This window comes from Rhizobium sp. C4, assembly GCF_021026315.1.
In the GTDB taxonomy this organism is placed as follows: domain Bacteria; phylum Pseudomonadota; class Alphaproteobacteria; order Rhizobiales; family Rhizobiaceae; genus Ensifer_A.
On record NZ_JAJNCX010000014.1, the window covers coordinates 1 to 57,671 of the forward strand.

The following is a 57,671-nucleotide window of genomic DNA, read 5'->3' on the forward strand; positions in this document are numbered from 1 at the left end:
GCGTAATCTACGCTCAAAATATAACGCGGGGTGGAGCAGCCCGGTAGCTCGTCAGGCTCATAACCTGAAGGCCGCAGGTTCAAATCCTGCCCCCGCAACCACTGAGACTTGTAAATCTGCCCACGCAAGTCGCCGAACAGAGAGTTCCTCCGCACAAGCGTCGAGGAACTCTTTTTGTTTCTGCTGCGTGGACAGACGGCCGGACTCAATTCCCTCAAGATATGCGTGCTGCGTTTGCAGCTTGAAACGTTGCTCCAGGATCGTCGTCGCTTCCATTGCAGCCAGGATCGATGCGATCCGGCCGTGGATCGCGAGCTCGGCAGGTTGATGGCCGGGCGTTGCGCCGACGACCACCTTCTGAACCAGCATCCTGATCATCGTTATGTACTGCTGCTTCAGGTCCTTGTCGGCGGCGTCGCGCATGTAATAGAGCACCGTATTGATGATCAGTTCGACATTCTCGGGCGTTGACTGACGACGCACCTCCGCCAGCTTCTCTTCCAGTGTGTCGTCATCAGGTTTAGAGGCGGCAACGAGCTGCTCGGCAGCCACGCGTTCCAGTTCCAGTTTGTCGAGCGCGTCATCGAGCGCCGGCAGGCGCGGTCTTCCTTCCATGGCGCGTTCGCTGATCTGCTGGATGAGCGCCTTTTGCTTCGCCTCGATCAATTTGAGGTCGTCGGCGCGCTTGGCATGTTCGGACGGTCCCGAACGCAGCTTGATCTCAACTCGTTTCTTCGTTTCCGCGGCCAGCTTGTCGAAAATCCCCATGCTGAAAAATGCCGCCGGCAGCGCGCTCAAGACGCGCTCTTCGACATCCTGGCGCTTGATCGTCTTCGAGTTCGAGCAGCAGGCACCGCCGAGTTCATCGATCGGAAGCCGCTTCTTGTGATTGGTGCAGCCATAGCGATCCTTGCCCATGATCGCGTAAGGCCCTGCGCATTCAGCGCATTCCAACAGCCCCGACAGGAGATAAGACGGGCGGTGCGAGGCATTCAAGGCGTTCGTCGTCGTATAGGAAAACAGCTCGCCGACTTCCTTTTGGCGTCGCTTGACCTTTGCCCAAAGCTCGTCCGAAACGATCCGCATTTGGGGCACATCTGACGTGACCCATTGTTCTGCGCCGTTCGAGCGCGCGACCCGGCGCTCCGTGTCAGGGTTCTTGCGGTAATTGCGTTTGTTCCAGACCAGTCTTCCGATATACGTCTCGTTGTTGAGGATGCCCGTGCCACGCTCGACATGGCCGCGGATGGCCGTGTCTCGCCAGGCCGCGCCTCTTGGACCTTCGATGCCTCTCTGATTCAATTGTTGTGCAAGGTCCCGCGGGGAAACGCCCGCCGCGTATTGCTCGAAAATCCACCTGACAATCTTTGCCTTGTCTTCGTCGATGTCACGGTAGCCGGGGATGCGGTCGCCGTTGGCGTCGCGCACCGCGGCGAGGCGGTAGCCATAGGCCAGACAGGTAGATGCCTTTCTGGAGTGCACCCCGTTTCACCGGACAGTCGGCTAGTTTGATTTTGCCCTGATGAACTGCCGAGGGGAAGCCATCTTGAGCGCGGAATGGGGATGGATTTCGTTATAGTCTTCGATCCATCCGTCGATGAGCCGGAGCGCCGTTGCTGCGTCCGGTAATGCTGAGATGCGGATATAGTCCCGCTTCAGGGTTTTGACGAATGCTTCCGACATGCCGTTCGACTGCGGACTTGCCACCGGCGTGAAGCAGGGCGTCAGATTGAGCGCCTGGGCAAACAGCCTCGTGTCCCTCGCGGTGTAAGCCGAGCCATTGTCGGAGAGATGCTCGATTGCGTGCGGGGCTCGGGTTGCGCGGAACCGCTTCTCGACCGCCTCCAGCATCATGTCGCGCACGTCAGAGCCGGAGATGCCCGCGTTGGCGACCGCCGTCCAGGCGATGATCTCGCGGTCGAAGGCGTCGATGATAAAGGCGAGACGGATGACCTCGCCATTCCAGCAGGTGAACTCCAGACCGTCCGAGCACCAGCGCAGATTCGAACGCATGACCATGACCTTGCCGTCGTGGAGGCGGCCTTTGCGAACGGCCGTGTGCTTCTCCAACAGCATGGCGTGGTTGCCCATGATGCGATGAACCCGTTTGGCGTTGACGGCAGGCTTATCGGCGGCTCGCCTTTCGCGATTGAGGAGCGCGGCGATCCGCCGATAACCATAGGTCGGCCTTTGATCCACCAGCCTGCGAATGGCGGGCAGAAGCTCTGTATCGTCGGCCTTGTGGTATGGCCCGCGCGGCTTTGATCTGCCTTTGAGCCGCTCGATGAGGTTGGAACGGGATACGCCCAGTGTGTCGGCGACGGTCTTCATCGGGAACCGTCCTTCGGCAACAAGATCGGCCGCGATATCCGTTTTTTTGAGTCTGCTTTGGATAAGGCTTCACGGAGTATTTCGACCTCCATCGTCTTGCGGCCGAGCATGCGCTCCAGTTCGCGGACACGATCCTCCAGCTTCTTCACTTCCGAATTGCCGACAACCGGCTCGTCAGAATCCACGGCTGCAGCACCTCCCTCACTCAAGAGCCTGCGCCACCGGTAAAGCAGATTGGGCGCAACGCCATGACGGCGAGCGGTGGAAGACACCGTCTCGCCAGGTTCGAAACTCTGCTCAATGATTGTCAGCTTCTGCTCGGTTGTCCACCGTCTACGGCGAACATCACCCGTCAGCAATTCAACGTGTCGATACTCGTTAGACATAAGCCTGTCCTCAAGCCCGTGCTTGAGCCTTTCTGCTTATGCCGACTGTCCGGTCGAAATGGGGGGCAGTTCACTTTCCCTTGCGGACCGCGGTCTTCATCCCTTCGCGTGTTCGATAGCGGATCTGCTCGATCATCTCCTGGCTGAGAGTTGCCCGCAGCCCCATCTCGATATCCGTGACAGGCGAGCCGCCCTGGACGGTCCAGAGTTCAATGTCGTTGAATTTGAGCCGCTTCAGAAAACCGTTTGCGTGTTCTGAGTCGCGGGAAATACGATCGACCGTCACGCAGAGGATGACGTCGACGGTAAATTGGTCGCAGCGCCATCGCGCGACCGGATCGGTTCGCCCGGCCAAGATGGGTGGTTATCGAAAGTGCATCCTTGAGCCGCATCGCGACTTCATTGCCGAGCGGCTCGCTCAAAATCCACATCTGACGCTGCATGGACTTAAGGCGGAACTGGCTGCACGCGGCATTACCGTCTCCCATAATACGATTTGGGAATTCCTCCGCAGCCAAGGGCTACGCTTCAAAAAAAACACTGTTTGCCCTTGAGCAGGCTCGTGCCGACGTCGCCCGCAGAAGACAGCGATGGAAGGCCCTGCAGCAGCACCTCGATCCCGACCGACTGGTCTTCATTGATGAGACCTGGATCAAGACCAACATGACACCCATCAGAGGCTGGGGGCCAAAAGGCATGCGTCTGCGGGCGTTTGCGCCGCACGGTCACTGGCGCACACTGACATTCCTCGGTGCCTTGAGAAACGACCGGCTGACAGCACCTTGCGTCTTTGACGGACCGATCAACAGTCAGTGCTTTCGCGCCTATGTCGAACAGCAGTTGGTGCCCGTCCTCAAGCCCGGCGACATCGTCATCATGGACAATCTCGGCAGCCACAAGGCGGCTGCCATCAGAAGCGCCATCAAAGCTGCAGGCGCACGCCTCTGGTTCACGCCGCCCTATTCGCCCGACCTCAATCCCATCGAACAGGCCTTCTCGAAGATTAAGCACTGGATGCGTCATGCGCAGAAACGCACCATTGAAGATACCTGGTGAAGATACCTGGCGGTATATCGGCGCGCTCGTTCAAACAATCCAACCAGACGAATGCGCCTACTATCTCCAAAACGCAGGATATGTTTCCGTCAAAAGGTGAAACGCTCTAGATGAAAACCAGCGGGCTGTTCGCGTTTGGACGCTACAGGTCGAAACGGCCCAAACTCTTGTGACTGGCTCCGTTCAGACTTGTGACACACGACCCCGCTGGGGTCTGCAGTCACGGCGTGCGAAGCGGCAACCATTGGAATGCCATCCGCCATTCGGTGTATACAAGGCCGTCGATACGGTTGTAAGTCAAGTGGTAAAGCTCATCGGTGAGACCTCCTTCAAACAGCCCATGTCGGTAATCACCAATCTGTTCGATCGCCACGCGAAAGCTGCACAAGCAGCGCATACAATGGCACCGACATGGCAATTGTGGCCCTTGAGAGAACTCCTCGCCAGGTCAATGAGCCAAAGACATGACCAGCTTCCACGAAAAAAGCCCGCCGGTCTGACCAGCGGGCTTTTGTTGTTTCACGAACCGTGCTGCGGCTCCAGCTGTGTCTCAGCGGGTCGAACCCGTGATGGCGCATGGATCAACGCCGTAAGCCGGTGCGCATTCGGCCTTGGAGGCAATCGCACGGGGCGCAGTGAAGGATGCTCCCAGAATGACCAGTGCCGAGCATGCGAAGAAAATTGCGATGGATTTGCCCATGATGAATGTCGCCCTGTAAAACTTTTTGGCCGTCCCCGGGAGGCGGCGCATCCTTCTGAAAGGTTGCGCGTTGTCTACGCCCGGCCCGTTTTGAGATCAATAACGGAGTAACCTGAATCCGAGGTTAAGCGCGGAGTAAAAAAATCGTGGTGCATTTTAGTCACGTCGCAACCTGAAACAGAATTGGGCGTGTTTCTCAACCCGCCGCCCTTGGCAGCGAGCGGGTTGACCCTGTTGGGAAATGCAGCCTCAGGCGGCCTTGCCGGTGCGCGCATACTGGCCCTGCGGGCGGTAGTGCACGAGGTAGGACGGGATGATGGCAGCCACCAGCGTCGGTGTTACGCCGAGCGCAGCGAGCGTGCGGCCTTCGGTTTCGGCGTCCTTCGACACGACATTGTCGGTCTTCAGGAGTTTGACCTGATCGGAGGTGATCGGCGGCGCGATGAAGGGGACGAGAGAGGCAACCGATCCCAGCAGCGACGCGACGGCGAAGGGCAGGGAGACCAGCGGCTTCTGCCGATCGATCTCGGCCAGCATGATCTCGAGACACTGGCGGAAGGTCAGGACTTCCGGCCCGCCGAGTTCATAGATGCGACCGGCGGCAGCCTTGCCGTCAACGAGGTTGGCGACGCCCTCCGCGATGTCGCCGACGTAAACCGGCTGGAACGCCGTCTTGCCACCGCCAATGAGCGGCAGGAAGGGGGCCGTGCGCGCCATGTTGGCGAACTTGTTGAAGAACTGGTCTTCCGGGCCAAAGACGATCGAGGGACGCAGGATCGTCGCGTCGGGCAGGATTTCCCGGATCGCCTTTTCTGCAAGGCCCTTGGTGCGCGAATAATCGGAATTGCTGCCCGAGTTCGCGCCGATGGCCGAGAAATGAATGAGCTTGGCGCCGGCGGCGCGGGCCGCTTCTGCCACGGCGCGGGCACCGAAATCCTGCACGGAATCGAACTTGTTGCGACCGTTTTCAAAAAGGATGCCGACGCAGTTGATGACGTAATCGGAACCCTCGACAGCGCGATCGACCGAGTTGCGGTAACGCAGGTTTGCCTGGGCGAAGGAGATCTGGCCGACATTGCCCGCCGGCTGCAGGAAGCCTGCCAGATCCGGACGGCGAACGGCAACGCGAATGCGGTAGCCGCGCTTCGCCAGTGCCCGGACGATATACCTGCCGACAAAGCCCGAGCCGCCGAAAACGGTGACGAGTTTGGTCTGGTTGGCAATTGTCATGTCGAGCGCTCCTGAATGTCCTGAGTTTCAAGGTCTCTTAGACCAATTCGCGCCTTCCGTGAAGGCGTGATTTTGCGGTGCACGCAGGCCCCGCAAAAGCCGGCTCACGCGCCTTCGACCAGCACGATTTCTCCGTCAGCGATTTCCTGGCGGATCGCGGCGGCGATCTGGTATTCCGGCGAGTGATAGCAGGCCTGCGCGGTCTCGAAACTGTCGAACTCGATGATGACGTTGCGGGCGCGGGCCGTGCCTTCGGCAGCTTCTGTCTTGCCGCCGCGGGCGAGGAAAATCGCGCCATATTTTTCGAAGGCCACCTTCGCGGCGGAAACATATTCGTGGTAGCGCTCCTGCACCCGGATATCGACGCGTGCGATCCAGTATCCCTTGGCCATGTCCATGTCTCCCTTTGCTTATTTCACGGATGCCATTTCGGTCAGAATGGCGCGCGCGGCTGCGCGCGGGTCTTCCGCCTTGACGATGGGGCGGGCGACGACAAGATGGCTTGCGCCGGCGCGCAACGCATCGGCGGGCGTCATGACGCGTTTCTGGTCGCCCTTGTCGGCGCCTGCCGGGCGGATGCCGGGGGTGACGACGGCCATGTCGGGGCCGACGATGCGGCGCACTGCGCTCGCCTCTTCCGCCGAGCAGACAATGCCGCCCATGCCGGCAATGCGGGCCTGTTCGGCGCGGCGCAGAACCAGCGTATGCGGATCATATTCATAGCCCGCATCCATCATGTCCTGCTCGTCCATGGAGGTGAGCACGGTGACGCCGAGCAGGCAGAGGTCCGAGCCGTGGGCGGCGGCAACGGCCGCCTTCATCGCCTTCGGATAGGCATGCAGCGTCAGCATGGTCATGCCCATCTTGACGATGTTTTCGACGGCGCTCGCGACCGTGTTGTCGATGTCGAGAAGTTTCATGTCGAGGAAGACCTTGCGGCCGCTTTTGGCCAGCTCGCGGGCGAAGTCCAGTCCGCCGGCGAAGGCCAGCTGATAGCCGATCTTGTAGAAGGTGACCTCGTCATCGAGCTTTCGAACGATGGCTTCCGCCTCCCGCACGGTCGGGACATCCAGCCCGACAATCAACCGCTCGCGCATGTCTGCAGTCATGGAATACCCCTGATGATCTAGCTCCTGAGCCGTGGATTCGCATGCAGGAGGCGGGTTGGCAAGGCCAATATGCCCGTTATCCGCCGCTTCGGGCAACCGTGTTCGCCGTCCGCACCGGGGCAGGGTCGAAACGGAAGCCGGCCGGAACATCGCCGCCGCCGAAGGTGATATCGAAGACGCGAGCCTCGCCGGGCAGCAGGGTCGCAAGCATCTCATCGACCTCGGCATCCGGATGCAGCACATCCGCCAGAATGGTGAAGTCGCGCAGCAATGTCTTCGCCGTGATCGTCACTCGAACGCGGTCTGAAAGACGCTCTTCCCGATAATCGAATTCGGCCGGCGGATAGGCAAAATCCTTGTCCCTGGCGAAGAACCACAGCGCCTCGGCCTTGCCCATGCGGGCGCGCAGGAACTCGCGGGTCGGGTCGCCCGGTGTCACTATCTCCGGCGGCAGCGCGATTTCGGTCTTCTCGAACCTGTCGCAGAGCACGCGCCAGAGCTTGTGGCTCGCCAGTACCTTACCCTCGACATCAAGCCGCTCGATTGTGAACGGCACGCGCCAGAACAGCGTCGTCTCGTTGACGGCAATGGCTTTCAATGTGCCGTCGCGCTGCTGGATGGTCAGCAGGTGCGGCTGATAGGCCTGACGCAGCGCATACCAGAGCGGTTTCTTGCGCCCCGCGCCATCGATGGCCGCCCAGGACGTGACGGGCCAGCAATCGTTCAGCTGCCAGACAATTGCGCCCATGGTGACGGGACGATGCGAGCGCATATGTTCAATGCCGAGCCGGATCGCGCGGGCCTGGTTCAACTGCGTGACGAAATGCCAGTCTTCAAAATTCGCCGGCTCGGGGAACCAGCCTTCGAGCCCGCGCAACAGCTTGTCATTGCCAAGCGTCGCCTTCTGGTGATGCAGAACGCCCGGCGAATCTGAAGCGGGCGCGTTGTCGCGCACTGCTTCCCTGATCGTCGCCAGCGTCGGCGGCGCCTGCCAGCCGAATTCGGAGCAGAAGCGGGGAATGTAGTCGCGATAGGTCTCGTAGCCGACGTCGTTCCACACGTCCCAGATATGCATGCAGCCATGGTTCGGCAGGTTGGGTGCCAGATCCATGGAGCCCGAATAGGGGCTGCCCGCCCAGTAGGGTCGCGTCGGGTCGATCTCGGCGATGACCTTCGGCAGGAGGTCGAGATAATAGCCGGCGCCCCAGGAGCGGTTACCCAGCACATCCTGCCAGCCCCAGTCGAAATAGCCCCAGATGTTTTCGTTATTGCCGTTCCAGAGGACGAGCGAGGGATGCGGCATCAGACGGGCGACGTTTTCGCGCGCCTCTGCCTCGACCTCGCTCCGCACCGGTTCGTCTTCGGGATAGGCCGAGCAGGCGAAGAGGAAATCCTGCCAGACCAGCAGACCCAGCGCATCGCAGGTCTCATAGAACTCTTGCGTCTCGTAGATGCCGCCGCCCCAGACGCGCAGGAGATTGATATTGGCATCCCGCGCCTGGCCGATCCGGGCGGCATATCGATCCGCCGTCACGCGTGGCAGGAAACAGTCGTCGGGAATCCAGTTTGCGCCGCGCACGAAGATCGGGACATCGTTGACGATGATCGTGAAGGCGGAGCCCTGCGCGTCCGCCGAAGTGTCTAGGCGGACGGAGCGGAAGCCGGTCTTCCGTGTCCAGCGATCAAGGACTATCCCTGCCTCGTCGGTGAGCGCGATTTCAAGCTCGTAAAGCGGCTGGTCGCCGAGGCCGTGAGGCCACCAGAGTTTCGGGTTCTCGATGTCGAGCGTCAGTCGAGCCCGACCGGACCCCGCCTCCAGCGCGACGGTCGACTGCTCGCCTGCGATTGAAATCGTAAGCGCCAGCTTTTCGTCCGCTGTCTGGCCGCGAACCGCGACATCCGCCACCACGCTGCCGCGACCACCATGAAGCGTCACCTGCGGACGCACCTCGCCGAGGCGCACGGCCGCCCAGCTTTCCAGCGTCACCGGCTTCCAGATGCCCGCAGTCACCAGTGTTGGGCCCCAGTCCCAGCCGAAATTGCAGGCCATTTTGCGGACATATGGCCAGGCGCCCGGATAGTTCGCCGGGATGTCTGCGGCCGAGCCGAGGCTTTTGCGCACCTCAGCGCCATAGTCCTCGACGGGGAGGAAATCGACCTCGAGACGATTTCGGCCTTGCTGCAGAAGCGCGGTCACATCGAAACGGTAACTGCGATGCATGTTCCGCGTGCCGCCGAGTGCCTGACCGTTGAGCCGGATATCGGCCACCGTATCGAGGCCTTCGAAAGCGAGTTCGTGGTGCTCGTGGTCCTTGTCCGACCAATCGAATTCCGTGACATAGCGCCAGGTCGATCGGCCGATCCAGTCGAGTGCGATTTCGTTGACGTCGAGATAGGGGGCCGGGATGAGATGCGCTGCGAGCAGGTCGGTATGCACGGTGCCGGGAACGGTCGCGGGGATCGCTTCGGGAAGTTCGGGGGCAGTGGAGGGTGCGGAAAGACGCGTCAGCGTCCAGTTGTCCGTCAGTCTACGCTTAACAATCATCGATCCGTCACCGGGTTCATGCTGGTCCCGGCCACAGTTCCATTTTTTGCCAGTCGCCTGCAAGCTGTCTTGTCGAGAGATCGAACATATAAAGATTGCCACCGGCACCCGGTGGCTGGTCGGCATCGCGCCCGATTGTGCGGCCGGCGAGGTGGCATTTCAGCAGTGTCCCGACGCCGCCATGGCCGATGAAGAGGATGGGCGCGCGTGGATCATGATCGGCAAGGACGCCATCCACGGCAGACACGATCCGCGCCTGCGCATCGACGGCTCGTTCCCAGCCTCTGAAACTCTCCTCCGGATGCGCAAAGAACCAGTCGGCGGCCTTCTCGAATTCCGGAGGCGGCAGGAAGCCGGTTGCCGAGCGATCGTTTTCGCCCATGTTGGCGCGGATCTCGACCGTGCAGCCGGCCGCCTCTGCCAGAAGCGAGGCCGTCTCGACGGCCTTCACTTCGTCGCTCGAAACGATGCGACCGATGCGGCGCACCCATGGGCTCCGCGCGGTCTGGAGCGTTCTCTCCCGGCCAAGTTCCGACAATCCCCATTCGGGAACCGGAACGGCCGGGTCGATCCGGACCTGCGGATGGGTGAGATAGACCGCAAACATCAGAGCCCGCTTAGGCGTTTTTCGTATAGGTCCAGAGCTGCGCGGGCGGAATGTTGCGGACGACGAAGTGCAGATGCTTGATCGTGTAGCTTTCCGGCTTTGCCGCGACCGGCGAGATCGGGCCATAGGAAATCTGCACGATGGGCCGGCCGGCGGGGATGCGCTCAAGCAGGCTTTCAACGAGCGACATGCGGCCGCTCATCGGGAAATTGAGAAGCGGAATGGCCGAGACCACGCAGTCGAACGTCTCGTTCCTCAACTCGCCCAGCGACTTGTCGAGATCGAAGGCGTCGCCATTGATGAAATGGACGCCGGGGAAGGTCGCGGTCAGGTGATTGTAGAAGGGCGTCGAGTATTCGACCGAGACAAGCCGCTCGGCCGGGATGCGCTTGAGGATCGCCTTGGTGATCGCGCCCGTGCCAGGACCGAGCTCAAGAACCTTCAGGCCGGAATCCGGGTTGATGACGCTCGCCATCACCTTGGCGGTCACGGAGGAGGTCGGCAGGATCGCACCGACCTGTTTCGGACCCTCGATCATGCCGCGCACGAAGCGCAGTTCACCATCGAAATGCTTGCCGATTTTCTTACGCACCAGCCCGACAACCATGTTCTCTCCAATCGCGACGCAACCATGAATGATTCACTATTGCGGCGCGATAAGACAAAAACAAGGCGCAATTGGACAAGCACACCGAAATGTGCCCCGTGTCACAATTTGACAGACAGCAAGCGCCTAGACGCGCATCGGCATCAGCACGTAGAGCGCGTCGTCGCCGGCGACATCGCGCACGACAGTCGGCGAGCCCGGGTCGGCGAGCAGGAAGATCGCCTCGCCGCCGGAAAGCTGTTGGGTGATGTCGAGCAGATATTTCGCGTTGAAGCCGATTTCCAGTGGATCATTGTCATAGCCGACCGGCACTTCGTCGGTTGCCGAGCCCGAATCCGGGTTGTTGACCGTCAGCGTCAGCTGGCCGTCGGCAATCGCGAGCTTCACGGCGCGGCCGCGCTCCGAGGAAATGGTCGATACGCGGTCGACGGCGGCCTGGAAGGTCGCGCAATCGACACGCATTTCCTTGTCGTTGCCCGACGGGATGACGCGCTGGTAATCCGGGAAGGTGCCGTCAATGAGCTTGGAGGTCATGACGATCGGGCCGGTGGTGACGCGGATCTTGGCGTCCGAAATCTCGACCGAGACATCGCCATCGACGCCATCGACAAGCTTCTGCAGTTCGCCAACCGTCTTGCGCGGAATGATGATGCCCGGCATGCCTTCCGAACCCGAGGGCGCGACAACGTCGGCGCGGGCGAGACGGTGGCCGTCGGTTGCGACAGCGCGCAGCTTCAGATCGCCGCCGGCTTCAACCGTGTGCATGAAGATGCCGTTGAGATAGTAGCGCGTTTCTTCCGTCGAGATCGCGAACTGCGTGCGGTCGATCAGCATCTTCAGGTCGGAGCCCTTGACCTTGAAGGAATGGCTGAACGTGCCGGCGTTGAGATCCGGGAAGTCGGAGACCGGCAGGCATTGCAGCGAGAACTTGGAGCGACCCGAGGCGACCGTCATGGCGCTGCCGTCGGTGGTCGTAGCCAGCATCACTTCCGCGCCGTCGGGCAGCTTGCGGACGATGTCGTAGAGAAGATGGGCCGGAACGGTGGTGCCTCCGGCCTGTTCGACCTGGGCAGGCGTCGATTCGGTGATTTCGAGATCGAGGTCGGTCGCCTTCATTTCCAGGCTCTGGCCCTCGCCGCGCAGAAGCACGTTGGAGAGGATCGGGATCGTGTTCCGTCTTTCGACCACGCGGTGAACGTGGTTCAGCGACTTCAGAAGATTGGAACGCTCGATCGTAATGCGCATGGAACTGTTACCGTTTCTGTGGCTGTCGCGCACCCGGTGAGCGCGCGGCCCTCTTCTCGATCAGATGGCCGGTCCGGCCGATGGGACCGGCAAAATGGCAGAAACAAGCACCGGAACGCAAGCATCTAAGCGGCTGTCGCACAATTTATCTGCATCCTGCTTGCGAGCGTCCTTGCTTTCGCGCGAGACTGCCCACAAAAGGCGGGCATGATGACGGAAACAAGCGCAAAAGAACGGACCTACCGGATCGGCAACACCGAATTGCCGGCGCGTCCGCTCGGTCCCGGCCTCTATCTGGTCGCAACGCCCATCGGCAATCTCGGCGATATCACGCTGCGCGCGCTCGAAACGCTGGCCGGCGCCGACGTGCTGGCCTGCGAGGATACGCGCGTCACCCGCGTGCTGCTCGACCGCTACGGCATCCGCAACCGTCCCTTTGCCTATCACGAACATAATGCCGATGAAGCGGGCGCAAGGCTTCTTTCCTTTCTGGAACAGGGCAAGACGGTGGCGCTGGTGTCGGATGCCGGCACGCCGCTCGTCTCCGATCCCGGCTATCGGCTTGGACAGCTTGCTATCGAGGCGGGCTACAGGGTCATTCCGATCCCCGGCGCATCCGCACCGCTTGCTGCCCTTGTGGGTGCGGGCCTGCCCAACGACGCCTTCATGTTTGCCGGCTTTCTGCCCACCAAGGACAAGGCCCGTCGCGACCGACTGGCGGAACTGAAGGATGTGCCCGCGACGCTGATCTTCTTTGAATCGCCGCATCGGATCGACGATACACTGGCCGCTGCCGCCGATCTGCTGGGCGGCGACCGCGCCGCCGCCGTCTGCCGGGAACTGACCAAGACCTTCGAGGAGTTTCGCCGCGGGACGCTTGCCGATCTTGCCGTTGCTTACGAGGATGCGACGGTGAAGGGCGAGATCGTTCTGGTCATCGGCCCGCCGGGCGAGAAGGTGGCGGACGAGATCGATGTGGACGCGCTACTTCTCTCGCTCGTCAACGACATGCCGGCCAGCAAGGCTGCACAGGAGGCCGCCAAACAGACCGGCCTTGCCCGACATGACCTCTATGAACGGCTGATGGCGCTGAAGGGCTGAACCGATGGTGAGCGGGCCGCAGGAAAAGAAGCTTGCGGCCTATCGGCGAGGCTTTTTCGCGGAATATCTGGCCGCTCTCTTTCTGCTTCTCAAAGGCTATCACATCGTCGCCATGCGCTATCGCACGAAGGGCGGGGAGGTCGATATCGTCGCGCGCAAGGGCGACCTCGCGGTGTTTGTCGAGGTGAAGGCGCGCCGGCGTGTCGATGAGGCCATTTCCGCCGTGGGATATGCGACGCAGAGGCGGATCGAGGCGGCCAGCCTGCATTGGCTGGCGAAGCAGAAAGACGCTAAAAAACTCTCCCGCCGCTACGACATTATCGCCATTCTCCCGTGGCGGTTGCCGGTCCATTTCCCCGATGTATTCTAAATGGAAGTCCTTCGATCGATTGTCATATTAGTGAAATGAAAAATTCATAGACCCGTCACCTGAGAGGGCTAATGCCCGCTCCAGTCCATCAACTCAATGGAAGGGGCAATCTCATGATGAAGAAACTCACGCTCGCCGCGGCAGCACTGGCGCTTTCGGCGACCAGCTCGTTTGCGGCAACGCAGATCACGTGGTGGCATGCCATGGGTGGCGAGCTTGGCAAGAAGCTCGACGAAATCGTCGCCAACTACAACAAGTCGCAGGATAAGTATCAGGTCGTGGCGTCCTACAAGGGCACCTATGCCGAAACAATGACCGCCGCGATTGCCGCCTTCCGCGCCAAGCAGCAGCCCGATATCGTCCAGGTCTTCGAAGTCGGCACCGGCACGATGATGGCCGCCAAGGGTGCCGTCTATCCGGTCTACCAGCTGATGAAGGATGCGGGCGCCCAGTTCGACCCCAAGGCCTATCTCCCGGCCGTTGTCGGCTACTACACCGACACCCAGGGCAACATGCTTTCCATGCCCTTCAACTCCTCGACCCCGATCCTCTATTACAACAAGAACGTCTTCAAGAAGGCCGGCCTCGACCCGAACGTGGCCCCGAAGACCTGGGAAGATGTCGAATCCTTCTCCAAGAAGATCATGTCTTCGGGCGCTGCCAAGTGCGGCTTCACCACGGGCTGGATTTCCTGGATCCAGCTGGAAAACTTCTCGGCCTGGCATAACCTGCCGATCGGCACCAACGAGAACGGCTTCGGCGGTGTCGATAGCAAGCTGTCCTTCAACGGCCCGACCCAGATCAGGCATTGGGACAATCTGAAGAAGTGGCAGGCCGAAGGCATCTTCCAGTATGGCGGTCCGGAAGGCGGCAATGACGCTGCTCCGAAGTTCTATAGCCAGGAATGCGCCATGGTCATGAACTCGTCGGCCTCGCGCGCCGGCGTGATCAACAATGCCAAGGACTTCGAAGTCGGCTACGGCATGCTGCCCTACTATGCCGACGTGAAGGGCGCTCCGCAGAACTCCATCATCGGTGGGGCGACGCTTTGGGTTCTCAAGGGTCATGAAGCCGAAGAATACAAGGGCGTTGCCGACTTCTTCCGCTACCTCGCCTCGCCGGAAGTTCAGGCTGACTGGCACCAGTTCTCGGGCTACCTGCCGATCACGCAGGCCGCTTACGAACTTGGCCAGAAGCAGGGCTATTACGAAAAGAACCCCGGCTCTGACGTCGGCATCAAGGAAATCACGCTGAACCAGCCGACCCCGAATTCGAAGGGCCTGCGCTTCGGCAACTACGTCCAGATCCGCAAGGTGATCGACGAGGAATTCCAGGCGCTGCTCGGTGGCAAGAAGTCCGCCAAGGAAGCACTCGACTCCGTCGTCGAGCGCGGCGACAAGCTGATCGCCGAATTCGCGGCTTCCAACAAGTAAGACCGGCCATCAGGCCAAAGTCTTCCATAGGGCGCGCTTGCTTTCGATTTTGTCAGGGAAAAGCGGAACCCGGTTTTCCCGAAAAGACAAACGAAAACAAAATAATCTAGAGCCTGTCAGGTTCAACTTGGACCTGACAGGCTCTAGAGCGAGCGCGCCTTCCCCTTGCAGCGGAAACGGCCATGCAGACCAAACGCACCATCTTTTCGAGCAAGATTCTGCCCTACTGGCTGATCCTGCCCCAGCTCGCCGTGACGCTGATCTTCTTCGTCTGGCCTGCCGGTCAGGCGGTCTGGCAATCGTTCCTGCGCGAAGACGCCTTCGGCACCAGCACGGAATTCGTCGGCCTCGCCAACTATGTCGCGATCCTGCACGATCCGGGCTATCTCAATGCCATGATCGTCACCGTCGTCTTCTCGATTGCGGTTGCGACTGTCTCCATCGTTGTGGCGCTGGTTCTGGCGGTTGCCGCCAATTCGCTGCTGAAAAGTCGCAGCCTGTACACGACGCTGCTCGTCTGGCCCTATGCGGTGGCCCCGGCCGTTGCGGGCGTGCTCTTCTGGTTCATGTTCAACCCGACCATAGGCCTCATCCCCTATCTGCTGAAGGGGATCGGTTATCACTGGGATGACCGGCTGAACGGCACGGATGCCATGATCCTGGTGGTCATCGCGGCCAGCTGGAAGCAGATTTCCTATAACTTCCTGTTCTTCCTCGCCGGCCTGCAATCAATCCCCAAGGCGCTGATCGAGGCTGCGGCCATCGATGGCGCAGGTCCGGGCAAGCGCTTCCGCGATATCGTCTTCCCGATGCTTTCGCCGACGACCTTCTTCCTGCTCGTCGTCAACGTCGTCTACACGATGTTCGACACCTTCGCCGTCATCCATGCGACGACGCAAGGCGGCCCGAACCAGTCAACCAATATCCTCGTCTACAAGGTCTTCACCGACGGCTTCATCGGGCTCGATCTCGGCTCATCCTCGGCGCAGTCGGTCGTCCTGATGGTCATCGTCATCGCGCTCACCTTCATCCAGTTCCGCTTCGTCGAGCGCAACGTGCAGTATTGAGGCTGACATGGTCGAACATCGCCCCTACCTGAAACTCCTCGCCCATCTCGTCCTGATCCTGGGCGTCGTCATCGTCGCCTTCCCGGTCTATGTCGCCTTCATCGCGTCGACGCACAAGACGACCGATTTCATCACCGGCGTAATGCCGGTCCTGCCGGGCTCGGACTTTCTCGCGACTTACAAGACGGTGCTCTTCAGCGGTCTCGCGGCTGCCGGTGCGCCGCCCATCGGCATGATGCTGGGCAACAGCCTGATCATGGCGCTCGCCATATCCCTCGGCAAGATCGTCATCTCGATCCTCTCGGCCTATGCGATCGTCTATTTCCGCTTTCCGTTTCGCCAGCTCGCCTTCTGGATCATCTTCGTCACGTTGATGCTGCCCGTCGAGGTGCGCATCGTGCCGACCTTCAAGGTTGTCGCCGATCTTGGCATGCTCAACTCCTATGCGGGGCTTTCCATTCCGCTGATTGCCTCTGCAACGGCAACCTTCCTGTTCCGGCAATTCTTCCTGACCGTACCGGACGAGCTGCTGGAGTCCGCGCGCGTCGATGGCGCGGGCCCGCTGAAATTCTTCAAGGATATCCTGCTGCCGCTGTCGCGCACCAATATCGCGGCACTCTTCGTCATCCTCTTCATCTACGGCTGGAACCAGTATCTGTGGCCGCTGATCGTCACCACGGACAGCGAGCATTACACCATCGTCATGGGCATCAAGCGCATGTCGGACGTTACCGATGCCGAGCCGCAATGGAACCTCGTCATGGCGGTGGCGATCCTCGCCATGCTGCCGCCCGTCCTCGTCGTCATTTTCATGCAGCGCCTTTTCGTCAAGGGCCTGGTCGAAACGGAGAAGTAAGAACATGGCTGCCATAGACATCAAGGGCGTCGGCAAGACCTATGTGGGCAATGTCAACGCCGTCAGCGATATCTCGATTGCCATCGCCGATGGCGAGTTCATCGTTCTCGTCGGCCCGTCCGGCTGCGGAAAGTCGACGCTGCTGCGCATGGTCGCTGGGCTTGAGACCATCACCGACGGCACCGTCTCCATCGGCAACCGCGTGGTGAACCAGATCGAGCCGGCCGAGCGCGATATCGCCATGGTGTTCCAGAACTATGCGCTCTATCCGCATATGAGCGTCTACGACAATCTCGCCTATGGCCTGCGCAATCGCGGCACGCCGAAGGCGGAGATCGATGCGCGCGTGGCGGAAGCCGCCCGCATGCTGGAGCTTCAGCCCTATCTGGAACGCAAGCCGCGCGCCCTTTCCGGCGGCCAGCGCCAGCGTGTGGCCATGGGCCGCGCCATCGTGCGCAAGCCTGCCGCCTTCCTCTTCGACGAGCCGCTGTCGAACCTTGATGCCAAGCTGCGCGTATCGATGCGCGGCGAGATCAAGCAGCTGCAGAAGCGTCTCGGCACGACCTCGATCTATGTGACCCACGACCAGCTGGAAGCCATGACGCTGGCCGACCGGCTCGTCGTGCTCAATGGCGGCCGTATCGAGCAGATCGGCGCACCGCTGGAGGTCTATCACCGCCCGGCCTCAACCTTTGTGGCGAGCTTCATCGGCTCGCCGGCCATGAACCTCGTCAAGACCAGTGTTGCCAGCGGCGCGGTTTCGATCGGCGACGGTGAAACCGGTCTGCGGGCGAACCTGCCTAACGGTCCGGTCACGCTCGGCCTGCGGGCGGAGGACCTCCGTCTCTCGGAAAGCGGTTCCGGCATGCCGTTCGAGATCGTCTTCATCGAGGATCTGGGCGCCCAGCGCCTGCTGCACGGGAATTGCGGCGGACAGTCGGTTGTTGTGGCCGTGTCCCCGGATCTGCCGCTGCCGGGCGACATTCGCCTGACGATTGCGACCGACCGGTTGCATTTCTTTGCCGCAGAGACCGGCAAACGCATCGAGGCTGCCTCAATCTGAGACAGCCATGTGCCGAAGCGGCGCATATCGTAGAAGAATCATGTCGAAATTGCCGAAGCTCTCTAAAATGCAATCTTTCGGCGTAGGAATTTCGTGAGACTTTTCCGGCAAGGTAAGCCCCGAGTTTTATGACAAGGGGACCTTGATGGCGTTTCATCTTCTGCCGATTCAGGCATTCATGGCACTGGTTGCCGGCGCGAAGCCGTTTCTGGATCTCGCCGATGTGCCGCCGCTGGTCGCGGCATCGTCCGGTGCGATGGAAATGAAGGCTGCCCCGATCGATCCCGCCTGGATCGTTGCCGGGGCGCCGCAAGCGCGCATCGCCGAGCATTCGCAGAGCTCCGACCGTGCCGCGATGACGGCGCTGTGGGATTGCACGGCAGGTACGTTTCGCTGGTATTTTGCCTGGGACGAGACGGTCATGATCCTTGAGGGCGAAGTGCGGGTCACCGACGCGAACGGTGCGGTTCGTGTCCTGAAAGCCGGCGACATCGCCTATTTCACCGGTAATACCTGGGCGACCTGGCAGATCGACAACTATGTCCGCAAGATCGCTTTCCTGCGTCGGCCTTTCCCCCTGCCGGTCGCGCTTGCCTACCGGCTCAAGGGCAAGCTTGCCGGATTGATCAAACGCCCGTTGCGCTCGGCGCTTTGACCGCCTAAATATCCCGGGCGCAATCGTACAAGCCCGTCAACGCATCTCCGGACCGAAAACGCTCCCGCCTTTTCCTGGAATGCTCAAGGATATCACATGGCAAAGATCAGGAATGTCGCGGTCCAGATGGACCATGTCTCGTCCATCAACATCGCGGGTGATTCCACCTTCGCCATGAGCCTGGAGGCGCAGGCCCGCGGCTATCGTCTCTTCCACTACACACCGGAGAAACTGTCGCTGCGCGACGGCAAGGTCTATGCCACCGCCGAGCCGATGGAACTGCGCGACACCAAGGGCGATCACTTCACCCTCGGCGAACCGGAGCGAATCGACCTTTCGACCATGGATGTCGTCCTGCTTCGCCAGGACCCGCCCTTCGACATGGCCTATATCACGTCGACCCATATGCTGGAGCGCATCCACCCCAAGACGCTGGTTGTCAACGATCCGGCCTGGGTGCGCAACTCTCCGGAGAAGATCTTCGTCACCGAATTCCCGGACCTGATGCCGGCCACGCTGATCACCCGCGACGCCAATGAAATCCGCGCCTTCCGTGAAGAAATGGGCGACATCATCATCAAGCCGCTCTACGGCAATGGCGGCGCCGGCGTCTTCCATCTCAAGAAGGACGACCGCAATCTTTCCTCGCTGCTCGAAACCTTCGGCCTGATGTTCCGCGAGCCCTTCATCGCGCAGCAATATCTGCCGGACGTGCGCAAGGGCGACAAGCGCATCATTCTCATCGACGGCAAGCCGGTGGGCGCGATCAACCGCGTGCCTGCCGAGCATGACAGCCGCTCCAACATGCATGTGGGCGGCAGAGCAGAGCACACGGAACTGACGAAGCGCGAGCAGGAAATCTGCGACCGCATCGGGCCGTCCTTGCGCGAACGCGGCTTCCTCCTCGTCGGCATCGACGTGATCGGCGATTACCTCACCGAAATCAACGTGACGTCGCCGACCGGCATCCGCGAAGTGAAGCGCTTCAGCGGTGTCGACATAGCGGCACTTCTCTGGGACGCGATCGAGGCGAAGCGCTGAGCGCAAACGTTCTGATTTGTTCCGCCTTTGCAACCGTATGCAACTATACGGCGTAAATGAGTCGCTTTTGTTGCATTTTTGTTCTTGTTTGATTCCGAATTCCGTGCCAGTCTCCCTGCAACCGGTAGCTTTGGGGGCTGGCGATGGTATCTCGGGTTGCAACAGTCGCATTTCATGGCATTGAAGGTCTGCCCGTAGACGTGCAGGTGATGATCGCGCCCGGCAAGCTGGCCATGCAGATCGTCGGCCTGCCGGACAAGGCGGTGGCGGAAAGCCGGGAGAGGGTGCATGCGGCACTTCACGCGTCCGGCCTGTCCCTGCCGCCGAAACGGATCACCGTCAATCTCGCACCCGCCGACCTTCCCAAGGAAGGGTCGCATTTCGACCTAGCCATCGCGCTCGGCCTGATGGCGGCGCTCGGCGCCATCCCGGCGGATGCGCTGTCGGAATATGCGGTTGTCGGCGAACTCAACCTTGATGGCACGATTGCGCCGGTGGCCGGTGCGCTGCCGGCCGCCATTGCCGCAAACGCCATGGGCAAGGGGCTGATCTGCCCGGCCGCCAGCGGGCCCGAGGCCGCCTGGGCGGGGCCGGACATCGACATTCTTGCGCCGCGCAGCCTGATCGGCCTTGCCAACCACTTTCGGGGGACGCAGGTGCTGACGCGGCCCGAACCGGCCGTGCGGTCGCTGCCGGTAAACCTTCCCGATCTGGCCGACATTCGCGGACAGGAAAGCGCCAAGCGGGCGCTGGAGGTCGTGGCTGCGGGTGGGCATAATCTCTTGACATTATGCTACATTAATTGCTGTAGTTTTGATAGAGCTAGTCTCACTTATTCAAAATTCATGCTGTATGAATTTCCAGTGGGCGTAGACCATCTGGATTGCCCTATCTCAATCAGGCTGGTGGCCGCAGATAAAAAGAAAGTGGCCGGGAGTATCCCGGCCACAGTGCATTTATTGTGGTGCTGATGTTACCAGGAACCCCATCCGCCGCCCGAAGAACCACCATCGGATGAGTTGCCGTCGGAGGAACCCGAACCAAATCCACCCCACCCGCCACCGGACGAGCTGCTGTCGGATGAGCCAGAGCCAAGGCCCCATCCGCTGCCGGACGAGCCCGCAGAGGCATCGCTCCATCCGCTAAACGAGCCGTCGGAGCCGTAGTGGCTGATACCGCCGGACAGGTTACCGCGCGACTCGCCGACATACGAGCCATCGGAACCATAATGGCTGGTGCCGCCGGACAGGTTGCCGCGCGACCCGCCGACATACGAGCCATCGGAACCATAGTGGCTGGTGCCGCCGGACAGGTTGCCACGCGACTCGCCGACATACGAGCCATCGGAGCCATAATGGCTGGTGCCGCCGGACAGGTTGCCGCGCGACCCGCCGACATATGAGCCATCGGAATTGTAACTGGAGGTGTCATTGCCACCGCCGAAAATGCTGGACCAAAATCCCATCTCTCTCTCCTTGTTTAACTTGCCGTCGGGCCAATCCCGATGACAGTGATGGGTCGGTGCTCCCGACCACGAAGAGAAAATAAATCGCGTTACCTAGCGGTTTTGACCAACCGAGCGGCGCATTTGGAACCGGAATCTGCAATCGTCGAATCATTTTGGTGGGCGGGATTTGCTGCGGCAATGTTAAGTTAGCATATCAGTAACCCAAGAGGTGAGCCGTGATGCCGACTGCCACTTTTGAGACATATCTTGCAATTGTCGTCGAGCTTGGAGATGCGCTCGCTGAAAAGAAGCGGTTGCGTGGAAATGAACGCTGGAAAGCCGCTTTGAAAATGGTTCAGAAAGATGGCGGTAGCTGGGGTGGTTATATGAACACGCCACCTGGCTCAGTAAAACCTCTCCGTTGCGTTAGCCGAAGAATGCACGACGAGATTAAGGCGGAGGCTTTACCGTATTTCAATATGTATCCTACGCTGAAAGACATCGTAGATCGGCTTGACGCGGCTTACATTCCTTATGCGAAAGTCTTTCGCGCGTTGGACTCGAGAAAGACGCCGTTGGTTGTGGGTGCCACACGCGGCCCTGCATATGAGCGTGCCGCCCTAGAGCGTGTTCTTTCGAACGATGGGACTTCGCTTTCCGAAGTTCGTAACGATCTCGGATACTGGTTCGACCTTGTTGATAGAGCCGCGTATCAAGACGGCCGCTTAGGGCACCGCAGGCGCGTCATGACATTCGGCCGTAGCCTTATAGAAACCCTCACCAAAAACCCTGAAATAATTGTCAGCGGAGATGAAAAAAGGCAGTGGCTATTGACTCATATTCTATGTCGTACGTCCTGGCGTGCATACCTTTGGGGTGACCGCGCGATGGAGGACTATTGCGTAGGCGTGTTGCACAATCTTCTGCGGGAGTTTCCGGACTTTGTCGTGCATTCGCGTATCCTTGCACATGTGAGTTATCACGATAAGAAATCCACCGCTCCCTTTGTAGATCTGAAGGCATACGACGCTGGTGTGAAGACATGCGTCCCGAAATTTCATCACTCTATAGGAGCAAGCCTCAATAATGCTGCTGCGTCGGTCATCGATATTGGCGGTAATTCAATCTCGATTGACGACCGATTGCACGTACTAGGTGATAGAACAATTCGCGAGGCGCTTGATTTGGGTAGGGCCGTTGATGAAAACGAGGGCGATCTTGAGGGTGCCGCGATGTGTACAAGGCGTTACGCTGTTACGCTAGCTGAACTGGATCGCGACTACGATGGCGGCAGACGAGCAATCAGCGATATTCGAACTACGCTCCGGGCTAACAATTTTTCGGCTCCTCTGGCAGAAGTACGCCTCATTCAGGCCGAAGCAGATATCTGCGAAGCCGAATGGAAACTGGAAGGGAAAGTCAGCAGTCTAGTTGAGTGCGGGGTTTTGTTGGAAAGAGCCGCAGGAATGGCGGAACATCGTGGGTTAGCACTCTCAGAGGAGGCAAGGGCTTATCGGGAGCGAGCCAGCCAGCTCGGAAGATGACAGTAATGAATGGTCAATTCTACAAAAATGCGTTCAAAGACGCATATCGATTTTCCCGAATGAGGTTGCGGGGCATTGTTAATACTGATTTGGAGGCGTGGAAAATATATGTAAATCGATATATGAAAATCGACAATGTAATTGGTGGTAATATATATAGGTTTGCTGAAAGTTGTGCAAACAGTAGATGTATTGCAGACGTGTTTAGCATTGAAATTAGATATGCACGAATTAGACTTACGATGGATTTGAAGAATTCAACTCACCCTGTTGATGTATTTTTGCGCGATAAAATGAATACGAGAAGGCGAGGAAGATTCTAAATATGTTGAGGTCGGGGCTGCTCAATCCGTCGTCATTCAGGAGGCTTAATCCTGCTGATGTTTTGCTACATTAATGAGCATGGATCGCGCTGCGGCTCATTACAATAGGTCGCGCCCGAACTGTTTGCTAAATCTATGAGGGTAGGCAGAGCGTCAGCCTAGACTAGGGCCTGTTCGACCGCCTTAAAGTGGTAGGAAGCATGTCGTCGATTTCTTTGTCGGAGAACATAAGTTCCTCATTGTCCTTCAAAGATTCCTGCGCCTTCTTGTACGCCTTCCCGTCCGTGAATGGTGCCGCCCGATATATTTCGTGAAGATTGGCCTGCAGCGCGTCGCGCTTTGCACGGAGGTCGTCAATTTGGACCGCCGAGTTGAGCGCGTCGGTTATCAGGCTGAGGTAAGATTCTCGCACATTCCAGATGTCGGACGCGGTTTCCCTGTGTCGTTGCGCAAGCGCACCGGGGTCTAAGTCTTTCTGATACGCGTTGTAGATCAGGCTTAGAATGGCAAGCACGACGGTCGCGTATTCCGCATACTGCAGAAGCCCAGTCTCCGCCCTGAAAACGGCCGCTACCGCGCCGCTGGCGATGAGCGCGGACAGGATGATGTTGAACCACTTCGCATACCATTGATGATCGGCAAGTCGCTCGGCCATCTTCTCGTGGATCTTGTGGGTGTAGGCGCAACGGCCATAACACTCGCGTACTTGGCTCTCGAGTTGGTATCGTGGATCAGATTGGGAAGGTTGTGCCAAAGACGGTCCTCCATTTCACGCGGCGCTGTGCGGCCTTATCGTCGGCCTGCATATTGCAGGCCTCAACGGCGATATTGTAGTCCGTGAGCGCTTTCGTCCAGAATACCCCTGACTTGTAGACGTACGAGCCGCTCCCAGGCATGCGCCAATAGGTTTTCTCTCGGTCGAGGTCGTAGAGGTACTTCAAAAAATCACGAACCAGGTAGTCATGGAAGCCGTACGACTTATCCCGGTACTCCCACTTTTCGATGAACTGGTAGGCGAGTGCGTCGATCAAGGCCCCGCTCATCGGGACGCTATTGTGGTTCTTCCACACCCGCATCATCCGACAAAGAGCTTTGAGGTTGCCGTTGACGGCTTTATTTCGGGTCTGAACGGCATCCATCTCTGCCCGAGGATTGCACGTCCGCCAAGCGCCTCCCCCGTTCGAATCGGCAAAGGTCCAAGAACCATCTTTGTTGGTGAAGTACGGCAGAATTTCGTACGTGATCCCGTCCGTGAACGAGATCACGACAACCTGACCATCGCCGCCGACCTTGCTAGATTTGTAGGTATTGAGGAGGGAGTTTTTTACTGCTTGAAGTAGCGCTGACTGGCCGTTGGACTGATACCCGCTATATTTGACGTATTGCGCGTAAGGGAGCTGAAAGCCGATATCGAGGTCGCTTATTCCTCTCGCGGCCGTGTCCCGACCGTAGGAGCCGACATAGAGGCTGTGAGCGGAACTCGAATCGGTGTTCCAAAAGTCAGCGTTGAGGCGCGTAGTAATGCGTCGGTAGCGTTGGCCGATCGAGCTGATTAGCTCAGAGCCGATATTGTAGTTGTTCCGGAAGTTGTAGAATTCGTCAGCAACACTCATCTCGCCCCCTCCCATCGCGCAAATGGTAAGAGATGAAAGTATTATGCCTGCAACGCAACCCATCAGGCGAAAGTCCAACAGAAATATTTACGTGTGGTTGTTACTTGACGTCAGCGGTCCGAGGTGAGGGCTGGCGTCCAGAGCCCTTGTGATCGTGAATTGGGCGTCCCTTACACCTATCTGCTGAGCAACCGATTTGCCTCAACGGGAACTCTCAATGGCATGGCACGTCCGCTTCTGGCGCAGCGGTCGCCAGACCATATTAACATTGTGATACATTAAATACGCGTAAGGCTAGAAGGGCGGGCCATCCCATAATCAACATCCATGCGGACTAGCGGAGGCGGTAATAGAGCCGTCTGTCGGAAGCGTTGGCGACAGTTACGACAACGCTCTCGTGAAACGATCAACGGCTTCTACAAGGCCGAGGTTAACCATCTCCGGGGACCGTGGCGCAACTTCGAAGCCGTGGAGTTCGCCACGCCGGAATGGGTCGGCTGGTATAACAACGCCGCCTTCTGGAGCCTATCGTCAGCATACCGCCAGCCGATGGCCGAAGAACGATACTACGCCATGCTGGACGCAGCAGCCATGGCCGCATAACTTAAACGAAATGGCCTCCGACAAACCCGGCGCGGTTCAGACGCTATATCCGTAATCAAGAAAAGGTCGACAAGGCTTATGACTTTGCCGACCTCTTTAACGGGCCTACTAACACATAGCAAAACCGCTTCTAACGGCTCGGCGCAGCGTTTCAAATCCCCACCTTTGGTGGAGGACGTGACTTTTCAAAAGCGGTAGGTCCAAGTCCATTCTACACTGCCCGCTGTCCGCGGGGCAGACATCCCCTCTGTGCCTCTTCGAAGGAGATGCTCGGTGAAATTCACCTGCTCCGGAGTCATGCCTGACCTGTCGCCGTCGAGCTTTGCCTGAAGCGACTTCACATCATCTTCTGTGAGATTAATCTCGCGTGCCATAAAAAGTCTCCCTATAAGATTGTGTTGCGAACATCACCGATAAGCGACCGCAAACCACAACACTCGACTTGCCCCTCCTTCCCATGCAACTGGCGAAGACGCACATCGTGCGGGCATCCGCCGCTACAGATTGCATACTCGGGGCACCCAGAAGTATGCAACTTGGCGTCGTCCACCACCTTGATGGCAGATGCCAATTTTGTTGAATCCCTCATCATTTCACCCAGTCCGATTGACTCTATGTTGCCAAACGTGAAGTCAGGATCGCCTACATACTTGTCGCAGGCGGAAACATCTCCGTTAGGCTCGATAGTCAAGTATCGACCCATGCAGTTTTCTCTATAGATGCAAAGTCCTGTATATCCCGCTTTCACCGCGTCAACCAATGCTTGCAATTCGCGAATGGTTATTGCGCTACGATAGTCCCTCCACCAAACATCGAATAAATCACGCAGAAAATCAGAAAATACTTTCCATGGCAGCCATGATTCGTCACTATCCCTGATGCTGTTGCTCGGCAACGCATTGAGGAGGGCGACGGCGGGGACCTTTAAATCGACCAGATATTCGAGATAAGCTCTGGGTCCCAACTTTATTACGCATTCATCAACCACGGCGAGCGCTCCCACCCGCAGGCCAGAGGCCTGCAACATGGATATTCCTCTCTGCACTGCAGCGGATGTGCCTTGGCCTTTCTTGTCTACCCTTCGCAAATCGTGAACTTCGGGCGGTCCATCGATACTCACTCCAATATTGACTCTGTATTTCTTGAAGAGTTCAATCCATTCTGGAGTGATCCGCGTTGCATTAGTTTGAAGTGAATTAGCTATCTTCATATTTGGGGCGGCGTACTGCTGCTGTATCCATAAAGCGCGCTCCACATACTCGATTGGCAGGAGGGTTACTTCTCCCCCATGCCAAACAAAGTCAACTTCGTCGATGTGAGGAGAAGTTAATACCTGATGACTGATATTGGCAAGCGTTTGCAGGGGCATAACATTTCCCGCGCCCGACCGCCAAGAATGACAGTATGTGCATCGGAGATTACATAATCTTGTGGCTTTCAATATTATTACAACGTGCCTGCTGGGGGTAGAGAAAGTGCTTTTTGGACCATTCTGTATTCGGCGAACGATATCGTATTCCTCTTCAGAGAAGAGGTCTAAACCAGATCGAAATCTTAGATTCCATATGTCTATGCCATCTTCTTCTATAAGCGGCATAAAGGCTTCGGCCGATTTTCGTGGTAGAAGGGCAAGTAAAGACTCTAGTGCATCCCCTCCTTCGGGAGGGCCAGATCGAGGGGGTTCAAATACTTCTTCGGCGACAATCTTCATTGTAAGCGCCTCCCTATCGACAGCAATGCTACCTCATAAATTGTAAAAATCAAGCAAGAATTGAGTAATCATGGCATCATTAGTATTTGAAGTTGCATTTTTAATCGCAAAAATATATCTTTGGATTCGACGCAGCTTGTAGATGGATATACGGGAAGAGTATTCGGGGATTCCCACAAATATACGCGAAGTATTTCTGTGAGATTATTAATTGCCTGTTTAGGGCCGACACTGGGAGGGGCATCTATAATTTGTCTCTTGAGTGTGGCCATCTTCTAGATTTGCAGTGCCTTAACAGCTAGAACCGATCAACAAGGTGAGCGCATGAGCACTTTTGAGCAACCAGAGATCGTTAGTCGTGAAGATGTCGTAAAGATGGGAGGTCTGCTCCCTCTTACGGACGCAGAGATCAACAGTATTGCTGAATTGGTAGGGGTTTCGCCTAGCGAGATTACTAGGCTACCCGTGTATCGGGTCATTTCAAGCGGTGATTGGACCCCGTCCTTGAAGGATTTCTTGGCAGAGTCGATGAGTAGAATGCCCTTTGCTCACACCAAAGCTGCGATGCAGGGGTATCTTACCCTAGAAAAAGTGGAAGAGTATGCGACAGGAAAATTCACAATGCGTAATCCCGTTACTGGCGAAAGCGAAGAATTTACACTCCTCTACCCGTACCCGAACCTTAGCTGGCGCACACAATTTGCTAAAATTCTGATACATTAATTGCATCCGCTGGATGCCTTTTAGACTCTTCTTGAAATGGCGGAAATCCGCCTTCACCTTCATAACGTCGCGCACCGCAAGAGATGAACCATCTGCCTGGCGGGGCGGCGGATAATCATTTAGGCGTTTTCGACGAACTCAAGTAACTTCATTCGCACGTGAACGATGGCAGGGCCGCTGGCTTGAAGTCCGCGCATGAATGCCGCGCTCCAACTATTCGTGCCTGCGGTGATTTCTGCAATTTTTCGGTCCTTACCAATCCGAGCGATCACGGCATCCAGAGCATAGTCGTCGAGATTCACCGCGAGCGTTTCGTGGTAGGTTGCCCACAGATTCACGGTTGAGATCATGAATTGCTTCCCGAGGACGTTCCTAAGGTGGAACTGAACGAGGCTCCTCCTCGGCTCACCTAAGTCCGGGGTAGGAACCGGACGAAATGTCGCGGCACTATAGGGGGCGTCGATTTCCACCTGCCAGACAGGCCCGTTTGCCCAGGCGTCGAAATACGGATGAATGAACCGCTCATGCTCTGCTTCTCCCCTGTAAGTCTTCCCCTTTGTGCTTGAATTGCAGTGCATGCACGCGGGCACCAAGTTTGCGCGCATGATCGAAAATTCACTGTAGGTTGTCCGCGGGAGATAGTGGTCTAAGCTGCCGATGACTGGGGAACCGCACATTGGACAGTACTTTAACTGCTTGTTATCGCGTATAGCCTTTAATTCAGGGGAATTCTTTCTCCCGTCATAAAGGTCGTATCGTCTGTGGTGAAGATCACTATCAACATAGAGGGGATCGAAGGCCCACGGATTCCCACCGACGGCTCGATATGCCGCGTATGCTGCAAGCCACTCCTGCCTACCCGGTGCGAAAATTGGATCCCGGCATAGGGCTTCAATCTCGCTGTCGTCACCATCAGCGGATGTTGGTACGGGTAAGCTGCGCATCAATTTCCTGCGTCGTTCTGTTTCAGACGTGCGGCTATTATGGAAAGACTCTCGGCATTGAGTCGGTCACCAAACCGCTCGATCACGGCGTCGATGCCCATCCCCTGGCCGACTTCATCAGCCCAAGCTTCAAGCCTGTCTTGATAGCGATGCGCCAGGTTCGTGTCGCCGAAGACAAACTGTGAAATGGTGTCGATGCTCGCGCCGAAGGTTTGCATGCGCGGCCGGACAATCTGAATATCGCGGCCGTCCATTGTTAGGACATGCACCTGATCTCGCGGGACTTCCCGGACGATATAAGCCGAATGGGTCGCTATAATCGCGACTGACCCGGTCACCTCAAGAAGGTGTTGAAGTAGCGCCATTATGTCTGAGACAAAATTCGGGTGCAGGTGGTTTTCAGGTTCATCAAGTATCAACAAAGACCCTTGTTCGATCGATGCAACGAGCTGCGCCGTAAGTCGGACCAATGAAATCTCCCCGCTGCTTAACGCGCGAGCCTGGAGATCCTCGTCCATTATGATCGGCATCCGGTTCCAATCAATCCGCCGCAGCAAGAGCAACGTATTCTGCTCTCCAAGTCGCCGGGCCAAGGGAAAGTAGTGATGTCCCCCAATTTCCACCTCATGCGGGAGACCTTCGTCCGCCTCAGGGGCGGCCAGTGGAAGATAGATCTGATTCCAAATCCCGATGGCTGTAAGGCCATTACGCAAGATGTCGATACGGTCGTGGTTGTTTTCTACTTGCGCGAGGCGTCGATCATCGTCGTCGCGAACGCAGGTTACCAATGACTCTAGAAGGGTGTCAGGTCGATCCCGTTCCGCATAGTTCACGGCGAAGTGCTCGTAGTCGATCCCGAGCCAAGCTCCGATCTGTTTTGGAAACGGATCGTTTGGAACGGACGAAAAGACTAAGACACGTGATACTTCCAATGGCGGATCAAACGCAGGAGCGTTATCAGTCAGCTTATTCGGATCGGCTGTCGTCAGCGCGTCGATCATTGCCTTGAGCAACTGTGTCTTGCCCGTGCCATTTTTGCCGATCAAGACGTTGGTACGGGTCTTGAAGATCGGGTCTTCGTCGAAGTCGATGTCCAGTTCGTACCGATTTTGCGCGCTTCTCAACTGGGCGGTGAAACGCGACCTTCCGCGCGCCGCGTCTTGGACATCGGGCGGCATCACCTGTCGGAAATAGCGACTCCCCTGCTTCAGCGCCGAGAACGCCCCACCTGCTCGAATTATGCCGAGGTAGAAATCACGGCTTCCTATCAATTCTAGCCGTGGCTGATCTTGGTTCTCAATCCTGACGACCACCGCGTCACCAAGCCGGCGGAGACTGGCGATGGCCGCCTCGAACCCAAGTTTCGATACAATCTGCATATATTGATCGCGTTTAGGAAGGAGCGTAGCGAAGTCCGGCTGGACCTCAGCGATCGGCCGAATGTCCGCGCCACCTAGAATTTCAGCCATAGCGTCAGAGGTGCGATTGAATCCGCGCACCATCAAACGGAAACGGAATACCGTCGGGTCACCATCTAAACTGGCGAACATCATCCTTGCCAGATAGGTGTGGCCGAAGTCGTCGAATTGCTCGGGATCGGGCAATACAGCCACATACGGTCTCGGCAATTCAGCCGCCAGCACAGCCTCTCGGCTTTTCGCGAAAACAATCGTCACTTGGGCGTCGGCTGGAATTCTAGGCATTGCTAATCTTTGAGGTTAAGGAGCCAATAAGATGCCGCCAGGTCCGGCCGCATGGCGCTCAAGAAGGCCAACGAATTCATCCAAACCTCATGCCTCGTGGATGTTGTTAAGACCGTTGATGCGCGTTGAATTCGTGGCCAGCTCTAAAGGCGAGCGTGAACATTTCTCAGTGAGTGCCATTCTTGTTCTACCCGTTCTACTGCATCGCGTGCTGTTGGCATCCATCCATTCAAACTATAAAATGAGTTTTCTCGCAGCCACGTCGGCTGAATGATCTCCCACTTCCACTTCCCTCCTTTCCTTCGTGAATTCTTATCGAAGCATATGCGCGCAAAATTTTCTTCACCATCCCAAGCTGTAAAATCTTCTTTTTTCTCCCCCGGACTTGTCTCTACCCACCGATGGTGCGGTTGGTACTTTTGTTTATTGATTTCAAGCAGTGCCACGTGCGCTCTGATCACTTTGTCAGTTGGATGGAGAATAGCGGTAGGTTCATCGCTTAAAGCAAACGCAGGCAAGGATGAATCGGGATTTTCACGGACAATACCGAACGCGACGCGGTAGTCATTCGCTTGCCAGTGGTCCGGGAAGCCTGGGGACTCATGCCCATTCTCAAAAATGGCGCGGTAAATGCCCCCTTCTTCGTCGATCCACGAGTGATCTTCGGGGCTCTGGAGCGGCTCAATGCCATCAAGCGCTGCCTTAGCGTAGACCTTTTGGCCGAGTTCGGTGATCAATAGCTTGCTCGACACACTGTCTTGTGTCGCCCAGCCGTTGTCGATTAATGACTGCCAAGTTTTCCGACCGACTCCAAAGAAGGCTCCAAGCGGAACTTTCTTTCCCGTGGAGAGACGCGTAAGTGCGGTTACTTGTCGGCGGTCGATTTTGCGCATTCGGGAAATCCTAGTCAGATATAGCTCTGTTTTATGGACACAAGTGTTAGAAATGAATGTACGAAATGCGGAGGTTCGCGCTTTAACGCGTGGAACGCCTGCATGGATTGCCGAAATATTCGCGGTCACGTTCGGAACGCGAGACTGAAAGCAAACGGCGGCAAGCATACCACTTCCGAATGGAGGGCGGTCCTTGCTGCCAGTCCAGTATGTGCTGAATGCGAGCGTCCATGGGATGCCATTCCCAAGCGGCTGGATCCACGATACAAATATTCGTGGACCAAGGGGCATAAGACAGCGGTCTATCATGGCGGCACTGACGACATCTCGAACATTCAAGCCGAATGCTATGAGTGCAATTTCGAAAAAAATGCGGGCGCGCTTAAGCGTCCGTGAGCAGCGTTCTAGAGTGTACGAAGACTTCGCCCTTCGGTCCTGCTTGGTATTGTTGAACGTTTAGATGGCGTTGGTCTGCATTGATTGAGGAGGTGGTGAAGGTGGGTTGGCGCACATATCAAGCTTACGAAGATGTGAACAAGCGAGCCTTTCGGACCTGGAGGGCCTCATTATCGTGGCCAGAATACCTCGCCTGGAAATGGTCTCGCTGGCGGGGCTTTTCGTTAGGTGTTCTCACAGTTGCGATTCCAGCGCTCCTGTTCATTTTCCTGCGTTAGACAAGGTTTCAGGTCTGCCCTTGGAGAGCCACACCATGAGCCTTGGCGAATGATGATAGTCGGTCACTATCATCATTCTTTTTGCTTTTTTCTCTTTCCGCCGGCAGGCACCATGTAGGCATTCTCCCGAGTGCCAAATACATGGCATACCAGTTCATCCACCTCGAATGCTACAGCCGGAAAGCCGACCGCCAAGGTCGGTCATCGGACTTCATTTTAGACGAAGCGGCGCGGCAACCGATCGCCTCTGTCCACGTAGCTGACCCGCATCCGCCGACGATCATATACGGCCTCGACATCGAAGAAGTCAGGGCGATGCACGACACCGCAGCGGCGGCCGCGATGACCGCGGGCGCGCGGGGAAGGCTCCGGAAAATTCAGTCCCGGCAGAAGACGCTCCATACCGTCGTCGCGAGCCATCCATACACGGTCGCGGAAGTCCGCACCAACGGGGACAAGCTCGTCGAGGTAAGGGACTGGGAACAACGGACCGTCAAATGGCTGCGGGATCAATATGGCTCCGCGCTCAAGTCTGTCATCCGCCACACCGACGAAAAGCAGCGGCATATCCATGCCTATATCGTCCCGACATCCGATCCGGAAATGAGGGCGGCCGCCTACCACCCCGGCATCGTCGCAAAGCGAGCCGTCATGATCGCAGGACCAAGACCGGGTGAGGATGGCAAAGCTCTGAACAAAAGGTCGAACGCGGCGTACAAAGCGGCGATGCGTGAATGGCAAGACTCTTATCACGATGCCGTTGCCGTTCCGTGCGGGCTGACGCGTCTGGGTCCTGCGCGACGTCGCCTCACTCGGGAGGAGTGGAAAGCCGAACAAGCCCAGGCGAGAGCATTACAGAATGCCCTCGGTCGGGCCGCCCATATTCAGGCCAGAGGCCAAGCTTATGTCGACCGCACCAAGGCTGAGGCGGCCGCGATCCGCGCCGATGCCGAGAAGGGCCGGGTCGCGGCGGAGCGCCTGAAGGGCATTGGTGGTGCAATCCGTTCCGTTGCCGACGGCATCCAACAGTCGCGGGTTCGCGAGCAGATCCGGCGTGAATTTGGGCGGGACCTTGCCGCAGCTCAAGCCCTTGCCGAACGGGCAAGATCCGATGCTGCGCGAGAGCGTGAGGCACGAGCGGAAGCCGAAAAGCGAACGTCCGACGCACGTCGGGCGGCACGGCATCATGCGGCAGCGGCAGCAATGGCAAGGCAGGAGGTTCGGCGTCTGTCGGACGCACTCGCGGCCGCGCTCGACGAACCCCCACCGATACCGGGAGGACCGAGACTATGAAGTCGACAGGCGACGAACTTTTCGAAAAGAACGCCCACACGATGCTCCGCGATATCGGCATGGAGTACCTACCTATCGCGAGCGGTGCAGATCTCGATGCGGTAAGATGGAGCCTGACGCACCGCGCCTTGCCGCAAGGCCGGCGCGAGGCATGGCTTGAACAGGAAGCGCCCGAACTGCTTGCCTATCTCGAATGCATCGACAGGCACGGCGCGGCGGGATGGCGCACCGCAAACGAGCGGGTGGAATTGGTCGCGAGCGTATTCCGACAGAATTGCGGCCTTCCGGAATGCCGGCGACCCTGGCTGCGCTACCTCTGGAACACGCTCCCAGAGATGGCGTCCATTGGACGGATGATCCTTGACCGTCAGTCCGACGAACTCTGCGAGTTCAGTCTGGCTGACAAGGCGTTCGCAGCCGAAGACGTCGCTCGATATGGCGAAAATGATGGTGGAGAAGGCAGCTCGGGAAAGGTGGGATCGGCTGGAACGGTAGCAGTTCCGAAGCCGACGCCTCGGCGGAACCTTCGCCTTCGGCAAGTCCCTGTCCTGCTGACGGTATTGGAGAGGGAAATTCTCGGGCTGAAAGATGAGAGTAAATCCGCCAAACCAAAAATTGATGGCCCGTCAGGGACCGACGGTCCCGGCGGCACTGATGGCCCTAAGGTTACTGGCAAGAAAGGCGGGCCGAAATGATTGACCTGCTAGCTGAGCCGGCCTCATCCAACCTTGCATGGCAGTGGGTATCAGCCGTCTTGCCGGGCGACACGACTTCGCCATGGGGAAAGACCCTGGCAATCTTCACCTCGACCCTATTCACGTTGTCGGCCCTGTATCTCGGGTACGGGACTATACAGGGCATCGTCTCTTCTGCTTACTCGGGCAAAGTCCTCGGCGACCGCTGGCACCAGATATGGACACCGCTGCGGATCGTTTTCGGCCTCGGCTTACTTCTGCCGATGCCGTCGACCGGGTTTTCCGGCGTGCATTACCTGCTCCGCGACGTCGTTGCCCGCAGCGGCATCAATCTGGCCGATGCCACATGGGAAACTTATGTTTCAACCGTCGCAAAGGATGGTGTTCCGATCGTGGCTACGTCCAAAAGCGGATCGACGGTCGCGATGATCGTCTTGAGGCATGAGGTTTGCGCAGCAGTGTACAACGCCGCTGGAAACGCTTGGGGCTGGAGGGCTGAGGTCCCCGCCGCAAATGGCGAGATTGTTGGAGAAAGGGTCTTCTGGAGCTATGGCGCGACCTGCGGGGCGTATTCGTATTCCATGCCCTCCGGTCACAGCACCTTTGCCGATTCCCGGCGCGATGCCACAGCGAAACTCGTCGTCGCGTTCCGGAAGGAAGCCGCCCGATACGCAGAGATCGCGGCACATCGGGATGGCATTTCCTCGGGCGACGGTATCAACCACGCCATTGCAGACACTACACTGTCGGCGCATCTCGTGCGTGACATTCGCGCCATGGGGGCAACTTTCGACGCGACTGTCGTGACCGCAGCCAAGGCGGTAGCCGCGTCAACGGATACAGCGTCACGCTCGAAACTGGTCGAGGCTGCGCAACAGCAGGGATTTCTGACGGCCGGAATGTACTGGCGCAATCTCAGCCAGGTTTCCGAACTTATGACATCGTTGGTCAACGAGATGATCGAAGATACCCCGCCACGAACGGACGGCGATTTCGGCCTCGCGCTTGATCGAGCGTTCAAAATCCTCGATCTGCAGGTTTCCGGTGAGTCCGAGCGGGTGAGCATTTCTGCCAACGATTTTGCCAGCGCCGGCGACGAAAACGCGGACTTCCTGACAAAACTCCTGGCACCAGTCGCGAGATCAATGGCCGAGTGGGCGTCATCGTCCTCGAATGATATGACGGATCGAGATGCGATGGGCGCTTTGATCTCGTCTGGTCACGCCATGATTTCGACCGCCTGGGCGGCGATCGCTGCCGGAGGGATCGCAATGGTCGCCGGATCCAACTGGATTTCATCATCCGTTGGCGCGGGCGGTGCTGCCGCTTGGCTTCTTGACTGGAGCAAGTGGGTGATCGGCGGCCTCATGATCATTGGTGCGCTACGTGCTTATGTGATCCCGATCATGCCCTTCGGGTTCATTTTTATGGCAGGAATGACGGTTCTGGCGTCTTTGATGGAAGCCATGATTGCCCTTCCGCTTTGGGCGATGCGCTGGACGAAGATGGATAACGGCCACGACTTCGCAGGCGACAGCGTGAAGATGGGTCTTTTGCTAATTGTGAACATCGCATTGCGGCCGTCGCTTGCAGTGCTCGCCCTTTGCGCTGCTTATCCAGTTTTCAACGCGACATTGGGAACATTGGACACACTTTGGCCGACGGCCTTTCTCGCTCAATCCGGAGGGCATGTCGTCGGGCTCGTCGGCTTTCTCGTTATGACCGCTATACAAGCATATCTCGTCTGGTACGCGACCATCAAAGGGTTTGGGCTGATCTGGGCCCTGCCGGACAAGGTATTGGCCTGGGTCGGCCAATCTGGGACGGGGGGCGAGGCATCTATGGCATCGGGGGCATTCGGCGGAATGATTGCTTTGGCCGGCAGAGGAACCGTGCCACGCTTGTCTTCTGGTCTCATGAAAACAGCGAGGGTGAAGAAATGAAAAAAGTTCTGATCGGCGTAGCTGTCGGGATATCGACGAGCGTTGGATGTGCGCTCCTCAGGCTACCGGACTTGTCTGCCAGCCTGACAACCTTGACAGTCTTCGGCGGTATCTGGGCCACGCTTGCGGTCACTGCGGAATGGTTCTTCGGGCGGTGGCGGACATCATGTAGAAATACGTGATGTCACAACGTGTACATCAATCTGGTCAAAACCCCTGAAACGAAAAAATTACACTTCCGCCAAAATAGATGTTGACCGCGCGCTCTATCCGGACAACCATTAAATTGTCGAAGGGACGAAAGAAACTTCGACAAACTTAACCGCCGCACAGGCGGCTCTGAAGTTTAAGACATATGGAGACATATTAGTCTGTTCTACATCCCCACGAGGGTTTAGGAAGCAATCAAGGCTACAGTCTGGATTTTTCCGTTCTCGTTCCCCATTGAGGGTTGTTCACCGCCGCGGAGGCGGATTTTGGAGAGCGGCTTTTGGGCCGCTTTTCTTTTTTGTCGTAGCTTAGGTACAATCGAGTTCGCGCTCCCGTCTGCGTAAGTGGCTGAGCCTCGGGGACATTTTTGTTCATCCACCAGGGTCGTTGTCCGCTGGAAACAGACCAGATGTAACTTGCTAATTCAGGTGAAAGTCCTCATATCTGCCGCCCTGAAAGCGGATAAGCCTCTACAGCCGTGGATCGCTTGTGCGCCAATTGCGCCGAAAGACGACTCGACTAAGGACACATCCTCTTCAGCCGCTGCTATGGTCGAACCGCTGAACACCCAGCTCCGCATTATTCGGAATTTGGAACCCCCGTCCTGATCAAATCCGCCTTTATTTCAAAACGCTTCCGATCTCCCGCCTTGGGTACGAAACTTGGTTGGATAGCTGGTGGCACCGGGATGTAAATCTTGTCCTTGAGAATAATTGTGGATGTCCTCTGAGACCCTCCACCCGCTTTTTCTTCTACAAATTCGGTCGTTTGCAGATCGTAGTACACGCCGAATTCACCTGAGTGGTGAATGAAGATAAACAGTACCTTTTGTCCTCCCCAGACAACCGAGGTAGAGTGTGGTTGAGTAAAAAAGTCGCCGAACTCCGCGTAGGCTTTGGGCGCGAGGGCAATGAAGCAACGATAGCCACGAAGGTCTTGTTCTGACGGCTCGATGGTTATGAGCTTGGCGGCGGCACTGGACTCGGTACGCATCATCGGAGGTTCGGCAGCCCACTGTGCCGGGACCTGCAACTCGGCGTTCAAGTTGCGTTCGTTTTCCAAGAGGTCGGGCACGACTTCGCTGACAGCAGTGGCCTTTTCCAGATACTGGACGTTTATCTGCGCCTTGAATTTCGCCCGGTCGATAAAGTCGGGAAGCGAGATACGGCCTTCGTTGTAATCCATCCATATTGACGAAAGATCATCCCATTCGTCGCTGTCATATTCGAAGGTCTCGCGCTTTCGGCGCATTGCCTGGATAAAGGCCTCGGCCCCAACGCGAGTGCTGCTGGGCACAAGGCTTGAAATCTGCGGGAAAATCGAAGTTCGCGCAAAATCCTTGGCTAGGCTCCTGAATGCGTCGACGTGTGTGACGAATACCTGAAGAAGAGTCGCAACACTCGGTGCCGACGGACTGAGGATTATCCTCGGCTTGCTTCCGGTGGAGCCGGTATGGAGAAGCACGGGAACCCCATGGGATATGTCGCCGAACGCAACAGCGATATCGATGAAATAATCCTCTGAGACGATGGACTCGAGCCGAAATGCAACACCCCATTTCGTATTGTCGAGATGAATTCCTTCCTCAATATTGGAGACGGTAGGTTTGTCCGGAATGTTTTTGATTGCCGGAACTTGCGCCAAGAATCCCTCTTGGCACTGACGGCGTGGGTTGCTTCTGGAAAGCACAAGTAGCGTGGAGTCATCGGACGCGAACATCTTGATGACGCCTGGATCGGAGCCACCGTAAAACTGGACCTGTGCGCTAGATTTTTCAGACAACTGGCGCGCTTCATGCAACGAGATATCCTCTTTACCGGAATTCTCGATTAGCAGCTTCCCCGCTAGATCATAGCGATGGTGGGACATCACCCACTGCATGAAGGGCGTGCTTGAGTTGCATTCATCGATCAACGCCAGCCGCTCGGAGACGAAGTTTTCGATCTCTGAAAGCATTAGTTGGAGCAACCTGACGCCATCAGAGGTGAGCGCCTCGCGACCCGCAGTTGGTTCGAGTATCTGAAGGTCCACTATACCGCCAAAATTGTACAGGGAACTCAGTGGGGCCATGGCCAATCCAAACCCGCTCCGAGCAGTTTGTATCGCGCCGTCGCCGCTCTTGATCGCAAGATGGCCAACGAGCGATCGCCCTTTCCAAACAATGTCGCGCAACACAAACCTAACGACGGCGTTGGAGGATACCGCCATTTCATATGATCCTTGGAGCTGCGGCCCTATCTTGGCGTTCACTCCGGCCTCCTGTTGGGCGACTGGTATGCGGGGTACCGCCGTATCCAAGCCGACCTGACTGATTAGTTCGTTGTTCACGAAAATAGGAATGTCGACGAGACGAACAAACTCTCTTAGGTATTGTTTGGCATTCGCGACGTCAATCGAACCAGGTTCGATGAGCACTGCGGTGATCTTTGTTCCGGGGCTGCCTTTGGTCTCAGCGCCGATCATTTCTACGCAGTCTTCCTTGAGAGACAAGGTGTCGCGCTCTGCCTTCGATATCGTTCTCTCGGCCGTCCGAGCGCTCTCCGTCTCGACGACCAAGGCTTTGGCAACACCGAAGTTTGCCATGGCTCCTATGCCGAATGTGCCCACCACGCCTGCAGCCCGAGCTTCGGGAGTGTTCTTGCTACTGCTTCCGGCTGTCCAAAAATGTCGCCGAAGCTCCTCGCGCGACATCCCCACCCCGTTGTCTTCGATCGTGATTTGCTCAGTCTGGACGACGACGTCGATCCGCGGATCGAACTCATCTCCTTTCTGACGCCGTTCACGGACCGCATCAAAAGCATTTTGTACATTCTCCCGTAGGAGGGCGAGTGGCGACTGATAGATTTGCTTGGCCAAGAGTTCGATGACGCGCGAGGCCTCGACGTCGAACGGGATAAACTCTGCGTCCATTAAGGTTTCTCACTCATTTTCAAAAGGTTCCGACGCACCTCAAAGGTGTCACGGTAGACGGCCGGCAACTTCCCACTGGAAAGCACTAGGTCCAACTTTGTGATATCCTTCAATTGATAAGCTGCCTCTGCCGCTCCCGCCGCTTCATCGGCATCGTCAGTCGGCCAAAAGGTGCCCCAAAGAGACTCCCAGTCTTCGCTAATCTTCAAGGCTTGCAGCAGAACCCATCTGGGGTAGGTCGCGGGCTTCGGCTTCATGTGTAGCAGTGTTGACGTCATATCGGACTTCCTCCCCTGCCGATTATGGTCGTCGACGGCCACAGTGATTGCACGGAGCTGCTTGTCCGCAGCATCGGTGATCAATCCGGCAACGTTTAAGCGGGGTGACCAGGTGATCGGCACCATGCCGTCGACAAAGCGACCATTCCGTTTCGGTTCGAACTGATTGCCTTCCGCCATTTCTCTTACGTGCAGACTTCCAGACTCGAACGCTTGATCGAAGCGGACGATGTTGTACTGCCGATTTGTCCCCCGCGGCAAATCAGTCCAGCCGGCGCACAATGAACCCGAGCTTATTACAGACATTGTCGCGCCACCGCCTATGCTTACGGACAGGTCGGTACTTTCAGCGAGATGTTGATGTCCATGAAACCCCATCTGGAATCCCAATCCCGCCATTTCGCGGATGTTCTCGATGCTGAGGTAGTCTTCCTTGCTTGGGGGCCCGTTGACACTGTGATGCCAGACAGCGGCGAGCAAATCGGGCTTCAGCCCATTTTTTCTAAGGTGAAGCGCGCAGCGCCCTATGACGCCTGGGGTTAGATCCGCCTCGTACCGTAGGTGGTCATTGCGGTGGGTAGTTTCGAAGCCCGCCAACAACATTCTACCGCCGAATAGCTCAAACAAATTGAAACCCCGACGCCGATCTATCGGGAGCGGCAGGGCCACGCCCGAATAAAAAGCTTCGACCGCGTCCCAATATCGCCCCAGCCGATCGGCATATGTATCGTCGTCGATGATCTTGTAGAGTTTCCGTTCAGCCCAAGACCACCTCAGCGCGCTTTCGCGGCGGCCAAGTTCTTGGCGGAGGTCTCTAGGATAGGAGACATCTGCGATCTCTTCCGACGCAGCACGGGAGGTGTTCCAGCAGATGTCGTGGTTGCCGGGTACAACAGCGACCTTGGACCGATCACCCCCGAGCAACTCTTCGCATAAACGCTGGATCAGATCGAACGCTCCAGCGTATTGATCTCGCATCTCACGATCAAAGTTTGCCACACCAAGTCTTACGCCTTGAACGAGGTCACCGCTCACAATAAGGCCGTCTGGCCACTCGTGAGAGGCCGCGAACCGATCAATATCCGCAGCGATGGCCGCAAGTAATGTATCGTTGTCGATGGGCTCTTGAGGTGACCGATGAAGGTCGGAAAGGTGAATCAAGGTAGGCATGAAACCAGCACGTCCACGACAGGGATGCTATAATTACACAACAACTAGCAAGAGAAATTGGATTCGCCCAGCCCTTATCAGAGGCATCCACCGTTGCAAAGGCCGAATAGAAAAGCGGCAGTCAAGCCGCCAATCTTCTTGGCTCAAAATGCTGCATTGCGTCCGCGATGCCGTTCCCACTCTTTGACTATGGGCCAATACTCGGCGGAAAGCCTATGGGTCATGGTGACATTAACTCTGTCAAGGTAGTTCCAGGCGTCTCGCTCTGACAACGTTGTGATGCCCTCCAACGTGCCGAGGATAAGGCCGACGGAACATCTGACAGAGGTGGCCCCGGTCAAATCCTCCGGTGCGGCTTCGCCGGTCAGGACGGCTTCAACTCTCTCTCGAACTTGTTTTTCGAACATGGCTTTTCCTTCACGCTGCGCGGTCGGTTTCTACGAGAGCGATGTAGCCCTCGAACATACCGTTCGCGAGGAGAGCGGCTTCTTCACCTGCGTAGTAATCCCCGTCCGCCTCGTAGACTCCGAAAAACCAGCGGTTACCCGGATCGTTTGCTCCGATCGAGTTTTCACGCTCGTACTTGCTCACCGGGAAATGGTCGAATTTGGTGTACCCGATCTGTCCAACCTTCTCGATGCATTCTTCGAGCGTGGAGCCACAGACCCAGATCGCGCCTGTTGTCTCGTTGGTGAGGTATTTCATTTCATTTCCTTTCCTATGGCCGTCAAACTCGGCCTTTGTTTAAATGGTTCTGTCATTCTCGATCGACTTCAAGACGGTTAGATGCCGGGATTTGCCGGGTCACAACGGCCTCGCGTTTGCAGGAGGTCGTCCCAGGCCGAACATGCATGCTCGGCTCGGGCAAAAGCTTGTCCTGAACCGCAGACTATCCCCGCAGCGAGGACACGCGAATCCTGTCGCAGGTACCAGCACCATTCGTTCGCTTTGCCAGGCAGCCGCCCCACGTAGAGGGCGTAGTGTTTGCCATGCCGCCTTACTCGACACCGAGCGTAGATGTCTGTTTCACACCAAGGAAATTGCATCCTCGCCTCCCGGAAGTTCGTTGGAATGGAGGAGTTGGGGAAGCGGCCAAGCCGCCCCATTAATGCACTTATGCATCTTCGACTTCGAAGAACGCGGCGACGGTGTCAGCATCAGCATGCTGTTCGGCAAATTCGCGGGCCTCGGTGGCGTCCAACGGGCTCAGCCCCACGCCGCCAGTGCTACCGTTGTTCCCCGACGGCTGGCTCCAGCGTGTCAGTGCTCCGCCTTCCCCCGCGAGGAAAAAACGTCCACGCGTAGTAATGTAGAGAGATGTCAGCTCATACCGGAAGTCGTCGGTATAATCGCCGCTTTCGTATGTGCAGATTTCGGTTGCGGTAGCTGAATTATAAAGCTTGCCACCAATTACTTTCGAAATTTCAATTTTGGACATGCGCCGTTCCTTTGTTTAGTTGTTGTCGTTTATGAGCGACCGTTGGCTCTATTCGGCCCAGGAAAGAAGGCTCTCGGCCATCTGCATGCTTGCCCGGCGGGCCGCAAGTTCAGTCGAGAACCGACGAACCATGGGCTGGTTCAAAATCAACCGACTCTCGAAAGTGCCATCAGGCTGCTCCGCGACCTCGGCATCGACACGAGCATCCAGTTCGGAGACGGAGGTTTTGACGCGCTTCAGACTTGCATCAACCCAGATCGACCCGATGGACTTTTGGGTGATTTCTGCGTCAGCCTGGTCATGCTTTTCGATCTCGGCCAGACCATATCTTTCAATCGCCCCGTTCAGATATTTCTCTGCCCAGTGCCTGATCTTGAACGTCTTGGCTTCGACTTCATTCTCGCCGACGAGATCATTGATCGTGATCTTCCAGCAGCCTCTCAGCGGGTTGACCCACAACTGCTTGCCTTCTGCGAGATTGATGGCGATCAGCTTGCCAATGTCGGCGTTCAGTGCTTCTTCAATCAATTTCATCTGGTAGTTTCCTTTCTGTTTTTGGGTGGCCGACCAAAGAGTTGGCAGGCTGTTCAACAAGTTCGCCACCTATCGCGGCAGCATTTTCCGGGCAAAGCTCCGCCCTTCACGTCCAGCGTGCTCCATTGACCTCTTTCTTTGATGCTTTGTGTTAGGCGGTTTTCGCGGCTGTCAGGACGGTTGCCGCAACAAAAGCAAGCTCGTGCAGATTTCTTGCCGCAGGGATTGCATGTGTACTTACGTGCATCAGCAGAGCCTCTTTCATTGCGTTGCCTTGATCAACATCGACGCGACAAACGGTGTCGGGCGTGCCACAGGACGTCAACGCGCAACACCAGAAAATTTCAGTCGATGCCGCGAGATCCGACGAAAATAGGATAGACATTCAGGCTAAAGCCAGGTGTTCAAAAGCCAACAAAGAGGCTCTATTTCCCACTTTGATGCACTTCTTCGTGCTAAAATGGCGCAAAAGTCTCGGCTAAAGAGTATGTTAACCAAAAGGACAACTTCAGGATCGCTGGCGATGGTAGTGCGAGCGTTTTTACATTCCGACATCCGGACGGTTGCAGGCTAAACCCGTGATGTCATGCCGTCATGATAAATCACATGACGGACTGGATTCGCGTAAATAATTGATTTAAAAAAGAATATCCCATATCCGTCGAAGCTCTTATCATGCGCGCCAGCGCCTCGTTCAATTCTCGTGAGAAATGGCATTAGTTCACGTCTCATCGCGGACATTGCACGGCGCATCTTCATCATGCAGAAGGGGCGTCATCGGAATGCTGTCTAGTCCATCGAAGTCGAACTTGCGTGTATCAGCTTCTTCAACAGGGTCCGCCATCGGTCTTCTATCCCGCCTCTTGGGCCTTTTCCTGTCTTGGCGGGCATTGAGAAATTCAGCATGGCATCGAAGCGCGGAGCGCATATCCGATTGTGCGTTCAAAGACGAAACTTCTTTGAACTCTGCCATGCTCTCGAGCGCTGCTATCTCTTCTTCAACTTTATGGAACGTGCGCCCTTCAAGTATCCGGCGCGCCCGCCAAAGGCTGGACTTTATGTTTCGAGCACGTGTGGCGGATCTGCCGCTTTGTTTCAGCCAGTCCAAAAACTCCTCCTGATCGAACATCAGCGTTGTTCGTCCTTGTTGACGTGCCAGGATGATGCCCCCGATGATCGCGGCAGTCGCCGCGGGAACACTGTTGCCAATCATTTTCGAACACTCATCGATATTTTTTGGCCATCGCCAGTTCGATGGAAACCCCTGCATCTCTCCGTACTGTCGAAGTGTAGGATACGCCAATGACGTAGGCGGTCCTGCATCAAGCGCTTCTCTGCGTGATAGCGCTCCGGTTCCGGCGTAACTGCTGCCGGTAATTGTCGGAATTGGCTTGTCCAGCGGGACGTGTCGGGGAGAGTCAAACTGACGCCGCATGTATAGCATTTCCGCACTACCAAGATGCTGGTCTTCCGCGCGATATAGCTGCTTTAGATTCTCATCGAGGAAAAGACGTTGTTTTAAACTCCTGTCGCGCAGAACCGATTTGCTTTGATCGGAAAAGAGTGAGCGGACGGGAAGAGGCTTTTTTGATTTGCCTTGTTCGATCGCATTGACGAGAAAATCAGCGCGTTCGCCCAACCTTCCGACGACGAAGAGACGCCGCCGCTCCTGCGGAACGCCGTAATAGGCACAGTTGATCTTGGACTCCGATATTCCGTAGCCAGCTTTGAGAAGGATTTCTCGTGCTACGTTGTAGGCCTCAGATGTCAGAGCCTCGATAACATTCTCCATTAGAAACCATTCTGGCTTCGCCGCCGCGACGATCATAGCGAAGGTGACGGTTAGCTCGGCATTGGCGGCCTCCTCACGCTTTCCAGCGGAACTGAAGTCCTGACATGGTGGCCCGCCGCAAATCATGTCCGGCTTTAGTGCCATGATTTCCGGCAGCACATTTGACGGTCGGCTGAGGTCAGCCACTCTGGCGACCGGAGGCAAATTCAGATTGTAGGTCTGAACAGCAATCGGCAAATGATCATAAGCGGCTACGACAGATATGCCAGCATCGCGCAAGCCACGTGAAAGACCTCCTGCACCGCAAAAAAGTTCCACCGCGCTCATTCCCATTTTTCAATACCTCGAAGAGTTTCGAAATTGGGCCTTTATGGAAAGGTCCGGACAACCATATTCAGTTCACTTGGCGGACGCGCGTTGTTGCATACCTAACTTTCGCATTGCTCGAAGGATGAGGAAGATCGCGAAAAGAAACCAAGAGCCGCCTGCTATAAGTCCGATCAGATGCGACAACTTGGCTGACAACAGGTACAGCACGAACCAACTTGTTATCGCGGCCGGAATGGTCAGTGTTTTCAGAATTAGATTCATAAGCCTCTCCTAACCGGATACGGTCCAGCCAGATGCATTCAGAGCCGCGATCAACTTCTCACGTCCATCAGCCTCACGGGTGAACCAAAGGGTATCGGTGTGATGCAAATAGCCGACCTTCTGAAATAGCAGGACAAGTTTGCGTCCCTCGGTGGTCGTCGGAGATCTGTCGAATGCAGGCCGAAATGAAGTTTCGAATCCGGGCTGATCGCTCCAGTCCAAGTAGATGCGTGGCATATTAGAATTCTCTCTAAGTCTCGGATAATATGAGGTATTTGTAGCATTTCTATCTGGTGGAGCCCAGGCGAAGTTGAGGGCTGCCGCGTCGTTGGCTAGTGATTTGTTTCCAGCATTGCTCACATTTTAATTTTTGAGCTTGTTCCCGGTTCGATCCGCGCAGGAGACGTGAAGAATCCGACCGAAGGTCGTAACCGATGTTCCCCGTCCCGATGTCTTCGAGCCACCTTTGCGCGCAACTTCAGTCACCCGGAGAGCCGGAACATGGTGTAGGACGGACGGCCGCGCCGTTGACCGAGAGAGCACAATGGTAGAACCCCGTCATCACGCGGCCGCCACGTGACATGGAGTATTGCCATCTCCAGTAAGTGCCGCATCGGCCATCCGATCAGGCACACCGACCTCGGTGCTCGCTCTTTTGAAAATGTTGATGTTCCTGTCTCGTGGGTTACGTTCCGTAGCTTGTTTTTGAGCGAGGTACTCGGCGTACAGCCGTAGAGCTTGTCGAAGGTCGGACTTCGTCCCCGCCGACATGCATTGAAATTGTTCGGATGTCTCCAACGTGTGAATCTCAAGGGCAGGTTCGACAAACGTCCTTCCGCCCAGAAGTCGTCGCGCGCGATTAAGATTGGCCTTTACATTACGGGCTACCGCACGGCTGCGGCCGCGCCCGACAAGCCATTCCAGAAAGCGCCCCTGCACGGCTGGAATGTCATTTCCCATGTGACGAGAGAGGATGATGGTTCCGACTACCTTGGACACAGGGGGCGGGACCGCGTTGGCAATCATCTGCATCTGGTGCTGGCGCGATGTCTTCGGCCATTCCCAATTCTCCGGAAACCCCTGAATTCGGGCGATCTGCCTGAACGTCAGTTGCGCCACGGCACTGGCACACACCGGATCGCCGGGATTCGGGTTGGCGAGATAACGCGGACCCGCCCGCTCCCAGGACGTCCGCGTGACAGTCGGAAAGGGTTCGTCGATAGAACGCACACCCCTGCCGGCCCGCACCGGGCGCGAATAGATATAACCGTTCTGGATGAGCGCGGCATCGGCCGAATGCGCGACGTAGCCTTCTGGTAGCGGCCGACCCGACGCCGAGCGAATGGTTGGCATAAGTTCATCCGCAGACCAAACGCTGCACCTTGCGCCATTACGCGCAGGCAAAAAAACGGCATCAGGAGATTTAGCTTCGAAAAGATCCCGCAACGTCATGGGACGTTCCGCAGCAGCCGAGGCAATGGCCGATTCCAGAAAGCCATCTCGCTCACCGAGCCGTCCCACGACCAGAAGGCGACGACGGTTCTGAGGCACTCCATAATATGCGGCGTTCACCTTCGAGACCGAAAAACCGTAACCCGCGCGACGGAGGATTTGTTGAGCCTTGGTCCATGCTTCCGACTTGTGGGCGCGGACTACGTTTTCCATGACAAACCACTCTGGACGGACCGTCGCGACGATGATCGCAAACGCTACAGTCAGGCTTGCGTTCCGCCCCTCAATCCTCTTTCCAGCCGTCGAATAATCCTGGCATGGTGGCCCGCCGAAAATGAGATCCGGCGTAAGCGCTGTAATCTCTGGCACGACAGACAGGACGTCGGCCAAGTCGGCTTGCCGAACATGGCCGCCCACATTACGGCGATATGTTTCGACCGCGGCAGTCCAAGCGTCATACGCACGGATAACGTCGATTCCCGCATCAATGAAACCGCGCGACATGCCACCCGCGCCGCAGAAAAGTTCAACTGCCCTCAATCCATCGGCCCCTTCACGTATTTCTACGTGACGGAAGATGCTACCAAAGACGTTGACGGCGGCGATATACGGCAGGGTAAAACTACCCGTGCAGGAGACTTTCTGCAGTTCCCTTTTGCAGCGTCCGTTCCAGCGCCCTACAAGAAGGTAGGGTCATCTTGTCACACAAAAAGAGCGTATCGGAGCCCCGAGCATAGCGACGGTTTCCGGCGGGGCGGGAATTCGCGCATGCGATGATCGGTTCCCGAGGTTGCCGCAGGAGCATCAGTGAAGCGCCGCACGGCGGGATGCGGGACCGACAGCCTCCGACATCGCATTCCTTTTACATCTCCAGCGGGAATACGTGGAAAAGACCAGTTGCATTCTTGCCGTCATTGTCCGGAATAGGGTTTGTTGAGCAACGACGAAAATGTTCGATTATCTGCCATATGAGAATGACGCATGCCCAAGCCCCTGACTTTCCGAGCTCTGTCGCAAAAGATGCTCGATAGCTGGATACAGACGGACCCAGAGCGGCCTGCGAGGCCGGAAATCATCTACGCCGGCGCTCTTGAGCATATGTCGCCGACGATGCGACTGACCGTCTATCACACGGATCCCGGCGATCCCATGGATTGGTTTCTAGAGGCGATCCGGCATATGACAATACCCGTCAGCGGCTCCGTGGATTTCCGAAAGTTCTTCGAAAGTAAGCGGATCAGGGAATTTGAAGATCAGAATTATATCCGTAGTGTGGTTTTTCCCGCCGTTCCCGAAGTCTATGCCTCAGGCCAACACCGCATCGAATATGTCAGGACACAAGTCCACGGGAACGAGATCGGCTATCAACGGCTGCTCCTGCCGCAGAAATCAAACGGTCCTCCGAACTGGATCGTCTCCTTTGTCGAGGCGGGCTATTTGCTCAACAAGCCCGTGACTCCGTCAACGCCAGACGCCGAAGACCGAGTCATCGTCCAACTGGTGGCCGAAGGCAACAGCGCGAAAGAGATAGCGAAGTTTCTAGACCTGTCCCATCGCACCGTAGAGCATCGCCTTGAACGGATAAAGGAGCGGTATGGCGCTCGCAATATTCCGCACCTTGTTGCGATGATCATTGGTGGTCAAGCCAGCCAGGCTGGCGACAAATCGCAGTAATCACTTGATGAGTTGCATGATGCTTTCGGACTTCCCGTTGGCGATCGAAAGGGACTGGATGGCCAATTGCTGCTGCGTCTGCAACGCCTTGATCCGTGTCGACGCCTGATTCATGTCGGCATCTACCAGGCGACCCACGCCCTTCGCCAAGGTATCCGTCAGCTTGCCGATGAAATCGTCTTGGTGATCGAGCCGGGTCTGGACAGCCCCCACTTTGGACATTCCTGCGACAATGTTTTCTATGCGTTTGTCCAGCTCAGATATAAGGACGTCGAATCCCACTTTAGGATCGGTGCCCCCCGTCTGAGCCCACCATTCTAGCGGTCTCAAGAGGTCCTTTAATTGGGAATCAAAGACCGAAGTTCCAAAATCGTAAGTCAACGGGAATGCCCGTCCTACATTAGGCACACCTGACGGACTAATGAACGTGTGCCCAACAAAATAGGGACCGCCGAGAAAGCCGCCTTCTGACTGACCAAACTGCGGAGATATAATCGGGCCGTTGTAATTGTAGTCGACCATGGTCGTATCTGCGAGCGACAACGATGTTTTCTGAATGCCACCCCCAGCAGTATATCCAGTTACAAATTCTATCGTTGACGACGATGCGGATCTTCCATCTGCCTGGTGCACGAGGAGATTTACTCCTGAGAACGACGACGACCTGATAATCGTCGAGATCTGATCGAAATGCTGAACTATTTCACGGTCAACTTTAGCCATTTCGGACTGGTCAAAAGCTGGGTCTGAGGACGGCCAGTAGGGCTGAGTGCCTATTGATTGGGTAGTCGTTGGAGTAGGAAGGTCCCTGGCACCGACCACCAGTGTCTTGATTGTTGTCAGCTCCGAACGAACCTTATCCATTCCATTGTAGGTTACATCGAGAATGCCTTTTGCGATCCCGATGCTGTCGGAAACAGTGGACAAGACCGACTTGTCAGAACGCATACTTGTCGCGATTGACCAGTATGCGGCGTTGTCGGAAGCGCTTTGCACGCGTAGGCCAGATGAAATCGTCCGCTGCGCTCCGTCGAGGGAGGCATCGACGCTCCTTAGCGTCTGCAGAGCGGCTATCGCCGAAACATTGGTTCGAATGCTCGTCATGCCGCCTTGGAAAGTCTGCGCCTGATTTCGTGAAAACGCCGTTCCCCACGGTCGTCTGTCCGACTGAATATCGTTCACAGGAGGTTAACGCTGGTTGCAGGGCACCAGGTAAAACTACCCCGCTGAGATACTCGGGTGACTCAAACAAACCACTGAGGGACAGCTTGGCAGGATTTGCCGATGGGCGATTTCGGTAAAGGGTAGATTTACCCTTCGGCTTTCGAAATCCTAAAACCTGAGCGTGCTATCAAGTGCGGCAACAGGGAAGGACGGGATGCTCTTCCTCCCGGATATCAGGACAAAGGGGAAATCATGGCACGACGTGGCGCACTGTCTCTTCTCGTGATACTCGCTGCATCTTCAGCGATGGCGAAGGACTGGTCCGAGGCCGACGTGCAAGCCGCGATTTCGATGGTCAGGGCGTCGGAAACGACGGCAGTAGCGGATTGTTTGCACATTGCCGGGATGACAGCGGAGTATCGGGCCGAACAGCTCGACCTCAATGGTGACGGCATCAACGAGCTGAAAATCTACAGCACCCCGGCAAAGGTCGGCAACGGCGCAACCGTTTGTTATGGTCAGACTGGTCAAAACGTCTATCTGATGACGTCAGACGGGCAGGGCGGCTGGCGGCAGGAATTCGGCTATGATGCGCAGGACCTGGTCGTTCAGCAGGGCCGGAGCGACGGTTGGGCTGATCTCGCGATAACGGGGCCTGGCTTCTGCTTCCCGGTGTATCGGCATTACAAGGGCGAATACGGCGTCTGGAAGGTCTGCGATGGTGCAACTCAGATATTCGCTGACGGTGCGCCCTGGATCACCAGCGGCGCAGTTCCTCGTGATGCGGGTAGCGTCGCCATTTCTGTAAAGTCCGACGCACCCACTGGCGTCCGGTTCCAAGCGCCGGAGTTTCAGCATAATGGGTCTTTTGTCACGGTGGACCACAGGATCGGCGAGATCAGATATACGCGACCGAAGAAATCGATCCGAGGTACCATCAAGTCTGGAATGCTGTTGTTTAAGGGGAAACCTTGGGATCAATACGACCAGAACGGTCGTATCTCGGGCACGGCCTACATGTTCAAGCAGGGCTGTGCGCCTGCTCCCTATGCCGTGTCTGGAGGGTTCGCCCCCGACTGGTCCCGGATCGTGCTGCACGGTGCTGCGCCGATCAGGAAGAAGGGTTCGTGCGACGTCGAAGGCTATTCGACCGAGAGTGCCAACGCCACGCTGGTGTTCGAGGCACTGGCGGACTGAACATACCGCATCGACTTGTTCACCCTGCTAGGCCTCTTGATGCACCAGATCAGCTCCGACCTGGTCTGCCGAACGCAGGGGAAGGCAGCGCCGTCATAGGGTCGTCGTCCGATTGCTGACATCGTAGAGAGTCAGGGATACAAATTGCCACTGTTGGAACGAACGGGCCTGATTTCGCCCTCAGTAAACACCATACACCGTGACGAAACGTGACGGCCATAAGCCCTCTGGGTCTCATCTTCCTTTCTCGGCTATGGAAGCATCTTCCACGGTCACCTGAGCTCGAAGCCAGACCCCTCATGAGGGGCAGCTCACAGTTTTGGTGGAGGGGGCGCGTTGTTCATATTCTTGGTTCGAACGCCCTCAATTCTTCTGTTCGCTTCGCTGTTGTCCAATTCAGCCTCTCGAACGAGATTGAGTCGATTGATGATTGCGCTATCAACGTCGGTGGCGAGCCCGGTTTCGTCACCTTCGATGTGAAGTTCAATATACAATCCGCAAACTGCAGAAAGTTGCTTTCCTTCAGTGACCGTCTGAGCATCCAGCCCAACAGGAAACGCGCTTCCGCGAATACAGCCGAGTTGGCCAGTTAGTTTTTCTGCGGGGCCGTCCAGAGAGTTGAATTTCCAGACTGCCCATATGTTTTTCCGATCGTTGCCAACGTATGAGACGTTGCCATATTTTTGGATTGCCGCCTGATAAACCGCTTCCACAGATGGGCGTTGCGAGGGCTTTATCTTCAAATCGCGTCTGATCGCGAACAATTTGTTGCCGCTGCCAAGGCCAGTGAAGGCAAACTCCATCCGCTCGTGTTCCATGTCGTCGGGATGACTGAGTTCATTGTAGAGGGTCCTGCCGTTGGCGACCCATGTGGAGCCGTCCGGTAGCTTCCACTGCGTGAACTGATATTCGCCCTGCGGTCTGAACTCTTTATATTTCGCAATTATTTGACCCGCGCTCATGCCAATCGTCATATCGGCGATACCAAAGTCTGTTGCTTGCGCTAACGAGGCCAAAGCGCAGAACGAGGCCGAAACCAAAAGTGTGTTTCTCAAATTCGCTACTCCTATGCGCGGGCGGGATGGTTACTGGTGGCCACCGAGTGCCCTCTTTGAAAGCATGCGGCTTGGCGTTTTAGATTTTGAGAATTCATCTGGGTACAAATACCCGCACGATCGAATATGGCTCACGAAGTGACCAAACCTCGAAGCTCCGTGGTTGCCAAGTGACGATCAGGGAACAAAGAGGAAAGGGCGAGGCAGAGAGCGGGGATCCTTCGCTCGGTAAACACCATACACCGTGACGAAACGTGACCGCCGTTCCGGTATCCACCTTCCGACTTATCTTGAAGACGCTCTTGCTTCGCGCATGGCCTTGGAAATCTGCCCTGTCGAAACACCGAAATGGTGTGCGAGATCGGCGCGTGTCATGCCGTCCTTCGCGGACAGATAAAGGCATTTCTGGCCGAGCTCCAGACGTGTCGCCTTTAGCTCGTCGCGATCCTTCGCGCCTTGGCTACGCCTCCGGTCGGCCTGGCGTTCCGCGCCGCGTTCACGTCGCCGATCTTCGTCGATGAGCACGCGCAGGCCCGCGCCGCGCATTTCATCGGGCTCGATTTGCAGCCATTCCACGATGGTCTGTGCTTTCATACGATACCGTGGATCGACCTCGCGCCCGCGAAACTCGATAGTCTTGCCTTCGACGGCCATGGAGGCGCGCTTCAGTACCGCGGACATCCGGGCTTTCGTTTCCGGGTCCGACCAACCTGCGGCCTGTGCTGCCAGGGTCCTGATTTCGGCCTCGGTCACCGCCACGCAGTCCGTCCACGCGAGCGCGTTGGCGGCGACAAAAAGCCAGGCGTCTCGTTGCCCTGCGGGCAATGCGCCGCGTTCCGGATCGCGATGATGGCGCAATCTTTGCAGATCTTGGAAAACAGTCGACCAATATGTAGCGCCCGAGAGTTGCTGCGAGGTCCTGCGGCGTGTTCCGTTATCCGCCGCGTCTCGCGTCGCACGGGCTGCCTGCAAGCTCCGAAGTTCGGCCTGCGTGAATGGTAGGACGTCATCCGCCAGATTACCGAACTCATGCCTGTCCGGAGCTACAGGTGAGCCTTTCCACCAGACCAGCCTGACCGTCCGGCTGTGCCACTCGGCTCTGCTGTTGGTGCTGCCAACAAGCCGGAATACGCGGGCGGCATCAAGCGCCCGTTTATCCGCTCCGAAACCCTTTAGCGCTTCCGCCAGATGGCGTTGAACGGCACTCCAGCGTGGCAGAACCCTGAACGGAAGCAGCTCGGTCAGCCAGACGCATACGAGCCCACGACCAGTCGCGAGAATGTAGGATGGCAACGGCAATGGACGCTCGCCGCCGTTTTCGAGCGTATCAATGACGGCTGCCGCAACGGCCTCCGGATCTCTGTACTGCCACCGCGCGCGCGTGTGATAATCAAGGTCCACATAGCAGGCTCCGAGCGCGCTGAGGTCGGCGACGTTGCGCCAGCGGTTGAATGTCTGCTGGCTAACATAGACATCCTCGCCGCATTTGTATTGGAGCGCTTCTTCCGCGCGTAATATCGCGTCAGCGGCGGGAACGGTCCATTCCCGCCAGTGTTTCTTACCGTCGAACACGCGCTGCGCGAACGAGACCACGCCCTTCCGCAAGCCGCCGCCAGAGTTGGTCGGGTGCAGGTTAGCAACATGCTGACGCGGACCAAACCCCTCATGTTCCGAAGGAGCAGCAATCCAAAATTGTTGACGGGATGGGTCGAGCGAGACTTCTGGGTTGGCTGGCTGATATGCCAGCCGGGCGCTCACTCAGCACGCAATGGGGGCTTTACAGGGATTCCGCCGACAGCGATCATACGCAGACACTCCAAAGAAAGCCGCGGCAGGGTTCCAGCCCTTCGACCCGCGGCTTTTTGATGGTCTGTCGAGACTACAGGGGTGTCAAGCGCCGAAAATCTTCCGTTCCAAAAGCCGCGTCTCTTTTCTCCTTGTGCCTAATTAGGAAGCGGTGAGTCTGCGATTTGTAGCCAAAACGATCTTGCGACCTTCTGGCCCTACTAATTCTCCCCCCTTGTCCTGGAAGAAGGCATTTCGCTCATCTTCGCTCGGGTTCTTTTTCAGTAGGAAAGCCAGTCGAGATTGAACGATCGCATCTACTGTCCTGATATCGGGCCTGTAGGCAAAAGAGCCCTCTTTCGGGATTACGATTTCCCAGACCTTGTTGCCGATCGGTAGAACCATAATAGCCCCGCGCTCGGGGTCACACTTAATGTGGTCCACGATCCGACGAATAAGAGATGAGAGGCGAATTCGAAGCTCCAACCGCTCATTACCTTCAAGCTTAAAGAGACTTGACGACAGACGGAGTATTTCATCTAGGCGGGCTGCGTCGCCAGGGTCGCTTTCTTGAGTTCGCAGTTCAGCGTCCGCGATCTTCAGTTCTTCCTTCTTATTTTTTATATCTCTGGCCGTTTCCATGAAGCGGGCTATTGCCTGCTCATCCTCGGTTTCGGCGAGCCTCATCAAGATTTTGTTCCTTCGATTTAGGTCTTCCAATTCTGCTCTGATGGCTTGGACCTTTAGCGACGGGTCATTGTCACCTTCGAAATAGCTTTCGAAGGCTTTCGTTTTGAACGAAGTGAGACATAAAAGGAGTGCCTCTTCCAGTTTATCCACTCGCCAGGCACGCTTGTTCTCGCATCCGGCATTTCGCCGGTTCGATGAACACACTAGATAAATGTTGCCTTTGGGAGGCCTTCCTTTGTTGACGAGATGCATGGAGCCTTGACACACAGAACACTTTGCAAGCCCTCGAAGAAGGTGTGCGCCTTTGTCCCCGCGCCGACCTGCTGACTGTCGCCGGCGTTCATTCACCGCAGTTTGGGCACGCCAAAAGGTTTCGTTGTCCACTATTTGCGGATAGTAGTCTTTTATCGGATCTCCATCAGGCTTCCTGTTACGCGCTTTGTGTGTTCCTGAATGTGGCTGATATTCGCCCAGAACCGCGCGGTTCTGCACGATCTTTGCAACGCTTGAAGTCTGCCACCCCGTCGAAGGTCGTTTCCGTCGCTCTCCGGCCCTGAACGAGGGGATACCGTCACCGTTTAGGCGAGTGACAATTTCTCTTCGACCAAAACCCTGAATGGTTTCTCGGAAAATGCGCTGCACGATCTCCATTCGATCGTCACGTACAACGAACTCATTACCAATGACTTGGAGCCATTCTGGGCACCTATGTGTTAAGGGCTTTCCGCCATTTCGGGCCGCCGTCTTCTTCTGTCGCCAGGCCTCGCCGACCCGCTCACTCTTTATGCGACTTTCATCGTGGGCTCTTGCCATGACTGCCAACGAGATAACTAGAGGTGTCCAATCTTGTCGGAGACGGGCCTCGGAATACTCCTGGCCATCGCTGAGCGTTACAACAATGACTCCAGCTTGAATAAGCGCGAAAAGTTGTCCGGCTGCGTCCAGCACGGTTTCCCGTGATAACCGATCAAGGCTTTCCACGATGAGATACGAGCCGCGTTCTATTCTGCCGTTCTCTACCATTTGCAAGAACGACCGAAGTGATCCCGTTGTGCGGTTGGCCCCTTGAAACGCGCTGACCCCCAGGTCTCGAATAGAATCATCCAAGAGAATGCCCCGCTCATTCGCCCAAGCTTCGGCTTTTGCCGTTTGGCGACGTAGGGAATCCCCTTGTGCTTGTTCTGGTGTGGAGAAGCGAATGTATGAGTAGGCCTTGATCATCATAAAAATCCGGTATCACAAAAGCGTCCATTAATGTAGCATAATTTGCTCATGATCGGCCCTCCAGGCTCCGGCAAGTCGATGCTGGCGCAGCGCCTGCCGTCGATCCTGCCGCCGCTGTCAGCAGCCGAACTTCTCGAAGTGTCGATGATCCATTCGGTCGCCGGGCAGTTGTCGGGCGGCAAGCTCTCTGATCGCCGCCCCTTCCGGTCGCCACATCATTCGGCCACCATGGCCTCATTGATCGGCGGAGGTTTGCGGGCAAAGCCAGGCGAGGTGTCGATGGCCCATCACGGCGTGCTTTTTCTCGACGAACTGCCGGAGTTTTCGGCCCAGGCGCTCGATGCGCTGCGCCAGCCGCTGGAGACGGGCGAATGCGTGATTGCGCGCGCCAACCACCGTGTTTCCTATCCCGCCAATATCCAGCTGATCGCAGCGATGAACCCCTGCCGCTGCGGCATGGCGGGCGAACCGGGCCACACCTGCGCGCGGGGTCCCCGATGCGCTGCCGACTATCAGGCCCGCATTTCCGGACCGTTGATGGACCGGATTGACATTCGCATCGATGTGCCAGCCGTCAGCGCTGCCGATCTCCTGATCCCGGCGGCCTCCGAGCGGAGCGCCGATGTTGCCCGCCGCGTGGCTGCCGCGCGCGAGATCCAGCGCGCGCGCTTTCTCGAATTCGGCGCGGCCCGGGTCCGCACCAATGCGCAATGCTCGACGGCGATGATCGAGAAGATTGCCGAGCCGGATCGCGGCGGGATGACGCTTCTGCAGGACGCGGCGGAGAAGCTGAAATTCTCAGCCCGCGGCTATCACCGGATTCTGAAGGTTGCCCGCACCATTGCCGATCTCGACGGGCAGCGGGCGATCGGACGTATCCACATTGCCGAAGCCATTTCCTACCGGATCGCCGGGGAGCGGCTGATCGCGGCGGCGTGAGAGGCGGCAGCATCTGCAGTCGACTGCGGAAGCCCGTATGGAACGCTGCGAGACCCCTCTGGTCTTCCCGGCTCAGGTGGGGCTGCGCAGCATCACATGCAGCGCGTTGCCGATCTCTTCCTCGACCGCGCGGCTGACAGCCTTGCGGTTGCTGGATGTGGAAAACGGGATCGGCTCGCAGAAGGTCACTTCCGCCTCCAGCGAGCCCATCGTGAGAACGCGCGAAAGGTGTGGCATCAGTTCCGTATCGCCGGGCCAGGCGGCGATCGCGCGGTGAAAGCGGCCCAGCGGCAGGCCGTGGGCACGCGTGTAGGCCACCGCGACCGGCTGGATCAGCACGACGCCCTCGGGTGCCGCAGGCAGTGCGGCGGAGGCTGCGCCGAAAAGCGATGTCTTGACGGGGAGAAGCCGGTTGCCGTCCGAGGTCGTGCCTTCGGGAAAGAGAACCACGATTTCGCCGTCCGCCAGCCTCGCACCGATCTCGTTCACCTGGTCGCCGGTCTTCCGGCGCTCCTCGCGTTCAATGAAGATCGTCGCCTGCAGGCGCGCCAACGTATTGAAAACGGGCCAGCTCCGCACTTCGGATTTGGCGATGAAGACGACGTCGGCGACGGCGCTCAGCACGAGGATGTCGAGCCAGGATGCGTGATTGGCCGCGATCATCAGCGGGCGTCCGGATGCCGCCGCCCCGTTGACATGGATCCGGAGACCCAACATCCGACAGGCAATGCGATGCCAGATGCCGGGCAGTCTGCGGCGCAGTCGCCAGTCGAAGCGGAGGCCCAGGATCTGGAGGGGTGCAAGGAGAAGCGTCATGATCACGACGACGGTCAGAAGCGCCGCAATCCGAAGCCTCACGATCACGGCTTGGCGCTCCTCGCCGGGCGTGAGACATTGAGATCCAGCCTCATCACATGCGCCGCGGTCTTCTTTCCGTCCGGACCGGCATAGTAGGCAGGGCGTTCGGCAACCTTCTGGAAGCCGAGCTTCGCATAGAGAGCGCGGGCCGCTGCATTCGTCTCGTCAACCTCAAGGAAGACCGTGGTCGCATCGCGCGCGACGACATCTGCCAGAGCTGCCCGCATGAGCCGCCAGCCGAGGCCCTGCCGCGCCATGCGTGCGTTGACGCCGATCGAGAGGATTTCCGCTTCGCCTGCTGCCGTGCGGGCAAGCACAAACCCGCCGACACCATCGGCTGGGGCTAGGCCGGATTGAAGCGCGACAAAGCCGGAAACGGTGTTCTGGCCGAGAAGATCGTGAAATTCGCCGTCGCTCCAGCCGCGCGAGAAGCGTTCGCCATGAATGACGGATGCGGCGCGGCAATGCGCCATTTCCATCGGCAGAACGTCGAATTCCAGTTTCTTTGAGAAGAACTTCTCCAGCATGCCCTTATGCTCTGCGCTCAATCGCAAAACCCATCTGGGGCTTTGCATCAGGTCCGCGCAAATATAGCGGCGCGGGCTTGCCCGGACCCTTCGGCCGGCGCGCTGCAATCCGCGCAACGGTTTCAATGTCGAAATGGTCAGCCTCCGCTAACCCATCGGCCAGCGCTGCCTGTCCCGAACCGACGAGTTTTGCCGCCCTGGATGCGACAACGCTCCGCGCCTCCTCCAGAAGCAAGGCCTGCGGCTCCGCCGTCGCCTGACCGGTCTCGTCGAAGGGCTGGAGATAGACTTCGCCGCGCTTCGCGTCGATGGCCGCGATGATCGCGCCGGTTTCACCGGCTCTCCGCGCGGTCTCGGCGAGTACTTCAAGGGTTGTCACCCCGATGGCGGGAATGCCGAGCGCCAGCGCAAGGCCGCGGGCTGCGGCGACGCCAACGCGAATGCCCGTGAAGGAGCCCGGCCCGATGGTGACGCCGATGCGGCTGAGATCGGCGGGCTTCAGCGCCGCCTGCCGCATGACGTCATCGATCATCGCCGCCAGCCGTTCGGCGTGGCCCTTGCCGAGCGTTTCCTGTGCGTGTGCCAACACTGTGTCCGCGGCGTCGTCATAGACAGCCACGGAACAATCCACGCCGGCAGTATCGATGGCGAGAACGATCATGCTGGAGGCTT

Annotated in this window: 51 protein-coding genes, 1 tRNA gene and 6 pseudogenes (1 of these 58 running past the window's edge); 22 read left to right on the top strand and 36 right to left on the bottom strand. The window is 57.3% G+C overall.

All coding sequences use genetic code 11. The annotated features are described in order from the left end of the window. Window positions 1-24 precede the first annotated feature (24 nt). Both LQK84_RS20360 and LQK84_RS20365 read left to right on the top strand, forming a co-directional pair. Window positions 25-101 (top strand) — tRNA-Met (locus LQK84_RS20360). A gap of 73 nt (window positions 102-174) precedes the next feature. Further along, window positions 175-471: a hypothetical protein gene (locus tag LQK84_RS20365; RefSeq protein WP_230830565.1), complete on the top strand. Its 297-nt coding sequence runs from the start codon at window positions 175-177 to the stop codon at window positions 469-471. Between the two features lie 375 nt (window positions 472-846). Here LQK84_RS20365 and LQK84_RS25365 read toward each other — a convergent pair. From LQK84_RS25365 to LQK84_RS20380, 3 genes and pseudogenes are all read right to left on the bottom strand, one after another. Then, window positions 847-1,482: pseudogene (locus LQK84_RS25365) on the bottom strand (recombinase family protein); the annotation flags it as partial. A 33-nt stretch (window positions 1,483-1,515) separates the two neighbouring features. Then, a pseudogene (locus LQK84_RS20375) lies at window positions 1,516-2,717 on the bottom strand (IS3 family transposase); the annotation flags it as partial. A gap of 70 nt (window positions 2,718-2,787) precedes the next feature. Next, window positions 2,788-3,003: a recombinase family protein gene (locus LQK84_RS20380; RefSeq protein ID WP_230830568.1), complete on the bottom strand. Its 216-nt coding sequence runs from the start codon at window positions 3,001-3,003 to the stop codon at window positions 2,788-2,790. Between the two features lie 7 nt (window positions 3,004-3,010). On the opposite strand from LQK84_RS20380, the pseudogene LQK84_RS20385 reads away from it, so the two are divergent. Continuing rightward, window positions 3,011-3,873 (top strand): annotated as a pseudogene (locus LQK84_RS20385) (IS630 family transposase); the annotation flags it as partial. A 120-nt stretch (window positions 3,874-3,993) separates the two neighbouring features. Here LQK84_RS20385 and LQK84_RS20390 read toward each other — a convergent pair. From LQK84_RS20390 to dnaN, 9 genes are all read right to left on the bottom strand, one after another. Continuing rightward, the gene (locus LQK84_RS20390) at window positions 3,994-4,146 is read right to left on the bottom strand and encodes a hypothetical protein (protein WP_230830569.1); all 153 of its coding nucleotides are present in this window, start codon (window positions 4,144-4,146) and stop codon (window positions 3,994-3,996) included. Between the two features lie 177 nt (window positions 4,147-4,323). Further along, window positions 4,324-4,473: a hypothetical protein gene (locus LQK84_RS20395; protein WP_230830570.1), complete on the bottom strand. Its 150-nt coding sequence runs from the start codon at window positions 4,471-4,473 to the stop codon at window positions 4,324-4,326. Window positions 4,474-4,722: 249 nt separating this feature from the next. Then, on the bottom strand, window positions 4,723-5,703 hold the full coding sequence (locus LQK84_RS20400; RefSeq protein ID WP_230830571.1) for a complex I NDUFA9 subunit family protein: 981 nt from the start codon (window positions 5,701-5,703) through the stop codon (window positions 4,723-4,725). Window positions 5,704-5,807: 104 nt separating this feature from the next. Beyond that, complete coding sequence (locus LQK84_RS20405; RefSeq protein WP_230830572.1) at window positions 5,808-6,095, bottom strand: DUF1330 domain-containing protein; 288 nt, start codon at window positions 6,093-6,095, stop codon at window positions 5,808-5,810. A gap of 18 nt (window positions 6,096-6,113) precedes the next feature. Next, on the bottom strand, window positions 6,114-6,812 hold the full coding sequence (gene pyrF, locus LQK84_RS20410; protein ID WP_230830573.1) for an orotidine-5'-phosphate decarboxylase: 699 nt from the start codon (window positions 6,810-6,812) through the stop codon (window positions 6,114-6,116). A 76-nt stretch (window positions 6,813-6,888) separates the two neighbouring features. Next, window positions 6,889-9,357 (bottom strand): glycoside hydrolase family 2 protein, encoded by a 2,469-nt coding sequence (locus tag LQK84_RS20415; RefSeq protein WP_230830574.1) that lies wholly within the window; start codon window positions 9,355-9,357, stop codon window positions 6,889-6,891. A gap of 16 nt (window positions 9,358-9,373) precedes the next feature. Further along, a complete protein-coding gene (locus LQK84_RS20420; RefSeq protein WP_230830575.1) occupies window positions 9,374-9,964 on the bottom strand; it encodes a histidine phosphatase family protein in 591 nt (196 codons plus the stop codon). A 10-nt stretch (window positions 9,965-9,974) separates the two neighbouring features. After that, window positions 9,975-10,571 carry a phospholipid N-methyltransferase PmtA gene (gene pmtA / locus LQK84_RS20425; RefSeq protein ID WP_230830576.1) on the bottom strand — a complete coding sequence of 199 codons (597 nt, stop codon included), beginning with the start codon at window positions 10,569-10,571 and terminating at the stop codon, window positions 9,975-9,977. A gap of 126 nt (window positions 10,572-10,697) precedes the next feature. Next, window positions 10,698-11,816 (bottom strand): DNA polymerase III subunit beta, encoded by a 1,119-nt coding sequence (dnaN, locus tag LQK84_RS20430; protein WP_230830577.1) that lies wholly within the window; start codon window positions 11,814-11,816, stop codon window positions 10,698-10,700. Between the two features lie 207 nt (window positions 11,817-12,023). On the opposite strand from dnaN, the gene rsmI reads away from it, so the two are divergent. The 9 genes and pseudogenes from rsmI to LQK84_RS20475 all read left to right on the top strand — a co-directional run. Continuing rightward, the gene (rsmI, locus tag LQK84_RS20435) at window positions 12,024-12,917 is read left to right on the top strand and encodes a 16S rRNA (cytidine(1402)-2'-O)-methyltransferase (RefSeq protein WP_230830578.1); all 894 of its coding nucleotides are present in this window, start codon (window positions 12,024-12,026) and stop codon (window positions 12,915-12,917) included. Window positions 12,918-12,921: 4 nt separating this feature from the next. Then, entirely contained in the window at window positions 12,922-13,287 is a 366-nt protein-coding gene (locus LQK84_RS20440) for a YraN family protein (protein WP_230830579.1), read from the top strand. Window positions 13,288-13,400: 113 nt separating this feature from the next. Further along, window positions 13,401-14,720, top strand: coding sequence for a sn-glycerol-3-phosphate ABC transporter substrate-binding protein UgpB (gene ugpB, locus LQK84_RS20445; protein ID WP_442966995.1), 1,320 nt, complete (start codon window positions 13,401-13,403; stop codon window positions 14,718-14,720). 182 nt (window positions 14,721-14,902) lie between these two features. Next, the gene (gene ugpA / locus LQK84_RS20450) at window positions 14,903-15,787 is read left to right on the top strand and encodes a sn-glycerol-3-phosphate ABC transporter permease UgpA (RefSeq protein ID WP_230830580.1); all 885 of its coding nucleotides are present in this window, start codon (window positions 14,903-14,905) and stop codon (window positions 15,785-15,787) included. 7 nt (window positions 15,788-15,794) lie between these two features. Continuing rightward, window positions 15,795-16,643, top strand: a complete 849-nt coding sequence (ugpE, locus tag LQK84_RS20455; protein ID WP_230830581.1) for a sn-glycerol-3-phosphate ABC transporter permease UgpE — start codon at window positions 15,795-15,797, stop codon at window positions 16,641-16,643. 4 nt (window positions 16,644-16,647) lie between these two features. Then, complete coding sequence (locus LQK84_RS20460; protein ID WP_230830582.1) at window positions 16,648-17,706, top strand: sn-glycerol-3-phosphate import ATP-binding protein UgpC; 1,059 nt, start codon at window positions 16,648-16,650, stop codon at window positions 17,704-17,706. A 178-nt stretch (window positions 17,707-17,884) separates the two neighbouring features. Continuing rightward, on the top strand, window positions 17,885-18,361 hold the full coding sequence (locus LQK84_RS20465; protein ID WP_230830672.1) for a cupin domain-containing protein: 477 nt from the start codon (window positions 17,885-17,887) through the stop codon (window positions 18,359-18,361). Window positions 18,362-18,457: 96 nt separating this feature from the next. Further along, entirely contained in the window at window positions 18,458-19,402 is a 945-nt protein-coding gene (gshB, locus tag LQK84_RS20470; protein ID WP_230830583.1) for a glutathione synthase, read from the top strand. A gap of 143 nt (window positions 19,403-19,545) precedes the next feature. After that, window positions 19,546-20,187, top strand: a pseudogene (locus tag LQK84_RS20475) (magnesium chelatase domain-containing protein); the annotation flags it as partial. Between the two features lie 188 nt (window positions 20,188-20,375). On the opposite strand, the gene LQK84_RS20480 reads toward LQK84_RS20475, so the two are convergent. Next, window positions 20,376-20,867: a hypothetical protein gene (locus LQK84_RS20480; protein ID WP_230830584.1), complete on the bottom strand. Its 492-nt coding sequence runs from the start codon at window positions 20,865-20,867 to the stop codon at window positions 20,376-20,378. Window positions 20,868-21,088: 221 nt separating this feature from the next. On the opposite strand from LQK84_RS20480, the gene LQK84_RS20485 reads away from it, so the two are divergent. Further along, window positions 21,089-22,393 (top strand): hypothetical protein, encoded by a 1,305-nt coding sequence (locus LQK84_RS20485; protein ID WP_230830585.1) that lies wholly within the window; start codon window positions 21,089-21,091, stop codon window positions 22,391-22,393. Window positions 22,394-22,879: 486 nt separating this feature from the next. Here the strand turns inward: LQK84_RS20485 and LQK84_RS20490 are convergent, their stop codons facing one another. Both LQK84_RS20490 and LQK84_RS20495 read right to left on the bottom strand, forming a co-directional pair. Continuing rightward, window positions 22,880-23,470: an SLATT domain-containing protein gene (locus tag LQK84_RS20490; protein WP_230830586.1), complete on the bottom strand. Its 591-nt coding sequence runs from the start codon at window positions 23,468-23,470 to the stop codon at window positions 22,880-22,882. After that, window positions 23,448-24,329, bottom strand: a complete 882-nt coding sequence (locus LQK84_RS20495; RefSeq protein ID WP_230830587.1) for an SMODS domain-containing nucleotidyltransferase — start codon at window positions 24,327-24,329, stop codon at window positions 23,448-23,450. Before LQK84_RS20495 ends, LQK84_RS20490 begins: the two co-directional genes overlap by 23 nt. Window positions 24,330-24,663: 334 nt before the next feature. Here LQK84_RS20495 and LQK84_RS20500 point away from each other — a divergent pair. Next, window positions 24,664-24,932: pseudogene (locus LQK84_RS20500) on the top strand (integrase core domain-containing protein); the annotation flags it as partial. Window positions 24,933-25,317: 385 nt separating this feature from the next. Here the strand turns inward: LQK84_RS20500 and LQK84_RS20505 are convergent. After that, window positions 25,318-26,643, bottom strand: a complete 1,326-nt coding sequence (locus LQK84_RS20505) for a radical SAM/SPASM domain-containing protein (RefSeq protein ID WP_230830588.1) — start codon at window positions 26,641-26,643, stop codon at window positions 25,318-25,320. Window positions 26,644-26,967: 324 nt separating this feature from the next. Here LQK84_RS20505 and LQK84_RS20510 point away from each other — a divergent pair, with 324 nt between their 5' ends. Next, window positions 26,968-27,366, top strand: a complete 399-nt coding sequence (locus LQK84_RS20510) for a hypothetical protein (protein WP_230830589.1) — start codon at window positions 26,968-26,970, stop codon at window positions 27,364-27,366. A 119-nt stretch (window positions 27,367-27,485) separates the two neighbouring features. Here the strand turns inward: LQK84_RS20510 and LQK84_RS20515 are convergent, their stop codons facing one another. The 3 genes from LQK84_RS20515 to LQK84_RS20525 form a co-directional block, all read right to left on the bottom strand. Further along, a complete protein-coding gene (locus LQK84_RS20515) occupies window positions 27,486-27,716 on the bottom strand; it encodes a hypothetical protein (RefSeq protein WP_230830590.1) in 231 nt (76 codons plus the stop codon). 593 nt (window positions 27,717-28,309) lie between these two features. After that, complete coding sequence (locus tag LQK84_RS25280; protein ID WP_230830591.1) at window positions 28,310-29,986, bottom strand: ATP-dependent nuclease; 1,677 nt, start codon at window positions 29,984-29,986, stop codon at window positions 28,310-28,312. A 170-nt stretch (window positions 29,987-30,156) separates the two neighbouring features. Beyond that, window positions 30,157-30,906, bottom strand: a complete 750-nt coding sequence (locus LQK84_RS20525) for a hypothetical protein (protein WP_230830592.1) — start codon at window positions 30,904-30,906, stop codon at window positions 30,157-30,159. 102 nt (window positions 30,907-31,008) lie between these two features. Here LQK84_RS20525 and LQK84_RS25370 point away from each other — a divergent pair, with 102 nt between their 5' ends. The 4 genes from LQK84_RS25370 (at window position 31,009) to LQK84_RS20540 (ending at window position 35,511) form a co-directional block, all read left to right on the top strand. Then, window positions 31,009-31,302 carry an HNH endonuclease signature motif containing protein gene (locus tag LQK84_RS25370; protein ID WP_442966996.1) on the top strand — a complete coding sequence of 98 codons (294 nt, stop codon included), beginning with the start codon at window positions 31,009-31,011 and terminating at the stop codon, window positions 31,300-31,302. 419 nt (window positions 31,303-31,721) lie between these two features. Further along, window positions 31,722-32,873 carry a plasmid recombination protein gene (locus LQK84_RS20530; protein ID WP_230830593.1) on the top strand — a complete coding sequence of 384 codons (1,152 nt, stop codon included), beginning with the start codon at window positions 31,722-31,724 and terminating at the stop codon, window positions 32,871-32,873. Next, complete coding sequence (locus tag LQK84_RS20535; RefSeq protein ID WP_230830594.1) at window positions 32,870-33,568, top strand: hypothetical protein; 699 nt, start codon at window positions 32,870-32,872, stop codon at window positions 33,566-33,568. Before LQK84_RS20530 ends, LQK84_RS20535 begins: the two co-directional genes overlap by 4 nt. Then, window positions 33,565-35,511, top strand: coding sequence for a DotA/TraY family protein (locus LQK84_RS20540; RefSeq protein WP_230830595.1), 1,947 nt, complete (start codon window positions 33,565-33,567; stop codon window positions 35,509-35,511). The genes LQK84_RS20535 and LQK84_RS20540 overlap by 4 nt, the downstream gene beginning before the upstream one ends. Window positions 35,512-36,300: 789 nt before the next feature. Here LQK84_RS20540 and LQK84_RS20545 read toward each other — a convergent pair. The 9 genes from LQK84_RS20545 to LQK84_RS20585 all read right to left on the bottom strand — a co-directional run bounded on the left by LQK84_RS20545 (window position 36,301) and on the right by LQK84_RS20585 (window position 46,426). Continuing rightward, window positions 36,301-38,631: an ATP-binding protein gene (locus LQK84_RS20545; protein ID WP_230830596.1), complete on the bottom strand. Its 2,331-nt coding sequence runs from the start codon at window positions 38,629-38,631 to the stop codon at window positions 36,301-36,303. Next, window positions 38,631-40,079: a metallophosphoesterase family protein gene (locus LQK84_RS20550; RefSeq protein WP_230830597.1), complete on the bottom strand. Its 1,449-nt coding sequence runs from the start codon at window positions 40,077-40,079 to the stop codon at window positions 38,631-38,633. Before LQK84_RS20550 ends, LQK84_RS20545 begins: the two co-directional genes overlap by 1 nt. Before the next feature lie 143 nt (window positions 40,080-40,222). Next, window positions 40,223-40,486, bottom strand: a complete 264-nt coding sequence (locus tag LQK84_RS20555) for a hypothetical protein (protein ID WP_230830598.1) — start codon at window positions 40,484-40,486, stop codon at window positions 40,223-40,225. A 10-nt stretch (window positions 40,487-40,496) separates the two neighbouring features. After that, a complete protein-coding gene (locus tag LQK84_RS20560) occupies window positions 40,497-40,784 on the bottom strand; it encodes a hypothetical protein (RefSeq protein WP_230830599.1) in 288 nt (95 codons plus the stop codon). Between the two features lie 409 nt (window positions 40,785-41,193). Further along, complete coding sequence (locus LQK84_RS20565; protein WP_230830600.1) at window positions 41,194-41,517, bottom strand: hypothetical protein; 324 nt, start codon at window positions 41,515-41,517, stop codon at window positions 41,194-41,196. A 48-nt stretch (window positions 41,518-41,565) separates the two neighbouring features. Beyond that, window positions 41,566-42,111, bottom strand: a complete 546-nt coding sequence (locus LQK84_RS20570) for a hypothetical protein (protein ID WP_230830601.1) — start codon at window positions 42,109-42,111, stop codon at window positions 41,566-41,568. A 661-nt stretch (window positions 42,112-42,772) separates the two neighbouring features. Further along, window positions 42,773-44,170 (bottom strand): DNA cytosine methyltransferase, encoded by a 1,398-nt coding sequence (locus LQK84_RS20575; protein WP_230830602.1) that lies wholly within the window; start codon window positions 44,168-44,170, stop codon window positions 42,773-42,775. Window positions 44,171-44,242: 72 nt separating this feature from the next. Further along, complete coding sequence (locus LQK84_RS20580; protein WP_230830603.1) at window positions 44,243-44,434, bottom strand: hypothetical protein; 192 nt, start codon at window positions 44,432-44,434, stop codon at window positions 44,243-44,245. 561 nt (window positions 44,435-44,995) lie between these two features. Then, on the bottom strand, window positions 44,996-46,426 hold the full coding sequence (locus tag LQK84_RS20585; protein ID WP_269072206.1) for a DNA cytosine methyltransferase: 1,431 nt from the start codon (window positions 46,424-46,426) through the stop codon (window positions 44,996-44,998). A 441-nt stretch (window positions 46,427-46,867) separates the two neighbouring features. On the opposite strand from LQK84_RS20585, the gene LQK84_RS20590 reads away from it, so the two are divergent. Beyond that, window positions 46,868-47,560, top strand: a complete 693-nt coding sequence (locus LQK84_RS20590) for a helix-turn-helix transcriptional regulator (RefSeq protein ID WP_230830605.1) — start codon at window positions 46,868-46,870, stop codon at window positions 47,558-47,560. Here the strand turns inward: LQK84_RS20590 and LQK84_RS20595 are convergent, their stop codons facing one another. Next, a complete protein-coding gene (locus LQK84_RS20595; RefSeq protein WP_230830606.1) occupies window positions 47,561-48,742 on the bottom strand; it encodes a flagellin N-terminal helical domain-containing protein in 1,182 nt (393 codons plus the stop codon). A 234-nt stretch (window positions 48,743-48,976) separates the two neighbouring features. On the opposite strand from LQK84_RS20595, the gene LQK84_RS20600 reads away from it, so the two are divergent. Beyond that, on the top strand, window positions 48,977-49,921 hold the full coding sequence (locus tag LQK84_RS20600) for a hypothetical protein (protein WP_230830607.1): 945 nt from the start codon (window positions 48,977-48,979) through the stop codon (window positions 49,919-49,921). Between the two features lie 311 nt (window positions 49,922-50,232). On the opposite strand, the gene LQK84_RS20605 is transcribed toward LQK84_RS20600, so the two are convergent. The 3 genes from LQK84_RS20605 to LQK84_RS20615 form a co-directional block, all read right to left on the bottom strand. Then, window positions 50,233-50,976 carry a hypothetical protein gene (locus tag LQK84_RS20605; protein WP_230830608.1) on the bottom strand — a complete coding sequence of 248 codons (744 nt, stop codon included), beginning with the start codon at window positions 50,974-50,976 and terminating at the stop codon, window positions 50,233-50,235. Between the two features lie 285 nt (window positions 50,977-51,261). Continuing rightward, window positions 51,262-52,734 (bottom strand): hypothetical protein, encoded by a 1,473-nt coding sequence (locus tag LQK84_RS20610; RefSeq protein WP_230830609.1) that lies wholly within the window; start codon window positions 52,732-52,734, stop codon window positions 51,262-51,264. A 189-nt stretch (window positions 52,735-52,923) separates the two neighbouring features. Continuing rightward, complete coding sequence (locus LQK84_RS20615) at window positions 52,924-54,672, bottom strand: recombinase family protein (RefSeq protein WP_230830610.1); 1,749 nt, start codon at window positions 54,670-54,672, stop codon at window positions 52,924-52,926. A 39-nt stretch (window positions 54,673-54,711) separates the two neighbouring features. Here LQK84_RS20615 and LQK84_RS20620 point away from each other — a divergent pair. Continuing rightward, window positions 54,712-55,614, top strand: a pseudogene (locus LQK84_RS20620) (YifB family Mg chelatase-like AAA ATPase); the annotation flags it as partial. A gap of 72 nt (window positions 55,615-55,686) precedes the next feature. Here LQK84_RS20620 and LQK84_RS20625 read toward each other — a convergent pair. The 4 genes in view from LQK84_RS20625 to LQK84_RS20640 are tightly spaced (at most 9 nt apart) and all read right to left on the bottom strand, a layout consistent with a single transcriptional unit that may run on beyond the window. Continuing rightward, on the bottom strand, window positions 55,687-56,478 hold the full coding sequence (locus tag LQK84_RS20625) for a lysophospholipid acyltransferase family protein (protein ID WP_230830611.1): 792 nt from the start codon (window positions 56,476-56,478) through the stop codon (window positions 55,687-55,689). Next, entirely contained in the window at window positions 56,475-56,999 is a 525-nt protein-coding gene (locus tag LQK84_RS20630; RefSeq protein WP_230830673.1) for a GNAT family N-acetyltransferase, read from the bottom strand. Before LQK84_RS20630 ends, LQK84_RS20625 begins: the two co-directional genes overlap by 4 nt. 4 nt (window positions 57,000-57,003) lie before the next feature. Beyond that, the gene (tsaB, locus tag LQK84_RS20635) at window positions 57,004-57,660 is read right to left on the bottom strand and encodes a tRNA (adenosine(37)-N6)-threonylcarbamoyltransferase complex dimerization subunit type 1 TsaB (RefSeq protein ID WP_230830612.1); all 657 of its coding nucleotides are present in this window, start codon (window positions 57,658-57,660) and stop codon (window positions 57,004-57,006) included. Window positions 57,661-57,669: 9 nt separating this feature from the next. Then, window positions 57,670-57,671, bottom strand: partial view of a NifU family protein gene (locus tag LQK84_RS20640; RefSeq protein WP_230830613.1) — a 2-nt sliver only. The gene runs 562 nt beyond the window's last position; a 2-nt sliver of its 564-nt coding sequence is all that appears in the window; its start codon lies beyond the right edge, outside the window; its stop codon straddles the right edge of the window (only 2 of its three bases are visible, at window positions 57,670-57,671).

Bases quoted from the DNA above. Each gene is read 5' to 3' on its own strand.
- LQK84_RS20395 (WP_230830570.1), bottom strand. From the start codon at position 4,473: ATGGGCAAATCCATCGCAATTTTCTTCGCATGCTCGGCACTGGTCATT.
- LQK84_RS20400 (WP_230830571.1), bottom strand. From the start codon at position 5,703: ATGACAATTGCCAACCAGACCAAACTCGTCACCGTTTTCGGCGGCTCG.
- LQK84_RS20405 (WP_230830572.1), bottom strand. From the start codon at position 6,095: ATGGCCAAGGGATACTGGATCGCACGCGTCGATATCCGGGTGCAGGAG.
- pyrF (WP_230830573.1), bottom strand. From the start codon at position 6,812: ATGACTGCAGACATGCGCGAGCGGTTGATTGTCGGGCTGGATGTCCCG.
- LQK84_RS20415 (WP_230830574.1), bottom strand. From the start codon at position 9,357: ATGATTGTTAAGCGTAGACTGACGGACAACTGGACGCTGACGCGTCTT.
- LQK84_RS20420 (WP_230830575.1), bottom strand. From the start codon at position 9,964: ATGTTTGCGGTCTATCTCACCCATCCGCAGGTCCGGATCGACCCGGCC.
- pmtA (WP_230830576.1), bottom strand. From the start codon at position 10,571: ATGGTTGTCGGGCTGGTGCGTAAGAAAATCGGCAAGCATTTCGATGGT.
- dnaN (WP_230830577.1), bottom strand. From the start codon at position 11,816: ATGCGCATTACGATCGAGCGTTCCAATCTTCTGAAGTCGCTGAACCAC.
- rsmI (WP_230830578.1), top strand. From the start codon at position 12,024: ATGATGACGGAAACAAGCGCAAAAGAACGGACCTACCGGATCGGCAAC.
- LQK84_RS20440 (WP_230830579.1), top strand. From the start codon at position 12,922: ATGGTGAGCGGGCCGCAGGAAAAGAAGCTTGCGGCCTATCGGCGAGGC.
- ugpB (WP_442966995.1), top strand. From the start codon at position 13,401: ATGATGAAGAAACTCACGCTCGCCGCGGCAGCACTGGCGCTTTCGGCG.
- ugpA (WP_230830580.1), top strand. From the start codon at position 14,903: ATGCAGACCAAACGCACCATCTTTTCGAGCAAGATTCTGCCCTACTGG.
- ugpE (WP_230830581.1), top strand. From the start codon at position 15,795: ATGGTCGAACATCGCCCCTACCTGAAACTCCTCGCCCATCTCGTCCTG.
- LQK84_RS20460 (WP_230830582.1), top strand. From the start codon at position 16,648: ATGGCTGCCATAGACATCAAGGGCGTCGGCAAGACCTATGTGGGCAAT.
- LQK84_RS20465 (WP_230830672.1), top strand. From the start codon at position 17,885: ATGGCACTGGTTGCCGGCGCGAAGCCGTTTCTGGATCTCGCCGATGTG.
- gshB (WP_230830583.1), top strand. From the start codon at position 18,458: ATGGCAAAGATCAGGAATGTCGCGGTCCAGATGGACCATGTCTCGTCC.
- LQK84_RS20480 (WP_230830584.1), bottom strand. From the start codon at position 20,867: ATGGGATTTTGGTCCAGCATTTTCGGCGGTGGCAATGACACCTCCAGT.
- LQK84_RS20485 (WP_230830585.1), top strand. From the start codon at position 21,089: ATGCCGACTGCCACTTTTGAGACATATCTTGCAATTGTCGTCGAGCTT.
- LQK84_RS20495 (WP_230830587.1), bottom strand. From the start codon at position 24,329: ATGAGTGTTGCTGACGAATTCTACAACTTCCGGAACAACTACAATATC.
- LQK84_RS20505 (WP_230830588.1), bottom strand. From the start codon at position 26,643: ATGAAGATTGTCGCCGAAGAAGTATTTGAACCCCCTCGATCTGGCCCT.
- LQK84_RS20510 (WP_230830589.1), top strand. From the start codon at position 26,968: ATGAGCACTTTTGAGCAACCAGAGATCGTTAGTCGTGAAGATGTCGTA.
- LQK84_RS20515 (WP_230830590.1), bottom strand. From the start codon at position 27,716: ATGATCTCAACCGTGAATCTGTGGGCAACCTACCACGAAACGCTCGCG.
- LQK84_RS20525 (WP_230830592.1), bottom strand. From the start codon at position 30,906: ATGCGCAAAATCGACCGCCGACAAGTAACCGCACTTACGCGTCTCTCC.
- LQK84_RS25370 (WP_442966996.1), top strand. From the start codon at position 31,009: ATGGATTGCCGAAATATTCGCGGTCACGTTCGGAACGCGAGACTGAAA.
- LQK84_RS20530 (WP_230830593.1), top strand. From the start codon at position 31,722: ATGGCATACCAGTTCATCCACCTCGAATGCTACAGCCGGAAAGCCGAC.
- LQK84_RS20535 (WP_230830594.1), top strand. From the start codon at position 32,870: ATGAAGTCGACAGGCGACGAACTTTTCGAAAAGAACGCCCACACGATG.
- LQK84_RS20540 (WP_230830595.1), top strand. From the start codon at position 33,565: ATGATTGACCTGCTAGCTGAGCCGGCCTCATCCAACCTTGCATGGCAG.
- LQK84_RS20545 (WP_230830596.1), bottom strand. From the start codon at position 38,631: ATGGACGCAGAGTTTATCCCGTTCGACGTCGAGGCCTCGCGCGTCATC.
- LQK84_RS20550 (WP_230830597.1), bottom strand. From the start codon at position 40,079: ATGCCTACCTTGATTCACCTTTCCGACCTTCATCGGTCACCTCAAGAG.
- LQK84_RS20555 (WP_230830598.1), bottom strand. From the start codon at position 40,486: ATGTTCGAAAAACAAGTTCGAGAGAGAGTTGAAGCCGTCCTGACCGGC.
- LQK84_RS20560 (WP_230830599.1), bottom strand. From the start codon at position 40,784: ATGAAATACCTCACCAACGAGACAACAGGCGCGATCTGGGTCTGTGGC.
- LQK84_RS20565 (WP_230830600.1), bottom strand. From the start codon at position 41,517: ATGTCCAAAATTGAAATTTCGAAAGTAATTGGTGGCAAGCTTTATAAT.
- LQK84_RS20575 (WP_230830602.1), bottom strand. From the start codon at position 44,170: ATGAGCGCGGTGGAACTTTTTTGCGGTGCAGGAGGTCTTTCACGTGGC.
- LQK84_RS20580 (WP_230830603.1), bottom strand. From the start codon at position 44,434: ATGAATCTAATTCTGAAAACACTGACCATTCCGGCCGCGATAACAAGT.
- LQK84_RS20590 (WP_230830605.1), top strand. From the start codon at position 46,868: ATGCCCAAGCCCCTGACTTTCCGAGCTCTGTCGCAAAAGATGCTCGAT.
- LQK84_RS20600 (WP_230830607.1), top strand. From the start codon at position 48,977: ATGGCACGACGTGGCGCACTGTCTCTTCTCGTGATACTCGCTGCATCT.
- LQK84_RS20615 (WP_230830610.1), bottom strand. From the start codon at position 54,672: ATGATCAAGGCCTACTCATACATTCGCTTCTCCACACCAGAACAAGCA.
- LQK84_RS20630 (WP_230830673.1), bottom strand. From the start codon at position 56,999: ATGCTGGAGAAGTTCTTCTCAAAGAAACTGGAATTCGACGTTCTGCCG.
- tsaB (WP_230830612.1), bottom strand. From the start codon at position 57,660: ATGATCGTTCTCGCCATCGATACTGCCGGCGTGGATTGTTCCGTGGCT.